The 42,453-nt window shown below is 71.3% G+C and carries 43 protein-coding genes; 14 read left to right on the forward strand and 29 right to left on the reverse strand.

The window, feature by feature from the left end:
* The 9 genes from NH602_RS04645 to NH602_RS04685 all read right to left on the reverse strand — a co-directional run.
* The coding region (locus NH602_RS04645; protein ID WP_253067100.1) for a type IV secretion system protein at positions 1-1,239 on the reverse strand (1,239 nt) is incomplete at its 3' end.
* Positions 1,236-2,075: a hypothetical protein gene (locus NH602_RS04650; protein ID WP_253067101.1), complete on the reverse strand. Its 840-nt coding sequence runs from the start codon at positions 2,073-2,075 to the stop codon at positions 1,236-1,238. The genes NH602_RS04650 and NH602_RS04645, both read right to left, overlap by 4 nt.
* Positions 2,075-2,416 (reverse strand): hypothetical protein, encoded by a 342-nt coding sequence (locus tag NH602_RS04655; protein ID WP_253067102.1) that lies wholly within the window; start codon positions 2,414-2,416, stop codon positions 2,075-2,077. The genes NH602_RS04650 and NH602_RS04655 overlap by 1 nt, the downstream gene beginning before the upstream one ends.
* A 109-nt stretch (positions 2,417-2,525) precedes the next feature.
* Positions 2,526-3,590, reverse strand: coding sequence for a hypothetical protein (locus tag NH602_RS04660; protein WP_253067103.1), 1,065 nt, complete (start codon positions 3,588-3,590; stop codon positions 2,526-2,528).
* Complete coding sequence (locus NH602_RS04665; RefSeq protein WP_253067104.1) at positions 3,590-4,582, reverse strand: serine protease; 993 nt, start codon at positions 4,580-4,582, stop codon at positions 3,590-3,592. The genes NH602_RS04660 and NH602_RS04665 overlap by 1 nt, the downstream gene beginning before the upstream one ends.
* A 3-nt stretch (positions 4,583-4,585) precedes the next feature.
* Positions 4,586-6,874, reverse strand: a complete 2,289-nt coding sequence (locus NH602_RS32145) for a transglycosylase family protein (protein ID WP_374210128.1) — start codon at positions 6,872-6,874, stop codon at positions 4,586-4,588.
* Positions 6,875-6,929: 55 nt separating this feature from the next.
* Entirely contained in the window at positions 6,930-8,231 is a 1,302-nt protein-coding gene (locus NH602_RS04675) for a family 16 glycosylhydrolase (protein WP_253067105.1), read from the reverse strand.
* A complete protein-coding gene (locus tag NH602_RS04680; protein ID WP_253067106.1) occupies positions 8,228-9,196 on the reverse strand; it encodes a MinD/ParA family protein in 969 nt (322 codons plus the stop codon). Before NH602_RS04680 ends, NH602_RS04675 begins: the two co-directional genes overlap by 4 nt.
* A gap of 467 nt (positions 9,197-9,663) precedes the next feature.
* Positions 9,664-10,143, reverse strand: coding sequence for a hypothetical protein (locus NH602_RS04685; protein ID WP_253067107.1), 480 nt, complete (start codon positions 10,141-10,143; stop codon positions 9,664-9,666).
* A gap of 878 nt (positions 10,144-11,021) precedes the next feature.
* Here NH602_RS04685 and NH602_RS04690 point away from each other — a divergent pair.
* Entirely contained in the window at positions 11,022-11,456 is a 435-nt protein-coding gene (locus NH602_RS04690; protein WP_253067108.1) for a helix-turn-helix domain-containing protein, read from the forward strand.
* Here the strand turns inward: NH602_RS04690 and NH602_RS04695 are convergent.
* Positions 11,453-11,848 carry a hypothetical protein gene (locus tag NH602_RS04695; protein ID WP_253067109.1) on the reverse strand — a complete coding sequence of 132 codons (396 nt, stop codon included), beginning with the start codon at positions 11,846-11,848 and terminating at the stop codon, positions 11,453-11,455. The genes NH602_RS04690 and NH602_RS04695 overlap by 4 nt on opposite strands.
* 525 nt (positions 11,849-12,373) lie before the next feature.
* Here NH602_RS04695 and NH602_RS04700 point away from each other — a divergent pair.
* From NH602_RS04700 to NH602_RS04720, 5 genes are all read left to right on the forward strand, one after another.
* Positions 12,374-12,895 (forward strand): XRE family transcriptional regulator, encoded by a 522-nt coding sequence (locus NH602_RS04700; protein WP_253067110.1) that lies wholly within the window; start codon positions 12,374-12,376, stop codon positions 12,893-12,895.
* Between the two features lie 142 nt (positions 12,896-13,037).
* On the forward strand, positions 13,038-14,939 hold the full coding sequence (locus NH602_RS04705; RefSeq protein ID WP_253067111.1) for a prolyl oligopeptidase family serine peptidase: 1,902 nt from the start codon (positions 13,038-13,040) through the stop codon (positions 14,937-14,939).
* Between the two features lie 21 nt (positions 14,940-14,960).
* Entirely contained in the window at positions 14,961-16,319 is a 1,359-nt protein-coding gene (locus NH602_RS04710) for a diguanylate cyclase (protein ID WP_253067112.1), read from the forward strand.
* A gap of 128 nt (positions 16,320-16,447) precedes the next feature.
* Positions 16,448-17,011 carry an ImmA/IrrE family metallo-endopeptidase gene (locus tag NH602_RS04715; protein WP_075329566.1) on the forward strand — a complete coding sequence of 188 codons (564 nt, stop codon included), beginning with the start codon at positions 16,448-16,450 and terminating at the stop codon, positions 17,009-17,011.
* Positions 17,012-17,018: 7 nt separating this feature from the next.
* The gene (locus tag NH602_RS04720; RefSeq protein ID WP_253067113.1) at positions 17,019-18,251 is read left to right on the forward strand and encodes a DUF6545 domain-containing protein; all 1,233 of its coding nucleotides are present in this window, start codon (positions 17,019-17,021) and stop codon (positions 18,249-18,251) included.
* On the opposite strand, the gene NH602_RS04725 is transcribed toward NH602_RS04720, so the two are convergent.
* The 4 genes from NH602_RS04725 to NH602_RS04740 form a co-directional block, all read right to left on the reverse strand.
* Complete coding sequence (locus NH602_RS04725) at positions 18,227-18,925, reverse strand: hypothetical protein (protein WP_253067114.1); 699 nt, start codon at positions 18,923-18,925, stop codon at positions 18,227-18,229. The two genes, NH602_RS04720 and NH602_RS04725, sit on opposite strands and share 25 nt — an antisense overlap.
* A 138-nt stretch (positions 18,926-19,063) precedes the next feature.
* Positions 19,064-19,975: a hypothetical protein gene (locus NH602_RS04730; protein ID WP_253067115.1), complete on the reverse strand. Its 912-nt coding sequence runs from the start codon at positions 19,973-19,975 to the stop codon at positions 19,064-19,066.
* Positions 19,976-19,979: 4 nt separating this feature from the next.
* Positions 19,980-21,344 carry a GGDEF domain-containing protein gene (locus tag NH602_RS04735; protein WP_253067116.1) on the reverse strand — a complete coding sequence of 455 codons (1,365 nt, stop codon included), beginning with the start codon at positions 21,342-21,344 and terminating at the stop codon, positions 19,980-19,982.
* A gap of 1,077 nt (positions 21,345-22,421) precedes the next feature.
* Positions 22,422-23,654, reverse strand: coding sequence for an MFS transporter (locus NH602_RS04740; RefSeq protein ID WP_253067117.1), 1,233 nt, complete (start codon positions 23,652-23,654; stop codon positions 22,422-22,424).
* A 207-nt stretch (positions 23,655-23,861) separates the two neighbouring features.
* Here NH602_RS04740 and NH602_RS04745 point away from each other — a divergent pair, with 207 nt between their 5' ends.
* Positions 23,862-24,293 carry a helix-turn-helix domain-containing protein gene (locus tag NH602_RS04745; RefSeq protein WP_253067118.1) on the forward strand — a complete coding sequence of 144 codons (432 nt, stop codon included), beginning with the start codon at positions 23,862-23,864 and terminating at the stop codon, positions 24,291-24,293.
* 184 nt (positions 24,294-24,477) lie between these two features.
* Here NH602_RS04745 and NH602_RS04750 read toward each other — a convergent pair whose 3' ends face one another.
* From NH602_RS04750 to NH602_RS04795, 10 genes are all read right to left on the reverse strand, one after another.
* Entirely contained in the window at positions 24,478-25,659 is a 1,182-nt protein-coding gene (locus NH602_RS04750) for an MFS transporter (RefSeq protein WP_308292807.1), read from the reverse strand.
* A 377-nt stretch (positions 25,660-26,036) separates the two neighbouring features.
* On the reverse strand, positions 26,037-27,167 hold the full coding sequence (locus tag NH602_RS04755; RefSeq protein WP_253067119.1) for a hypothetical protein: 1,131 nt from the start codon (positions 27,165-27,167) through the stop codon (positions 26,037-26,039).
* Between the two features lie 154 nt (positions 27,168-27,321).
* Positions 27,322-28,545, reverse strand: a complete 1,224-nt coding sequence (locus tag NH602_RS04760) for a dienelactone hydrolase family protein (RefSeq protein WP_253067120.1) — start codon at positions 28,543-28,545, stop codon at positions 27,322-27,324.
* Positions 28,546-28,672: 127 nt separating this feature from the next.
* Complete coding sequence (locus NH602_RS04765; RefSeq protein ID WP_224404238.1) at positions 28,673-28,933, reverse strand: helix-turn-helix transcriptional regulator; 261 nt, start codon at positions 28,931-28,933, stop codon at positions 28,673-28,675.
* A 182-nt stretch (positions 28,934-29,115) separates the two neighbouring features.
* The gene (locus NH602_RS04770; RefSeq protein WP_253067121.1) at positions 29,116-29,337 is read right to left on the reverse strand and encodes a hypothetical protein; all 222 of its coding nucleotides are present in this window, start codon (positions 29,335-29,337) and stop codon (positions 29,116-29,118) included.
* 267 nt (positions 29,338-29,604) lie between these two features.
* Positions 29,605-30,162, reverse strand: coding sequence for a GNAT family N-acetyltransferase (locus NH602_RS04775; RefSeq protein ID WP_253067138.1), 558 nt, complete (start codon positions 30,160-30,162; stop codon positions 29,605-29,607).
* A gap of 459 nt (positions 30,163-30,621) precedes the next feature.
* Positions 30,622-31,083: a hypothetical protein gene (locus NH602_RS04780; RefSeq protein WP_253067122.1), complete on the reverse strand. Its 462-nt coding sequence runs from the start codon at positions 31,081-31,083 to the stop codon at positions 30,622-30,624.
* Positions 31,084-31,294: 211 nt separating this feature from the next.
* A complete protein-coding gene (locus tag NH602_RS04785; RefSeq protein WP_253067123.1) occupies positions 31,295-31,471 on the reverse strand; it encodes a hypothetical protein in 177 nt (58 codons plus the stop codon).
* Positions 31,464-31,832 carry a hypothetical protein gene (locus tag NH602_RS04790; protein ID WP_253067124.1) on the reverse strand — a complete coding sequence of 123 codons (369 nt, stop codon included), beginning with the start codon at positions 31,830-31,832 and terminating at the stop codon, positions 31,464-31,466. Before NH602_RS04790 ends, NH602_RS04785 begins: the two co-directional genes overlap by 8 nt.
* Positions 31,822-32,109 carry a hypothetical protein gene (locus tag NH602_RS04795; RefSeq protein WP_253067125.1) on the reverse strand — a complete coding sequence of 96 codons (288 nt, stop codon included), beginning with the start codon at positions 32,107-32,109 and terminating at the stop codon, positions 31,822-31,824. The genes NH602_RS04790 and NH602_RS04795 overlap by 11 nt, the downstream gene beginning before the upstream one ends.
* Before the next feature lie 414 nt (positions 32,110-32,523).
* Between NH602_RS04795 and NH602_RS04800 the strand changes: the two genes are divergently transcribed.
* Both NH602_RS04800 and NH602_RS04805 read left to right on the forward strand, forming a co-directional pair.
* Positions 32,524-32,973 carry a hypothetical protein gene (locus NH602_RS04800; RefSeq protein ID WP_253067126.1) on the forward strand — a complete coding sequence of 150 codons (450 nt, stop codon included), beginning with the start codon at positions 32,524-32,526 and terminating at the stop codon, positions 32,971-32,973.
* A 104-nt stretch (positions 32,974-33,077) separates the two neighbouring features.
* A complete protein-coding gene (locus tag NH602_RS04805; protein WP_253067127.1) occupies positions 33,078-33,614 on the forward strand; it encodes a DinB family protein in 537 nt (178 codons plus the stop codon).
* A gap of 84 nt (positions 33,615-33,698) precedes the next feature.
* Here the strand turns inward: NH602_RS04805 and NH602_RS04810 are convergent, their stop codons facing one another.
* Together NH602_RS04810 and NH602_RS04815 are read right to left on the reverse strand one after the other, a co-directional pair.
* Positions 33,699-34,013 carry a hypothetical protein gene (locus tag NH602_RS04810; protein ID WP_253067128.1) on the reverse strand — a complete coding sequence of 105 codons (315 nt, stop codon included), beginning with the start codon at positions 34,011-34,013 and terminating at the stop codon, positions 33,699-33,701.
* Between the two features lie 210 nt (positions 34,014-34,223).
* A complete protein-coding gene (locus NH602_RS04815; protein ID WP_253067129.1) occupies positions 34,224-34,889 on the reverse strand; it encodes an AlpA family transcriptional regulator in 666 nt (221 codons plus the stop codon).
* 161 nt (positions 34,890-35,050) lie between these two features.
* On the opposite strand from NH602_RS04815, the gene NH602_RS04820 reads away from it, so the two are divergent.
* Positions 35,051-35,776 carry a DUF4352 domain-containing protein gene (locus tag NH602_RS04820; RefSeq protein ID WP_253067130.1) on the forward strand — a complete coding sequence of 242 codons (726 nt, stop codon included), beginning with the start codon at positions 35,051-35,053 and terminating at the stop codon, positions 35,774-35,776.
* A gap of 449 nt (positions 35,777-36,225) precedes the next feature.
* On the opposite strand, the gene NH602_RS04825 is transcribed toward NH602_RS04820, so the two are convergent.
* The 3 genes from NH602_RS04825 to NH602_RS04835 all read right to left on the reverse strand — a co-directional run bounded on the left by NH602_RS04825 (position 36,226) and on the right by NH602_RS04835 (position 38,996).
* Positions 36,226-36,933, reverse strand: coding sequence for a hypothetical protein (locus NH602_RS04825; RefSeq protein ID WP_253067131.1), 708 nt, complete (start codon positions 36,931-36,933; stop codon positions 36,226-36,228).
* Positions 36,934-37,114: 181 nt separating this feature from the next.
* The gene (locus NH602_RS04830) at positions 37,115-37,750 is read right to left on the reverse strand and encodes a hypothetical protein (protein ID WP_253067132.1); all 636 of its coding nucleotides are present in this window, start codon (positions 37,748-37,750) and stop codon (positions 37,115-37,117) included.
* Between the two features lie 337 nt (positions 37,751-38,087).
* Complete coding sequence (locus tag NH602_RS04835; protein ID WP_253067133.1) at positions 38,088-38,996, reverse strand: phosphotransferase; 909 nt, start codon at positions 38,994-38,996, stop codon at positions 38,088-38,090.
* Between the two features lie 327 nt (positions 38,997-39,323).
* Here NH602_RS04835 and NH602_RS04840 point away from each other — a divergent pair, with 327 nt between their 5' ends.
* The 4 genes from NH602_RS04840 to NH602_RS04855 form a co-directional block, all read left to right on the forward strand.
* Positions 39,324-40,397 carry a hypothetical protein gene (locus NH602_RS04840; protein WP_253067134.1) on the forward strand — a complete coding sequence of 358 codons (1,074 nt, stop codon included), beginning with the start codon at positions 39,324-39,326 and terminating at the stop codon, positions 40,395-40,397.
* Positions 40,398-40,592: 195 nt separating this feature from the next.
* Positions 40,593-41,585 carry an IS481 family transposase gene (locus NH602_RS04845; RefSeq protein WP_253067135.1) on the forward strand — a complete coding sequence of 331 codons (993 nt, stop codon included), beginning with the start codon at positions 40,593-40,595 and terminating at the stop codon, positions 41,583-41,585.
* A gap of 65 nt (positions 41,586-41,650) precedes the next feature.
* Complete coding sequence (locus NH602_RS31795; protein ID WP_224404004.1) at positions 41,651-41,968, forward strand: type II toxin-antitoxin system Phd/YefM family antitoxin; 318 nt, start codon at positions 41,651-41,653, stop codon at positions 41,966-41,968.
* On the forward strand, positions 41,965-42,453 hold a 489-nt coding region (locus NH602_RS04855), incomplete at its 3' end, for a Fic family protein (protein WP_253067136.1). The genes NH602_RS31795 and NH602_RS04855, both read left to right, overlap by 4 nt.

Raw genomic sequence — 42,453 nt, forward strand, 5'->3', positions numbered from 1 at the left:
CGCCGCGCCACCGGCGGCTGCGCCGCCGCCCGCGGCCGACCCACCACCGGCAGCACCCGCACCACCAGCGCCACCGGCACCAGCACCGCCCGCACGGCCGGCGGCCGCGGGAGACGCGGCGGTCGAGCCACCGAGCTCCCCGCCACCCCCGGCCGATGCAGCACCGTCAGTACTGCCGCCCGAGCGGGCCATGCGGGCGACGTTGATCGACTCACTGGTGCCGCCATCCGCACCCGGCGCCGACGAACCACGCCCACCGCCACCCGAGCGCAGCGCCATCCCCGCACCGGTACCCGGGTCGACGAAGGCCAGCAGCCGGTAGATCACCATCGGGCAGAACAGCGACACCAGCAGCACCGCCGCCCCGGCCAGCAGCCCAGCGACTCCTGTCGCCCTGCCCATGACCGAGACGCCGATGAGCAGCACGAGTGCGAGGGCGGGCTTCATCAGGATCGCGGCGAGCAGCCAGCGCACGCCGCGCCAGAACGACGGGGCGGTGGAGTCGGCGACCAGCATCGCGGCCAGCAGCGGGATCGTCGCGACCAGGACGAGGATCGCGGCCTGGCGGAAGATCATCTGTAGGGCGAAGCCGATCGCGGCCGGGATGACCCCGAACAGAGCGGCGAGGCCGAGGATCATCGCGCGGGCGCCCTCCTCGATGCTGTCGCCCAGGTCGGGGTTCTCCCCGACCCGGGCAGCGACGGTGTCGTTGGCCATAGCCGCGCCGAACGATCCGTCGCCGCCGAGCTGGGACAGGAAGAACGTGGTCAGCCCGTCCGCGGCGCCGAGCAGGACCGCGACCATGCCGGAGGTCAGCGCGATCGCCATCCCGAACTGCAGAGGCCCGGTGAACGCCCGGAACATGCCCCGCCCGCCGCGCAGGGCGACCGAGATCAGCTGGTAGAAGAACAGTCCCAGCGCGATCAAGGTGGCCAGCCAGATCAGCGACGACCACAACGACAAGCTCTGCCCACCGGCTGTGGCGGCGTCGACGGCGGTGGCGGGGTTCGGTGAGTCCGGGCGCTGCTCGGCCTTACCGGTGATCGTGCTCGGATCGACCCAGGACACCTGGTCAGCCAGCTCGAACCCCGCCCGCAGCACCCAGACCCCGGCGTCCCACACCTTCTGCATGACGGCGTCGAGGCCGGACTGGATGATCGAGCCCATGATGCCCGAGCTGGAGTTGCCGACGCCGGTTGAGCCGCCGTCGGGCGGTGGCACGGTCTGGGTTGGGATCATCGTTGGATGTCCCGCCATCCTGCGGCGACGGCTTCGTCGCTGGCCGGCCATGCCGAGGGCGCCGGTGCGGCGGTAGGGCCGGAGGCGACCTTCCATTGGTCATCGACTCGGCGCATCGGCAGGCAGTTGCCCCAGCCGAACGAGACGACCCGGCCGTTGTTGTCGGCGACGAACTCGCCGAGCACACACGCCACGGTGTAGGCGCCGTCGTCGGTGCTGCCCTTGATGATCGCGCTGGTCGGGGTCCAGGACATCCGCAGCCCGCTCGACGACGGTCCCGTGCGGGGCAGGTGCGCTCCTCGGCGCAGGTCGGCGAGGTCGTTGCTGACTGAGGTCTGCGCGGCGGGCCGGGCGCCGGGCTCGGCGAGGGAGTTATAGATCTGCGCCCAGACCTGCGGGTCGCCGCCGGACATGCCGGCTTTCATCAGCTCGACCAGTTGCGCGACCGCGCCCTCCGGGGTGTCGGGGAACCCGGTCGGGACCAGCGTGGCGACGAACTGCTGGGGTGCGGGGAGCACGATCGGCGGGCCCGCCGTCCGCGTGGAGAGCGCGTGCGGCTGGATCGCGGCGAGGGGAACCTGCAACATCGGGCGGGCGGCGAGCTCGGCCTCGGCCTGCGGTCCGGAGCCGCTGTCGCCAGTGCCGATCGGGGCCGGCTGCGCGGGCGCAGACTCCGGGCCGCGCTGCGGGTCGGTGAAGACGCCGGTCAAGGACACGATCAGCGCGACCACGACCACCAGGACCAGGGCCGTGACCGCGCCCAGGATGAGCAGGGCGCGGCGCTGCCCGCCACCCGAGCGCAGGTGGGGGTCGTGGGGGTTCATCAGGCGGGCCATCAGCTGGCTCCGGCGGCGAATGCGGTGATCAGGGTGTAGCCGAGGCCGAGCAGGACGGCCAGGACGAGGCTGGAGACGATCATCTGTGCGCCGCGGCGTCCGGAGCCGTGGTGGTCATAGAGCCGTCCGGCGGTGGAGGCGATGATCCCGCCGAAGAACAGCCCGAGGACGCAGACGCCGGCGATCCAGATGAAGTAGCCGACGACCCGGGTGAGCATCTGGTTGCCGGGTGGTGCGACCGCGTTGACCTCGGGGATCCGCGGCGGCTTCGGCGGCGGGTCCTGCAGGGGGAGCAGGAACGCGTGGGCGAAGGATTCGCTGATCAGGTGGGGGACAGACATGGGGTGTGCTCCGCAGGGTGGTGTGGGACGAACGGTGTGGGCGTGGCGGTGTGTGCGGGCTGGTCGCCGGGGTGGGGGCCGGACGCAGCGGGTCGAACCAGTCGGCTGGTCAGCGGCGCCTCGGTGAGGTGATGAGCTGCCAGGAGGCGAGCAGCGGTCGTAGGGCGTCGACCGCCCGGGCCGGGCTGGGTTCGTCGGTCACCCCGCCGACCTCCCAGGCCGGGATGTGTGGCACGAACAGGGCTTCGTCGAGCAGTGCCGCGACCCGGGGCCCGGCCGCGCCGGCCACTCCCGTCGGCCATTTGCGGGCGCCGTTGACCACGAGCTGGTAGATCGGGGTGGCCAGGCCGCGCTGCACCCAGGGGTCCAGGCGGGCGAGCAGCTGCTCGGCCTGGCGCAGCGACGGGCGGGTCGCGCGGACCACCAGGATCGGGCGCTGGGTCGGCAGTCCGCGGCGTAGCCAGCCCCCGGCGCCGTAGATCGGGGTCGCGGCGGCCCGCCAGCCGCCGTGACCGAGATCGACGACGGTGGCGTGCAGCGGGTCGGGTGCCGGGTCGGGCAGCCAGTCCGGGGGTGGGGGCACCATCCCCGGGGTGATGGTCGGCAGCGCCGCCGGGTTCCGGGTCTCCAGGCGGGCCAGCAGCGCGTCGGCGCGCCAGCTGTAGCGCACGGTGAGGTGGTCGTTGACCTGCCGGGTCCAGGGGCCGTCCACCGAGGAGGCACCGGCGAGGCCGGAGCGGGCGGGGTCGTCGGCGTCGATCAGCAGCGCGCACCGCTGGTCCTGCTGCAGCGCGTCCACGATCGCGGCCGCGACACACGACGCCCCGGCCCCGGCGGACCCGGCAAGCACCGGGATCAGCGGCCCGAACGCCGCCCAGGACACCGGGCGGGACTCGGGGAACACCGTGCGGGTGCGGTCCTGCGCAGCGTCGGTAGCCGCGCCGAGCTGCTCGGCGACCTCGACCGGGTCCGGACCGTGGCCCTGGTCGGCGGCGGCTGCGGCGGAGGTGGTGTCGACGATGGTCTCGGTGTCGACCACCCCCAGCCCGCCCGGCGCGCGGGTGCGCGCGGCGGCGCCGAGCCGGTGGTTGAGCTCGTACGGGCTGCGCGGCGGCGACGCCCCCGGCCCTGCCCAGCGGTGGTGCGGGTCGGCCGCGTTCCGGGGTGAGGTCATCAGCTGGTCCCTCCTCGAGGGGCGGTCCGGGCGAGCGCGGGGTCGGGGGTGGTGGGCTGGTCGGGGATCAGGGCGGCGGAGTCGGCGGCCTCATAGACCTCGCGCGCTGCGGCGCCGAATCGGGGTGAGACCAGCTGGGTGGCATCGCCGCCGGACACGACCCCGACGACCTGCCCGCGCCCGGCCGCGGCGTCCGGGCCGGCCAGCCACGGCCCGCCCGAGGCGCCCTCGGTCATGTCGCAGGTCATCGCCAGCACCTGCCCGCCGTCGCGGTCCGGCCGGGTGAAGGTCTCGACCGCGGCGGGGCCGTCGCAGCCCCGCAACGACTGCCCGTCGTAGACGCCGGTGGCCGGGTAGCCCAGCGCGGCGACCGGGAGCCGGTCGGGGGTGGAGAAGCGGATGCCCTGCGCGCCGAGGACCTGCTCGGGCAGGACCCCGTCGCGGGGCAGCAGCGTCACGAACGCGAAGTCGGTGTCGGCGGCGACGTCGTTGATGGGGGAGTCGATCTGCTGCCAGGCCGGTGGCACGTAGGCGGTGTCGACCGTCCACCGGCCCAGCGGTTCCTCACCCGCGGCGTAGCCGGGGATGAAGAACGCCCCGTCGACCCGCCAGCCGCCGTCGAGCCACACGCAGTGCGCCGCGGTGGCCAGCAACCTGCGCGACCGCGAGGCGACCACCGCCGCCGAGCACTGGTGGCGGCCACCGTCGACGACCAGCACCCCGACCGAGGTCGCCGACAACCCGCCCACCACCGGCCCGGCCTGGCCCCGCACCGGCGCCTGCACTGCCGAATCGGACGGTGCAGCGGGTGCAGTGGGTGTCCTCGGGTCGGCCGACCCCCACGGCGCGGCCGACCCGAGTCCCACCACCCGAGCGCCCTGCGGGGCCTCGGAGGTCCACGACGCCAGCGCGACGGCCGCGGTGACCGTCGCGGCGATCGCCACGGTCATCACTGCGGTCGTCTGCGCTGTGCGCCACCTGCTGCTGGTCATGGGTCAGGCCAGACCGAGCTTCTTCGAGCACGCCGGCCAGGCCGAGTAGCCGCCCCGGTCGGCGCGGACCTTCTCCGCGACCGCGATCTGCTGCTCGCGGCTGGCCTCGTGCGCCGAACCGGTGCCGCCGTAGGCCGCCCAGGTGGCCTGGTCGAACTGCAGCCCACCGGAGTAGCCGTTGCCGGTGTCGATCGCCCAGTCACCGCCGGACTCGCACTGGGCGAGCCGGTCCCAGGTCGCGGCCTGCGCGCTGCCACCGGCCACCGGTGCGGGTTCGGATCCCTCCGGGTCCCGGGGCTGCTCTCCGTCCTCGGCCGAGCCGCCCTGCGCATCCGGGGCGCTCTGCCCGTCGGAGCTTCCCTGCTCGTCGGAGCCGGTCTGCCCGGCGTCTCCGGCACTGTCGCCCTGCTGGTCACCGGGCTGGTCGGTCTGCTCCGCGCCGGGTCGCGAGATCGGGTCTCCGGCCTGCGGGCTCAGCACGTCGTTGTCGCCCGTGGCGTCGCTGCCGGAACCGGTGTCCGACCCGTCCGCTGCACCGGCGTCGCCGTTGCCGGTGGAGGGCTGGCCGGAGCTGCCGGTCTCGCCCTGCCCCCCGCTGCCGCTCTTCTGCTCATCGGGCTGGGCCGAGCCCGACCCGGCCTCCGACCCAGCGTCGGAACCAGTGCCGGAGTTGGTGTCGGGGCCGGAGCCGATCCCCGCGGCGGCGAGCTTCTCGGCGAGCTGCTCAGCCAGAGGGTCGGCGTCGGCGGCGTCGCGCACCTGCTCGGCCAGCTTCTCCGCCCCGGCCTCCCACGCATCACCCGCTCCCCCGGTACTGGCCTGCTCGGTCGAGGACGACGACTCACCACCGCCCGCCGACGTCGTCGACGAGTCGGTGTCCGAGGAGCCCGAACCGGTGCCGTCGGAGTCGGCCGTGCCGGTATCCGTGCCGGTGTCGCTCGACCCGGAGCCTGATGAGGCCGGGGAGCCCCCGGAACCCAGGTCGTCGAGCTGGTCGAGCTTGGCCAGGTCCGCGGGGTCGGCCCCGAGCTTCTCCAGCTGCTCACGGTCCAGAACCCCGAGCACGGAGTCGCGGACCTGCCCGGCGTCGGCGTCAGAGCTGGCACCCAGAGCCTGCATCAGCTCACCGACCAGCTGCAACGCGATCCGAGCCTTCTCCAGGTCCTGGGCCGAGCCACCGCCGGAGGAACTGGCGGACTCGCTCGTGCCCGACGAGCTGTCTGATCCCGCCCCGGCACCGGTGTCGCTCGTGGTGTCGTCCGTGCTGCTGGTGCTGTCATCGTCGGACGAGCCGGAGTCCGAATCGCCGGAGGCCGAGCTGCTGGAGTCCGAGGAGTCCGGCTCCGACGGGCGCGAAGGATCGGGGTCCTGTCCGCCGGCGGTACTCGGCGCGCCGGTATCGGGCTGCTCGGCGGCGTCGCCGTCGTCGGTGGGGCTGTCCGAGCCGGTCTCGCCTGTGCCCGGGCTAACGGCGTCTTCGCTGTCGGGCGACGCGTCCGAGGGCGAGTCCTCTTCGGGCGCGGGGTCCGGTGACTCTGCGGGCGCCGCCGGTGCCGGCGGAGGGGCGGCGGGGGCTGCGGGGGCTGCGGTGGCACCGGCGTGGTCGATGCAGGTCTGGGGCAGCGCGGGCTCGGCCTGGCGCTTGGGGTTCGAGGCGGCAGGTCGGCCGGCGGACCCGGCGCTGCTGGGCGTGGGCTTGGGTTTCCCGATCTCGGTGACCGCCTCACCGGCGGAGGTGACCGCACCGACGGCGCTGTCCGCGGCGTTGCCGAGAGACTCGCCCAGCTCGGCGACCGGGCCTGGCGCGGGCGGCGGCGGGTCCTTGGGCAGCAGGTCGGCAGGGGTCGGGCCGAACCCGGCGCGGGCCAGCTTCGCCGCGACCTGCTGCAGGTGCGGATCGGCGGCGTCGAGGGTGTTGAGCTGGTCGGAGACGTCCACGGCCTTCTGCCGCCATCCGGGCGGCTGGGTCGCGGGGGTGAAACCGAGCCCGGCGATCTCGCGGGCCAGCCCCTGAGCCCTGGTGTCGTCGCTGACGGCGAGATCGGCCAGTAACGCCCGGGTCTGGGTGCGGGTCTCGCGGGCGGCGGCGAGCTGGCGCACGGCCTTGCCCTCGTTGCAGCCGACCGCGGTCAGGCCGAGCTGGGCGGGTAGCGGGCTCAGCGAGAACGCGGTCACCCCGACCAGCGCTCCGGCGGTCAGCACCGCGACCGCGGCGCGGCGCGCGGCAGGACCGCGCGAGGACGGGGGGAGGTGCTCGGCCCACGAGGGGCGCGGCGTGCGGTTCCAGGGCATGTCACAGGTCCTCTGTCAGGTGATCCGGGGGCTGTCTCACGAGCAGGTCGGTCGGTCAGTCGCCTCCGCGGGACCCGCCACCGGAGTCACCGCGGTCGCCACCGCCATCGCCACCGCGGTCGCTGTCGCCGCCGGAGCCGCCGCCGCTGCGGTCGTCGCTGCTCTGACCGGTGGAGTCGCTGTCACCGCCGCCGAGGGAGACGTCGGCGCCGGCGTCGACGCCGTCCTGCCCGGCCGAGACATCGACCCCGACCGAGGCGCCGCCGCCGGTGAGCTCGTACTGGCGGACCCAGTCGACGTGCATCGCCGCACCGCCTGAGGTGTCACCGCCGAAGTAGTCGAGCTGGATGGTCAGGTGCATCGGCCCGGGCGGGTTGTGGGACTTGTCGTCGTCGGTGAACCACGGCTCGCCGTCGACGAGGTAGGTGATCTTGTCCGGGGTCCACTCGACGGCGAAGGCGTGCCACTCGGTGGCGTCGACCTCGACCGAGCCCTGGGTCTGGGAGTTGTCCGAGCCGTAGTGCAGGAAGCCCTCGACCTTCTGCCGGGTCCCGTCGGAGATCTCCATGAAGTCGACCTCGCCGCCCTCGGGCCAGTTCTCCGCGGTCGGCCAGAGCAGGAACAGGGTGTGCAAGCTCGACGCAGCCGGAGCGGGGGATTGGGCGCAGCCCTCCCAGCGCCCGTACTGCTGGCTGTGGGGTGACCAGGCCATCCCGCCTGCGTCGCCGTTCTCCGAGCCGGTAATGGTCAGCTGCCCGTCGGCGACGCTGATCGCGTCCGGGGTCCGGCGGCCGTTGCCGCCGTGGCCGGGTCCGTCGTAGGCGTTCCAGTCCCCGGAGATCGAGGTGCCCTCGAACTCATCAGCCACCTTCGGCTCGCCCCAGCCGAGCGTGTCCGCCGCGGTGGTCGTGCACTTGCTGGCAGCTCCGCCGCCCGAGCCTGTCCCGTCGCCGGAGCTGTTCCCCGGGTCGGAGCCGGTGCCGCCGGAGCCGGTGCCTCCGGAGTCGTTGCTGCCCGAGCCGTTGCCTGTGCTCGGGGCCGTGCCGGTGTCGCTGGAGTCGTTGCTGGACCCACCGGACCCGCCGGAGCCGGACCCGCTTGAGTCGCCGGTGCCGGGCTCGTAGCACTGGGCCGGGATGAAGCCGGGCTTGTTCGCGCCGACGTCGAGCAGTGCGCGGCGCAGCTTCTCCGCACGCGGGGAGGTGTCCCCGGTGAGCTCGGCGAGTACGTGCACCGCGGTGATCCGCCATCCGCACTCGACGCCACCCTCGGGCGCCGCGGCGGGCACGAGCCCGGACGCGGTGAGGGTGGTGGTGAGCGCCAGCGCGGCGCCCACGACCAGCTGGGGACTGATCACCGGGGACCACCGGGGTCGGTCGGCGGGGTGCGGAACCCGTGGCTGGCCAGCCCGTGGGTGCGCCGGCCCTGGAAGCCCTCGGCGACGGTCGCGGCGAGCTCGAGCGCGGCGTCGCGCGCGGCGGGGGTGAGGGCGTCGAAGTCGATGATCCCGCCGGCCTGCAGGTGCGGATCCGGGGGAAGGACGATCACCGCGCGGCAGCGTTCGGCGAAGAAGTCGCGAATCACGCGGTCGTCGATGTCCGGGCTGTGGCGGTCGTAGGACAGCACCACCACCGCGTCCTCGGTGAGGTGGCGGTATCCGTTGGCGGCCAGCCAGCGGAAGGTGCGAGCGGCGCGGGAGGCGCCGTCGTTGGTCGGCGCACCGACGATGACCAGGGAGTCGGCGTGGCGCAGGCTGCCCTGCATCGCCGAGTGCACGATCCCGGTTCCGGAGTCGGTGATGATCGCGTTGTAGTAGCGGGCCAGCAGCCGCAGCGCGGCCTCGTAGTCGCCCGCGGAGAACGTCTCCGACAGCTCCGGTTCCTGCTCGGAGGTCAGCACCTGCAGGCGCCCGGCGAGATGGGTGTACCCGGCCAGGTCGGTGTGGGCCCGGATCTCGTCCAGGGCGTAGAGCAGGTCGCGCACGGTGGTCTTCGCAGCCAGGGTCTCGCCGACGAGGCGGTCGCCGAGGGTGCCGGCGTCGGGATTGGCGTCCATCGCGATCACCCGGTCCCCGCGGTACTCCGCGAGCGCGAGCCCGAGCAGCGCGGACACGGTGGTCTTGCCGATCCCGCCCTTGATCGAGCCGACGACGACGCTGTGCGGGCCGGGCAGCGGGGTCCGGATCTTCTGCAGCTGGTCGCGCAGCCGGGCCTCGGCCTCGGACAGGCCGGGGTTCCAGCGGCCGCCGGTCAGCTGGTAGGCGAAGTGGCGCCATCCCTGCTGAGGACGGGCCCGTCGCTCGCGGACCACTCCCGACAGCACCCCGGTCTGCTCGTCCCACGCCGGGCGAAACGCCTGCGGATCCTCCGAGACAACCGGGTCCCGATGAGCCGGGGCGGGAGGCGGGTCCGCCGGAGCGGGCGCTGACACGGACGACGCTGCCGATGACGACGCTGCCGATGACGACGCTGCCGATGACGACGCTGCCGATGACGACGCTGCCGATGACGAAGCCGACCGACCGACCGGTTCGGCCCTCGCCAGCGGTGGCTCGGCGAGGAAGCGCTCCGGCGCGGGCGCCGCCGGGCGAGATGGCGAGCTGCTCGGCCAGTTCGCCGACGCGCCCGCCGGAGCGGCCGGGGGCTCGGGCTCGGTCGCGGGGACCTGGGCCCCGTCGTACCCGGTGGTCGGAGCGGCCCATCCGGCGCCCGCGTCCAGCCAGGACGGGGCAGCGGAGGTGTTGTTGGTGCCGTTGGACGAGGACATCAGCAGCTACCTCTTGGTGGGGGTCAGGAGGAATCGGTGGGACGCAGGTGCGGGTCGACGACCAGGTGGCCGTCGTCGTCACGGGTGATCGGGACCGTCATCCGGACCCAGTTCGCCTCGGCCGCCACCCACCTGGGGTCGGCGTCGGGAGGCGCACAGGAGGGACCCACGACTCCGGTCAGCTCGGACTCGACCGCCGTGGGGCGCGCCGCCGGATCGTCGGGCTGCGGGCAGGCGCGCGCGTACGTGGTGACACGGACGATCACCTCGACGAACACCACCGTGTCGCTGGGCCGGTAGATCCGGCCCGGCAGCGGTGAGTCGGCGCGCTGCCTGCCCGCGCCCGACCACCCCCAGGTGCACGCCTGGGGGTCAGCGAGCAGAGGCCGCAGTACCTCTGCCCGACGGCTCGGGACGTCCTCGTCGAACGACTGGAAGTCGGCGGCGAAGCGGCCGGCGAAGCTCGCGGCCTCGGGATCGGAGATCGGCTCCAGTGACCGCACAGAACGGGAGAACGACTCCCGCGCTGGGTTGTGTCGGGCGACCGTCCCGGACCTGCCGTTCCTGCGTCGAAGCGAGGGCATCTCGCTGTCGAGAGGCACCTGCGGTGCGGCGAGCTCCGGCTCCTCCGGACGCACCTGCTCGGGGCCGGATGGGGCGAGGGGGGAGGGGTTTGCGGTCTGCTGAGGCGTCGCGAGGTCCGTGAGGGCAACCGGGGCGGCCTCGGCAGCGGTGGCCGCGCCGGGCGGTTGCTGCGCGGTGGTCGGCTGCTGTGCGGCGGGCGCGGCGTCGTCCTCGTGCGCTACGTCGGCCGTCTGGTCGGCGGGTGCGTCTGCTCCGACGGTTCGCACGGTCCAGGGGCCGAGCGGGCCCAGACCAGGCGTCTCGCGGCGCTGCGGGTCGGGTGCAGATGGTCGCCGGGCCGCCGTGGGCTCCTCGACCGCCGATGCGTCGCGGACGGCGGTGGCCGTCGCACCGAGCCCAGGAGCAGTTCGCCACTGAGGACCGGTCCGAGATGTCCGTGCCTTCGGCATCACACACGTCCCGCGGGGCCGGGATGGGCGGTGTGCAGCACCGCGATCAGATGAGCCGTCACGGCACACCTCCTTAACCTGGTAGCTGAAGTACCGCGTTGTTCTCCTAGGAGAAATCAACAGCGGCAACTATCCTGTCGTCGTTTCGGGATGTCAACGTGTTCTGACCTGCAGATTCGAGGTCACTCAGCGGGTTCCCGCCGGGGTGGCTGCCGGGGCCGAGGAGGCGCGCCGACGTGAAGGCCGACCTCGGCTTCCTGGGACCCGTCGGCCCGGCTACCGTCGCCCCGATCCATCAGTGGCACTCCGCGCCTCGGGCCGGAACCGCATCACGGAGGAGGACGCGGGTGGCCGAGCAGTCGGACGTCCCCGGCGCCTCGCTGGCTGATCGGCTGAACCGGATCGTGGCGACGGTCCATCCGGCCGACCGCGGTCCCTACACCAACGAGGAGATCGTCAACGGCATCCGCGAGGCCGGCGGGCCGTCGCTGTCCGTGCCGTATCTCAACCACCTGCGGAGGGGGCGGCGCGACAACCCCACCAAGACGACCTTGGAAGGCATCGCCCGCTTTTTCCAGGTGCCAGTGGCCTATCTGTTCGACGACGACCTCAGCGAGTCCGGCGACCCCGACCGTCACCTGCTGGCGGTGGTGCACAACGCCAACCTGGAGAGCTTCGTCGAACTTGTCGCTGAGCTGCCGGAGGAGACCCGACAGTCTGTGGCCCGCATCGTCGAGGACCTACACCGGTTGCACGGTGGACGGCGCGCGGGCCGAGGCTAGGACGAGTTCGTTCGCACCTGAGCCTCCAGAGCCAGATGGATCGCCAGCAGGGAGCGATTCAAGTCCGCCACCCGGGTGAGGTACTCCCCGGTCGACCCGCTGAGTTCCTCGACCGCCGAGGGAGTGAGGGGGTCGGTGGGGTCCCGTCGAAGCACTGACATCGCCCCGATCGCCGCGGTGGCGACCGCTGCCAGTTCGTCGTCCAGGGCCGAGAGCAGGGCTTCGGCAGACGAGGAGGACAGGGCGAGGATCTGCTCGCGAGTCCGCATGAGCTCGCTGTGGTGTCGGGCCTGCTCGCGGTCCACCAGGAGAGCCACGACGTCCGGGGCCAGCCGGGGCCGTGGCGCAGCGTCGAGGCTCTCGGACGCGGCAGCAGGTAGAGGTTCGGTCACAGCGACCTCCTTGTGTGCGTGCTCCGCCATGTCGCCGTCCGGAGGGGCTGCGGCCTGTGCGGCTGCTGGCATCACGAGTGGTGACCTCCCAACGCTGCGGCCGGCTGTCGATCGCGACGATCACCATCCGTCACTGCCGCCTCCTCGCTCCTGTCGATGAATCCGACCGCAGCGGAAGAAGCGCGGCCGAACGAGCAACAGCGTAAACTGAGATAGAAGGTACTTGTCAACTGGTGTGGAACGCTGCGTTGCATCCGGCAAGGTCGCGGCGCGGCCCCGCGTGGTGCAGAGCTGCTCTCGGCCTCGAGGTGCAGGAAAGGCGCTGGCGTGCAGGAAGTTCGCGATGACGGTTCGGCGTCGGCGTGTCGAGCGCTTGCTGTCTCCTCGGTCCTTGGAGCCGGTGAGCGCGGCTGAGGCTTGGTTTCCTGTGCCCCTACCGGCTAGTCTCTACTGATGTAGAAAGGGGGAGCGAGTTGACGACCACGACCCCGTCGCCACCGGTCGACCGCGACGCTCGCACCGAACATGACTGAAAGTGACGCCAACGCCAGCGACGCGGCTGCGCCGTCCGAGCGCGCCACGCTGGCGGAGAAGCTCAACGCGCTGTTCGCCAACATCGTCGATCCGGCAACCGGGCGGCCCTACAGCAATCCCGGGGCGGCGACCGCGATCGAGCGCATGGTCGAGGCGCTTCCCGAGGCCGACCGGGCAGGCCGGGTGATCTCCCAGCAGTACATCTGGCAGCTGCGCAAGGGTGTGAAGACCAACCCCACGGTGAAGCACCTGGAGTCGCTGGGGGCCCTGTTCGGGGTGGGAGCGGACTACTTCCTCAACGAGTCGCGGTACCAGCAGGTCGCCCGCGAGCTGGAGACCCTCAAGACCCTGCAGGAGACAGGAGTGGAGCAGCTCGCGCTGCGGGCCCGTGATCTGTCCCCCGCCGGGCTGGCCGCGGTCGAGGCCGCACTCGAGCACGCCCGCTCGTTGGAGGGGCTGCCTCCACGCCGCGAGGACCCCACCGGGCTGGACAAGAAGCGCCGGACCTACTGACACCGCCCCACTGACGTGCCGGATCGGGCGCGGCCACGATCGGGCTGTCGACGTGCAGCCTCGGTTTAGGCTGCGCCCGTTCGCATTCGATGCCGACGCCACGGCTACGACCGGCAGAACCCAGTAGGCCAGGAGGAGCACGATGGACGAGGCCGCCGTCGCTGCCGGCGACAAGCCGGGGCTGACCTTCACACCCCCCACGGAGCTGTTCGCCGACCCTGAGCGGGAACGCCGTTGGCGAGCTCGGGTCACGGGAACGACGCTGGGGCTGCCGCACTCGGCGGCCCGCCGTCCCGGGCGCAGCATGCTGGGCAGCAACCGGTCGGGAACCCACGAGCTGTGGCTGTGGGACCGCGAGGCGGACTCGATGGTCCAGGCGACCGAGCGGGAGTCCGGAACCGAGCACGGAGCGCTGTCCGCCGACGGTGAGTGGCTGTGGTGGTTCAACGACACCGGCGGGAACGAGTTCGGGCACTGGGTCCGCCAGCCCTTCGCCGGTGGCACCGCGAAGGCAGTGGCCCCAGAGGCCGGCGACGGCATCGCCAGCGGGCTCGCGCTCGGACACGGGCCGAGAGGTGCGGTGGCGGTGTTCGCCCTCGCGGTGCGCGAGGGCATCGCGGTCTGGAGACAGTTCGAAGGTCAACCGGCCGAGGCCATCTACCGGCACGAACAGGACGGCATGTCCGGGCCCATGGCGCCGGACGGCAGCCGAGTGGCAATCCGCCACTCCGAGCACGGCGACGCCAGCACGCCCGGCATCCGGGTCCTCGACGTCGACAGCGGCGACTCCCTGGCAGAGATGCGGGACGAGGGCAAGCAGCTGCTCCCCATCGGGTTCGCGCCCGCCGCGGGAGATCCGCGGCTTCTCGTGCGCCACGAGCGCCGAGGGCGCCACGAGCTGCTGCTGTGGAACACCGACAGCGGGGAACAGCAGGAGCTCTCCATCGACCTGCCCGGCCAGGTGGACGGGATCTGGCTCGACGCCGAGACCCTCGCGATCCGGCACACCCACCACGCCCGCGTCACGCTGCACCTGTGCCGCGCGGACGGCTCGGACCTGCGAGAGATCGGTCCGAGCGACGGATCGGTGCTCGACGTCGAGCGCCGCCCGGGCGGCGTGCTGGAGTACAGCTGGACCTCCTCTCAGAAGGCGCCACGGGTCTATCGGTGGAGCCCGAGCGAAGGCTCGCAGCCGCTGTTCCCCGACTCGCCCGATGCGCCGCCCGACGGCGCCCCCGCCTCGGTCGAGTGGGTCGACGGGCCGGGAGGGCCCATCCCCGTGCTGGTCGTCAGACCACAGAACGCCCCGTCGACACCGGGCCGCACCCTGTTCTGGCTGCACCCCGGCCCCGACCTCGATGACGCCGACGTCTACTCCCCGCGGCTGGCCGTATGGGCCGATGCGGGGTGGACCGTCATCGCCACCAACTACCGAGGTTCCACCGGTTACGGTGCCGCCTGGCGGCAGGCCATCGTCGGGCGCCCCGGCCTCACCGAGCTCGAAGACCTCGCCGCGGTCCACGGCTGGGCCCTAAGCCAGGGGCTGGCCGACCCGCAGTCCTGTCTGCTGGCCGGCTCCTCCTGGGGCGGGTACCTCACGCTGCTCGCGCTCGGTCTGCAGCCGGAGCGCTGGCGCGGCGGGATCGGTGTCGTGCCGGTGACCGACCACGCCATGAGCTACGAGCTCGGGCAGGAGCCGCTGCGTGCGATGGCCCGGGCGCTGTTCGGCGGGTCCCCGGAGGAGGTACCCGAGCGCTATGCCGCCGCGTCGCCGCTGGCAGTGGCCGAGCACGTCCGCGCACCGGTCGCGATCATCGCCGGAGAGAACGACACCCGGATCCCGATCCAGCAGGTCGACGCCTACGCCGACAAGCTCAGCAGCCTCGGGCGGGCCCCGGCGGTCTACCGCTTCGGCGGCGGGCACGGAAGCCAGGTGAGCGGCACGCTGGAGGAGTTCCTGCTGATCTCGGTCAGCTTCGCCGAGGCCGTCATGGCCGTCGCCCCCGGCGCCCCGACTCCGGACACCGGGCTGCAGCCCCGCTGACCGGTGAACGGGAGGACACCGATGGATTCCAGACCCGACGGACCCACCCCACCTACCCAGCGGCAGCGACGGCTGCCCCTGCTGAATCTGCCCCGGCCGGCCCTGGCCTACGTCATCGCGGTCGAAACACTGGCGATCGCGCTCGTCGTCGCCGCTCCCACCCGGGCAGAACCGGCACAGATCGGGTTGGCCGCGCTCCTCGTCGCCGCCTGCATCCTGCAGCACGAAGCGGCGCTGTCGGCCGAGCGCGGATACCGGCGCGCGACCATCAAGCGGGAGAGCGCCACCGAGACCGGCCACCTGGTCACCAACTCCGTCTACACCGTGGTGGCCGCACTGCTGTTCCCTCCCGCTCTGATCGCCGCGACCGTCGCCGCGATCTACGGGTACCGGATCCTGCGCATCGACCGCCCCCGCATCCCGCGTGAACGGGGGCCGGTATACCGCACGATCTTCACCGCCTCCACGGTGGTGATCGCCGGGATCGCCGCCCACTACCTCGCGGCCGCGCTGGGCCTCGACCTCGCCGCCGGCGCGACGACGTTGGTGCCGATCGCCTCCACAGTCCTGGCACTCCTCGCCTACACCTCGGTGCAGGCAGGTCTGGTCGCCGGCATCGTGTTCCTGGCCGCCGGACGGCTCGCGGCCCGCGACATGGTGACCGACCTGCGTCAGCACGGCTTCGAGCTGGCACAGCTCTGCATCGGGGCGGTGGTGGCGTTCATGCTCGCCTCGTCCTCACCGTGGCCGGTCCTGCTCCTGGTCCCCACCCTCTGGCTGCTCTCGCGCAGCGTGCTGGTCTCCACGGTCGGGACCACCGACCACGACGACGGACTGCTCAGCCCGGGGACCTGGCACCGGGCGGCGACGGCGGAGCTGCAGCGGGCGCGCAAGCGCGGCACCGCCCTCGGAGTACTGGCGGTCGACCTCGACGGCTTCCGCCGCATCAACGACGCCTGGGGAGTACGGGCCGGGGACCATCTGCTCGACGAGGTCGCGCGGATCCTGCCCACAGCGGTCCGGGCCGGAGACATCGTGGGAAGGATGCACGGCGAGGAGTTCGTGATCGCCGCCCCGGCCGCCGATCGGCACGACCTGGAGGTCCTGGGCGAGCGCGTCACCGCCGCCGTCGCCGCGATCGACACCGCCGCGGTCCTCGACGTCGAGCACGGCACCGCGCCCCGACTCACCGCCAGCGTCGGCGCGGCGGGGTGGCCCGACGCCGCCGACAGCATCGACCAGCTGCTCACCCGAGCCGACGCCGAGCTCAACCGGGCGAAGTCGCAGGGCGTGGGCACCGTCAGCGTGGCCACCACCGCAGTGACCAGCGAAGCAGCCGCCATGGTGGCCCGCACCACCGCGGGGGGAACGGCCGGATGAGGGCGCAGAGCCCCCTCCGTCACAGACGGCGACGCGAACGCCAGTAGCGTTCCTCCATCGGATCACTACTCGTTGAGGCTCGTCCGGGGTAGACCTACTGTGATCAGTTTCCGGCCGAGGGACATGAGATGCGGGTACGCAGACGCGCACAGAGCGAGGAGCCGGCGAGCTGGACCCAGCTCGTCGCCCGCGCCCGCCGCAAGCTCCGCGACGAGGGACTCGAACCCTGTCCGGAGTCTGAGGTCGACCTCGAGGCGTTCGCGGAACGGCTCGGGCAGGCCCGCGGGCTGACCATCCGCCTGCTACCGGTCGAGCTGGGGGCATCGGCCCGTGAGCTGTGCGGGCTCTGCACGGTTCCCCGTCCCGGCGTCGCGGTCGTCTTCTACGCCCACGCGGCCAGCGAACTCGCCCGGCGCCACAACATCGCCCACGAGCTCGGCCACCTGTTCTTCGACCACCAGGCCCACAGCGCCCGGTTCCGCCCCAGCTTCAGCACGGTGCTGTCGGACTCCCAGCAGCGGCTCAGCGCATGGATGGGCAACGATCCGTCCTACGGCGCCCACGACGAAGCCGAAGCCGACGCCCTCGGCGCGGCCCTGCTGGGCTACGGACCGGGCAGACGGTCGCATCGCTGGGTAGCGACAGCCGAGGTGCGTGCCGCGGCCGCTCGTCTGGAGTCCGCGTTCACATGAGGCCCCGATGCACCTGACCCTGAGCCTCATCGCTGCGGCCACGCTGCTGCTGGCCGCGGTGCTGGGACTGCGCCGGCGAACGCAGCCCGCGGTGGGGATCACCGTCGCAGCCCTCTTCGCCGGTGTCGCCGCGCTACTGGGTGCTGTACCCAGCCCCGGGACACCGACGGCGCGGGCCTACCTTGCCGCCGGGATCCTCGTCGCGATCGGGCTGGCAGGGACCGGACTGTTCACCACGGCAACAGCGCTGTCGCGCCGCCTCTACGCGATCTCACCGATCGCTGCCGGAGGCGGTGTTCTGCTCGCCCAGATCCTCCTGCTCGTCGACGGGGCCCTGCTCCCGCTCGTCGAGCCTCGCACCGGCGGGAGCTGCTACCCCCAGCTCGTCATGCTCACCGGTCTGACCCTGGTCTGGCCGATGGTCGGCACCGCGGTGCTGATCGGGCACGGCCGACGGGTGCTGCGCTACATCCCCAGCACTGCCATGCAGACGACCCTGCGGCTGTCCGCTGCACTGTTCGTGGCGGCCTTCGCCGCCCTCGCGGTGCTCGCCGCGCTGCAGCTGCACCCCGCCGCCAGCCCGGTAGCCCAGGGAGCGCTCGCCGCGAGCGACGTCGTCCTGCTCTGCTGCGCGACCCTGCTCGGCCTCGGGCTCGTCGCCACCCGCCTGAGCGGCCCGCTGCAGCCGGTCATCGAGCAGGTCCGGGCCGCCGGCCTGTTCCTCCGGCTGCGCCGGCTCGAACGTGTCCTGGTCTCGGCAGTGCCGAGCTGGCAACAGAGCGAGGCCATCGCCCGGCCGAGCCTGCTGCGGGAGCGCCCGGACGCGGCGCTCTACGCGCGGATGGTCGTCATCTGGGACACGACACGCGCCCTGCTCAGCGGGGTCCCCACCCACGTGGTGTCCGCAGCGGTCGACTTCGCCCGCGAGCACGGCTCCGGCACCTCCCCCGACCGCCGGGCGGCGCTGGCCGAGGCCAGCTGGCTGGCCTGGGCCCTACGGGGCGGGCGGGGCGACGGTCCGGACGCGACGTTCCAGGTCCTCGACGCCGAACCGCCACCCCGTACCGGCGAGCTCCTGGCCGAAGCACGCCTGCAGACCGAGGTCTCCACACAGCTGCGACACGGGCGACTGGTCGAGCCCTTCCTGCGACACCTGCAGAGCACCGAAGCTGAAGACGCTGCGCAGGGGAGCGGCATCGGCCAGGAGCCGGACCGTCAGCGGGTTGCGCCGGACTCGTAGCGGAACAGGACGGCGAGCTGGGGCACCGACCGGCGCACGTCCCGTGGCGAGGCGACGGCCAACATGGTCAGGTCCTCAGCCGCAGCCCACAGCTGGTCGGTGGAGGACAGATCACCGTCGCGAGCGCGTTCGGTCAGACGTGTGATCGCGGCGTCGCTGCGCGGGCTCACGTGCGCGACCCGCCACAGCAGATGACGAGCGGCGGCACAGAAGGCATCGTCGGGCCGGGCGGCCTGCTGACTGTCGAGATGGGCGAGCAGCTCCCAGGTCGGCTCTCCGACGCTGGGACGCACCGCGAACAGCGGGCGCGCACCTTCCCGCTCCCGGACCGCGTGCTCCCGGCTGTGCATCCGGCTTGACCAGACCACGAAGCCGACTGCAGCGGTGACCAGCAGAAGCACCTGCAGCGCCTCGGTCGCCATCACGACAGCTGCCGCGAGCCCTCCGCCGGCCAGCAGCGAGACCACGACGACGCGCGCCCGACGCGGCCCGGTGGCGGACACGTCGTCGGCAGCGTCGGACAGCAGTGCCGTCATCAGCGGTCGGGGCAGAAGGGGATCGGCCACGACCAGCTGACCTGCCCGCGGCAGCACCGCGCCCCACCAGGTCAGCTCCGCGCCGACCGGTGACGAGGCGGCAGCTCCGCTGAGCTGCCAGCTGTTGCGTGCCGCCACCGACGCAGCCTCCGTGAATGCTTCTCGCCCGCTGAGCCCTTGCCGCGCTCACCCAACAGCATGACGCTGCGAATACAACACATCGCGCGTTGTGGGACTAGCCATTGGAGCACCCCGTCACCCAGTGAGTCCAACCGCCTACACGAAGCGCAACGGATCTTGTGACGCAAGGTAGTTGCAGATGGCAAAGGCAGCGTGCCGGGAGTGTTCGGCGCGACCGTCGACGTCCCCGAGGGCGTGCGTCAGGGCCGAGATCGGCACGCCGGCGCTCAGCGCGAGCGAGACGAAGGTCTGCTCCAACGCCGCCGGCGTCACCTGACGGTCCAGGCCGACCGCCGCCGCGACCGCAGTGAAACGCTGGGCGGCCTCCACCGGCGAGAGCCGCTCGCCGGCGTCCAGCGCCCGCAGCAGCGGTCCCTCCGATCGCCCGGCGGTGCACTGCGTCAGGGCCGCGGCGGTCGCCGCAGCGAGCGGGACCACCGACCGTCGCCCCCACCGTCGAGGTAGGCGAACCACAGGCAGACCGTCGGTCGACGCGACGTGCTCAACGTCCAGGCTCAGAGCCTCGCCCACCCCGAGCCCGTTCACCGCGACGAGAAGCGACAGACCCAGGATCGGCGCGTCGATCACCTCCGCGGTGTCGAGCAGCCAGATCAGCGCCGTGGGCTCGAGGGCGCCATCGGGGGCAGCGGCGGAGGCAGGACTCGGCGACACCGCCGCGGCCCCCGAGGAGGTACTCGGTTGCGCGGCGGCGTCGTCGGCAACCGTCGACCGGAACTGCTCCAGGACCGTCTCGGCGCGCTCCCGGTCCCGGTAGGTATGGCCGACCGGGGCCGTGGCCAGGAACGCCCGTATCGCCGTGGGATCCAGAACCAGCGGATCGGAGCCCTCGCGGCGACACCAGCGCTCCCACGCCCCGAGCACCTGACGCGCCGTGCGACGTGCGCCGCCTGCACAGGCGTGAGACACGAACTCCGCCGACTGCCGCAGAAAGCCCGCGTCGCCCGCGTCGTCCACCTGTCCGGCATCGGTCGCGTCGTCTCTGCGCACGCCCTCATGCTCCAGGGCGCGGCGACGGCACCGACGGGCCGGGCGGGGGAGAGGCAGGCGGAGGCGGAGTGGGGCCGTGGCTCACGAGGACCCGGTTCCGCCCGGCGTTCTTCGCCGCGTAGAGCGCCCCGTCCGCGGCCGCGAGCAGAACGTCGAGATCGCGGCCGGCCTCCGGGTAGACCGCGGCCCCGATCGAGGCGGTGAGAGAGGAGACCTGTATCGGGGGAGCCTCGTCGCCGTCGACGTCGACCTCCAGAGCCTCGATCCTCCGACGGATCCGCTCTCCCACCTCACGGACCGCTCCACCGTCGCGGTCGGCCGGCACACGCACCCCGGCCAGGGCGATGACGAACTCCTCCCCGCCGAAGCGTCCGGCGGCGTCGCGGTCACGGATCTCAGCCTCGATCACCTCGGCGACCGCGCGGAGCACCGCGTCACCGACCAGGTGCCCGTAGCGGTCGTTTACCTCCTTGAAGTAGTCGAGGTCGAGGATCAGGACGCCGACGTTGGAGCGGTCGCGCTCCGCCGCGTCGAGCAGCTGCAGCGCCTGCGAGCGCCAACCCTCCGCGTTCAGCAGGCCGGTTTTCGCATCCGTCGCCGCCCGTGTCTCGAGCTGCCTGATGAGAGTGGTCTGCTCCATCAGAACGAGCGCAGGAATCAGCAGCGCCACGAGCGGAAGATGGTCCGGCATCACCGCGTAGGCCACGATTGCACCAAGACTGAGCGTGGCGGTCTCCAGTGCGATCTCGCCGCCGGCCAGGATCGCCAAGAACTTGCTCCCGGGCTGAGCCAAGCGGATAACGCTCACGACGAGCAACATGTTTGTGCCAGTGTAAACCGCTAGACACGCCGCGATCTCGACGATCGCGAACCATGAGTTCGACCCGTCGAAGCCTAGTCGGACCGCTGCGACCAGATAGACGGCCAACACGACGGTGGACGTCGAGTAGAACTGTCGATGGGGAGGGGTCCCGGCGGGCCGAAAGACGCGGAAGTACAGATGGGTATAGCTGACGATCACGGTGCACGCTGCAAGTAGAGGCGGCAGCAACAGCGCACCCGCGAATGTCCACACCGAACTCAGGTCGATATACCTGGTCTCTGCGATGCGGCGGCGCAGTCGCTCAGCGCGTAGTGAGATCTCGGCGTGCACGCCGCTTAGGACCACCAGCGCACCCGCGGTCAGCCACACCGACAGCCCGCGGGGGACGCCGTGAAGGACGATGTCGACAGTGAGTAGGCACACAGCTGCGAGTTCGACTGCGACAAGTAACGCCCGAACGCGAGGCGGAAGTGACCAGAGCCGCCACGCCGACAGCCTTGACCGGAGGGTGCTCCGGTCGGCGTGTCGCGCGGTGGATGAGGTCACGAGAATCCTCGAATCGTAGATCGTTTTTTCCCGTCTCAGCATAGACGGCGGCGAGCGGTTGCATCCCAGCTCAGTTGTGTCGCTCTCATCGATCCGCAGGTCGCCGGGAGGGCTCAGAATCGGCTATCAAGATCAACTGTGCCGCTGACGTGGCGATGTTTCTCGCCTACCCTGTCGAGGCCGTCGCGAGCCGGGGCGACCTCGGACGCGGGTGTGGTCGGCAGAGCTGCGCCGCAGCTAGGCCATTTGTAGTAACCCGGCGGAAGTCGCCACGACGAGAGGGGGAGCTGTGCGTAACTGGAACTGGTAATGAGTAAAGAGCCTGAGCATAAAGGTGTCGGACTCGATTGAAAGGGCCTGTAATGCGCAACTGGAACTGGTGAACGAGGCAGGCGAATGAAGCAGGCGACGGAAGCGGGGGCTCGATGAGATGGGATCTGGTGAACGTGCGTAACTGGAACTGGTGAACTGGAGTCGATGGTAAGTCGTGACGATCGGAGGTAGCGAGATGCGTAACTGGAACTGGTGACAGGTGGTCGGGTCATGGCGGGCGAGAAAGAAGGGAAGGTGCGGGTAATGCGTAACTGGAACTGGTGATGGCGCTGTCGATGGGTCCGCATGTCCTGTGCGAAGGAGGGGTTTGAGTGCGCAACTGGAACTGGTGAACGTGGAGTGGTCTGTTCTTGTGGCTATAGGAGGGAGTGTGCAGTGCGCAACTGGAACTGGTGAATGCATCCCACTGGTGGGTATCGCGTGAAGGGAGATGGCTCGTGCGCAACTGGAACTGGTGACTCGACGATTTCTGGGGATTCGCGAAGAGAGAGGAGAGGGCTCGTGCGCAACTGGAGCTGGTGAACGGTCGGGATCGTCCGGTCGAACGACTAGGCAGGGGGATGGATGCGTAACTGGAACTGGTGACGTGATTCTGATCGAACAAGCAAGAGAGGAGAGGTGACGTGATGCGTAACCGTGTGTGGATCTGAGGTCTTCACTGGCGACGGCCAGGCGGTGAAAGTGCGAAGCACGACGACGGTGAGGCGGTGGGGAGCCCGAGTGGAAAGTCGGCACCCCCACCGCTCACAGCGCTCGGGCCGACCCAGACACCGCCAAGGCCGCGAGCCCGACCCCAGCGACGGCGGCGGTGACCGCCACCGCAACGCCAGGGGAGGACCACTCGGCGAGCAACCCGGCCGCGAGAAGGCCGATACCCTGCGCGCCGATCAGGCCGGCGGCGGCAAGCCCGGTCGCGCGCCCCCGCGCCTTGGCGGGAGTCCGGCGCACGAAGCCGGCCTGAGCCTGGATCAATGCGGCGGCCACGGCCGCTCCGCTGAGCGCCCACAGCGCGGCGACCGCAACGACCGACGTCGCGATCGCGCTCACCATCAGGGGGACCCCCGCGACCACCGCAAGCGGGAGCATCCAGCGCTCCCGGGCCCCCTGGGGGACCCAACGGGTGAAGACGATCGCCCCGACGACGCTGCCGGCCGGGATGGCTGCCAGCAGGATCCCGACGGCGACCGGACCAGCGCCCAGCTGCGCGGCATACGGAGCAGCCACCCCCTCAGGGGCGATGTAGGTCCCGGCCATCCAGACGACGAGGGCCAACGTGCGACGCGAGGGATCGGCGAACACCGTGTGCGCCCCAACGGCGATGTCACGCCACCAGGAACGGACCTCGCCGGCCTCGGCAGCAGCGGGCGCCGCCCGAGCCGTGACCCCGGCGGTCAGCACGACAGCTGAGAGGACGAAGGTCCCGGCGTTCGCCAGCAGAGCGGTCTGCGGACTCAGCAGAGCCAGCAGTGCGCCGCCGGTCGCGAACCCGGCGACCTGCGCGACCTGCCCCGTCACCTGGCGAACGGCGTACCCGCGTTCGAGCAGGTCGCCGCGCAGGATCTCGGGCAGCAACGCCCCCTGCGCCGCCGAGTGCGGGGAGCCCAGCAACACCATGACCACGATCAGGGCGCACAGCACGGGTAGGGGAAGGCCGGGCCACGCCATCGGTACGACCAGTGCCGCGCGGGCGAGGTCGCTGCCGATCATCACCCGGCGGCGGGGATATCGGTCGGCGACCCATCCCAGCAACGCACCGCCGAGCAGCGCGGGTAGGAAGGTCAACGCGTACACGGTCGCCGACAGGGCCGCCGAGCTCGTGCGGTCGTAGACCAGTACCGAGAACGCCACCCGAGCGAGCTGGTCGCCCAGGATCGAAACGACCTCAGCCGACCACAGCGCACGGAACTCACGAAGCGCGAAGACCTGGGTCAGACGGCGGGGCCCAGGCACGGCGGCTGCAGAGTCGGCATCGTTCATAGTCGGCGCCCGACCATGTCACGAACAGCAACACGCCGGACACCCAGGGTCCGATCCCGCCCACTAAGCGAACAACACTCGCGAACAGCTGATCAGACACCGCTCCGACCGGGGTACAGCGTCCCTGCGTCGGGATGGCGCCACTGGCCGGTAGAACTACCGTCGGCCTCTCCGTGACTCGGGAGTGGGCCAGATGAGGGGGGCAGGGTGGTGGCGCAAGGGGACTCCGCGGGCTCGCGATCTCTGGCGGACAAGCTGAACTACCTGTTCAGCACGCTGGAGTCGCAAGGGCGGCCCACCACTCTCGACGAGGTAGTCGCGGGCATTCAGGCCTCCGGCGGATCGGTGTCGCGCGCGACGCTCAACCACCTGCGCCTCGGGCGCACCACCAACCCGTCGAAGGCAACCCTGGAGGACATCGCCCGGTTCTTCCAGGTGCCGGTCAGCTACCTGCTTGACGACCCCTACGCCCAGGTCAGCACCGAGGAACTCGAGGTGCTGCAGGTCGTGCGGCAGGCAGACATCGCCGACCTCGTCCGGGCCATCGGTCACCTGCGGCCGGCGACCCGCCGAGCGCTGGAGCAGGTCGTCGCTGATCTGCGGGCCATGCCGACTCCCGGACCCACAGACCGCCCCTGACCTGGCTCCTCATCCGGCAGTGGGGCTCGCGACCAGCCGCGACGGATGGCTGTAGTTCGGTCGCTGTTCCGGCGTCTGGGAATGTCAACCCCGGCTGGCCCCGGAGAGACGTCCTGAAGTGGCCCCGGTGGCCGTGCTCTGGCCCCATGTCCGTCGTCGGCGGGCTGGCGTGTGTCGTCAGGACTCACACTGCCCTCGCTCGCGATCGGATGTCCACGCGCTGCGCCAGCTCGGACAGCAGGAGGGCAACGCCGGCTGTGACGGCCGCGATCACGCCAAGCCATCTGACATCCAGCGCAGTGAGGACTGCGGCGCCGAGGAGCCCGGACAGCGAGATCGCGAGGTACAGCGCCGCGCCGTTGAGCGCGACTGACAGCGATGTTTGGCCTCCCAAACTCAGGATCCGATACGTCTGAGGAGCGCTCACCCCGAAGCCGATCACCCCATACGCGGCCGCGGCGACCAGAGCAGCCGGAAGGGTCGTGCTCCAGTACGGAGTCATTAAGAAGACGATGACGAGGCCTATCAGTGAGCCTGCGACGACAGGTCGTCCGCCGACGCGGTCAGCCAGACGCCCTGCCAGCAGATTTCCAGCGATTCCCGCGACACCGAGTACGACGAGGATGCTTGCCAGCTGAAGGCCGTCGCCGCCGGTTGCCTCCTGGGCTACGACCGAGATGTAGGTGTACGGGATGTAGATGGCGGTAAAGGCTGCCAACGTCGTGGCGAGGAGGGCAAGCACGCGCCGGTCGACGAGTGGTTTCAGCCGCTCGCGGAGTCCGGCCAGTTCATCGGGTGCGGCCTGAACCGGCGGGATCCATGCGAGGACCGCGACGCCGACGAGGAGGGCGAGTCCGGTCAGCATGAGCATGGTGGCCCGCCATCCAGCGATGGCCGCGAGTGCCGTTCCGAGTGGGGCGCCGACGGCGATCGCCACGGTCATACCCGTTGTGACGATGGCGACGGCTCTACCGCGTCGCTCCGGTTTCTCAAGAGCCGCAGCGGTCACGGTGGCAGTCGGCAGAAACAGGCCGGCCCCGCACGCAGCTAGCACTTGCCCGCCGAGCAGGACACCGAAGGTGCCAGCAGCCGCGCTCAGCGCGGTCCCGACGAGGTAAAGACCGAGCGCAAGAAGCAGGACCCGGCGGCGAGCCCAGCGAACGCTGGATGCCGCGAGGACCGGTCCGGCGATGGCTGCAGTCACTCCGAATACCGTTACGACCTGGCCCGCGGTCGCCACGGATACCCCGAGCGAACTCCCCAGCTCCGGCAACAGTCCTGCAAGCACTAGTTCGCAGGTCCCTACTGCGAAGGCACCGACCCCCAATAAATGGGGCGCTCTGACCGGACCCTGCATGGGCCTCATCACCTCACGATAGGGCTCGACGATATGGCTCGGTTGCGGTCGTCATCGGCAGTCGAACACCGAAGGGCCGTCGTCGTCGAGCCAGTTCCGTGACGCCTTGAATGGCCACTCGTCGTGTTACTCGCGAGACATCCTGCCCCCTCAGCTGAGGAGTCTCGACGCCGTGGTTTCGGCCGCAAGGGCGCCTACGGCATAGCTACGCGATGGCTGGCTGCGCCACCCTTGCCCCCGACAGCACGACGAGCAAGGCGGCCAGCACATGGGGACCGGGAGGAACCGGATTCGAGGCCGGCTCCGGAATGCAGGCCGAGAGCTGCCTGCGGGCCATGCCGACTCCCGGACACACCGAGCGCCCGGACCGCCCCTGACCTGCCCGCTCATCCGGCAGTGGGACTCGCGACCAGCCGCGACGGATGGCGGTAGTTCGGGCGCTGTTCCGGCGTCCTAGGGGCGTCGGGACCCACCGCGAAGTACTCGTTGACCAGCAGCGGAGCCGTCGTAGCGGAGGCGACCCTGTCCTGGCCGGTCCGGCCGTCGAGGACCAGCGGTCCGGCGTCGGTATAGCCGTAGACCATGCCGTGCCAGGCGGTGGTGACCGTCGGTGGGACCCGCCCCGAGTCACGGGTGATCCGCCACAGCTCGACGCCGGCGGCGTCGAACCCGAGGACGGCGTCGGTCCCAACGTAGGGGGCGAGCGAGCAGATCGTGAGGGCCTGGTCGTCGGAGCGGCAGGACCAGCCCGGCTGGCCGTTGAGCGGACTCTCGACCGATCGCCCGGTCGCGATCTCCACGACCTGACTGCCTCCGGCCGGGCGCGACAGGCTGCTCAGGTCGACCAGCATCCGAGCTCGCCCGACCGGCCACACCGCGCTGCCCGTGAGCCCGGCCCAGCGGGTGCTGCCGTCGCCGATGCTCAGGCCGCGCAGTTCACGCTCGACGAGGTCGCGGACCTCGACGGCGACGGTGCTCTCGCCGACGAGCACAGCAGCGACGCCGGGCGCGGACCATCGCAGGGTTCCCCCTGCCAGGTCGACCGCGGCGGTGTGGGCGGTCGCGGAGGTCGATGCGCTCACGATGGCCGTGGTACCCACGACGCCGGCGACCGAGACCGTGAAGCCCGTCAGCGACTCCTCGAGCCACTCGAGAGGCAGAGGGACGGTGATGGAGGACAGCGTGCGGGCGGTGCCCGGATCCGCGGCGACCAGCTCGATGCCGCGGCGGGCCGGGGTGGTGCCCTGGCCGGGCTGCTCGACCGGCCAGGCCGCCAGGACCCGACGGCCCTCGGGCAGGTCGGCCAGCACCGGGGCGCCGAGCACCGGCGGTGCCCCGATCGCGGTCGGCCGGGACACATCCAGTCCGCTGAACAGCGGGGCCCGGGGGAAGCCGCCCACGATCGCCTCACCCGAGGTCAGGTCGACCCGGGTCAGGCCGGCATCGGACAACGACCAGCCATAGACGCCGTCGAGGACCTGCGGGGCCGGGAGCCCGGTGTCCCCGCCGAGGGACAACGCGGCGGGCCCGAACGCCGTCGGGGGATCGAACGCCTGCCTGGCAGGCGGGGGCGGCGCCCCGGGGGCGTCGACGGGGGCTGGGGCCGTGCACCCGACGAGGAGCAGCGCCGCGGCAGCGCCGGCGACCGCGGCTGCGACACGACGCCACTGATCAGCGCGTGAACAGGTTGCTGCCCAGGTAGATCTGCCAGTCGGAGTCTTCAAGCCCGTGCCCCCCGGATCGCAGGTGATAGCTCATCCCCGGGCCGCGGAAGCCCTTCCCCGTGGCCGGCGGCCAGTTCGCCGAGGACAAGCCGGTCTCCCCGAGCCCGTAGAGCTCATAGACCGGGGCGGCACCGAGGTAGGACAGAAACTCGCCCTGCGGGTCGGCGTTGCCGTCCTCGGCGGCCGAAGCGACCACGACCCGGCCCGGCGCGATCAGCGCGAGCAGCTCGTTCTGATCCACCGGCAGGGCGTCGGCGTTGCCGTCGAAACGCTTGTAGGTCTCGGGGAACCAGTGCGGGAACTGGGAGTTGATCGCCGAGATCGACTCGCCCGAGGAGTCGCGGCGGGCGAGCTTCGCGCCGGTGGAGCCGGAGTTGTTCGAGATGACCACCGGGAACCGCGGGTCCTGGGCTCCGGCCCACAGCGCGGCCTTCCCTCCGCGGGAGTGTCCGATCACCGCGACCTTGCTCGGGTCGATGTCGGGGTCGGTCTGCAGGTAGTCCATCGCTCGGCTGGCGCCCCACGCCCACGCACTGATCGTGCGGCCCGCGTCGGCCGGGAGGTCCTGTCCGGCGGGGTAGAACGCGTTGATCACACCGTTGCGGTAGGAGCCGGCGTCGTCGGGGGCGACTTCCTCGGCGTTGAGCGCGGCCAGGGCATAGCCGTCACCGGTGATCGTCGAGACCGGGGCGTAGCCCCCCGAACCCGGGTCGTCTCCCACCGAGCCCCGGTGGTCGATCAGCAGGAACGTGCCCTTCGGCTTGCCCGACGACGGGGTGAACAGCCGCAGCGTGAAGCTCGCCGTGCCCTCAGGTCCGGTCACCGTGATCGTGACCTTCTTGGCCGACCCGCCGCCCCCGCCGCTGTCCTCGGAGAACGTCGTCTTCGTCGGTGCGGGCAGCGAGGTGCCGTAGACGTTGTCCTGGAAGGCCTCGAGCAGCTGCGGGCGGCGCTGCTGCTCCCACTGGCGCACACTGGTGACACGACCACCCGAGTCCAGAGCGAGCGGATCAGGGACCTCCAGGCCGCCCAGCGGGACCGCCGCCCGCACAACCGCGGCGGCCACAGCCGGGGACCGGTCGACGCCGACCGTCGCCGATCGCGTCACCGCGACCTCGGACTCCTCGGCGGGGAGCACGGCCACGAGCAACGCGACAGCGCCGGCGACCACGCCAATCGGTGCACGCCGGCGGCGAGTCCCAGCCCTCATCCGACCGTCCATTCGTTGATACGAAGGAGGGTAGACGATCCAGTCAGATGGATCTAGAACATGGGCTCTACCGTCAGATACTGGAGGTTCAGGACGTGTCTGGGTCGCCGGATGCGGTGGTTCGGGTGTAGAGCAGCAGATCGCCTGGCTGGCAGTTCAGCTCGCGGCAGAGTGCCTGCAGCGTGCTGAAGCGGATCGCACGGGCTCTTCCTGTCTTGAGGTTCGACAGGTTGGCCATCGTGATACCGACGCGCTGGGAGAGTTCGGTCAAGGTCATCTCTCGGTTGCGAAGGACCTTGTCGAGGGTGACTGTCACGGTCGGCTCGTCCTGCTCAGACGGTGAAGTCATTCTCTTCCTTGTACAGCAGGGGTATGCCTAGAAGGACCCGGAGCACGGTGAGGCTTGTACTCGCCTGGGTCAGCTTCATCACAGGCTCTCCTTATCGCAAATCGATGTTATCGAAGAACGATAAGCGCTGCGGGCTGGGAGCGCAACAGCCCCCGAATCGCGGCTGCTCGGCTGGACTTGCTTCACGCCCGAGGACAGTCGTGGCGACGCCGCCAGATGCCGTTCTTGGTCTGGATCAGCCCCAGCTCTCGAGGATCCAGGCAAGTCCCGGCCAGCCGGTGGGCGTCCCAGAGCTCGGTGTCGTCGAACACGGCCCCGCAGCCGCCGAAGCGGCGGCAGCAGTGGGCCCGGTCGGCTCCCACCCACTCCCAGCCGCAACACCTGACCCGCACAATCTCGCCCACGATCGCCTGATCCTGTCATCCCCCGCCACCGGGGCAGCGGGCCCAGCCGAGCGCTCTGCGGTCGCGGTAGGGCAGACCGGTCTGCAACGCACCGGCCGCGCGGAGAACGTCGAACACTACGAGGGTGACCGGCACGCTGGCCAGCAGCTGCCGACGGACTCGACATCAACGAGCTGATGATGTGGCTGGCCAGTGCCTGGCGGCTGCGCCGCGGCCTGCGGCGCGGTCCCGGCACCATCCAAGAGTTGTGGACGGGGTCGTTGAAATCTACTGCTGTTCCCACTCGGGACGGTGGAGTTCGTACTCGACTTCACCGTGCTCGGCGCCCTCGATAGCCTCCGGCCAGTCCCCGGTGAAGTTCCGGACGAAGGACAGGCCCGACTTCTCCATGACACGGCGAGAACGGGTGTTGACGGCCATTGTGTTCGCCGTGATCCGCTCGACTTCCAGGTCCGTGAACCCCTTGCGGATCAGGGCCCGGGAGCCCTCGGTGGCGTAACCACGTCCCCATGCCGCCTGGTTCAACCGGTAGCCGAGTTCGACCACAGCAGGGCTGTGCTCCTCCAACGGCCGGAACTCAAACCAACCCAGGAAGGTGCCGGTGATCTTCTCCTGAGCGGCCCAGTATCCGCGGGTTTTCCAGCATGGGTAGTCGTGCAGGAGTCGCGGCAGGGTCCGCGTCTCGATCGTCTCGCGGCTGGTGGGATCGCCACCGTTGATGAAGCGCATGACCTCGGGGTCGTTGTCCAGGGCGAGCAGGTGGTCAGTGTCGGCCGCTGTGAACGCGCGCAGGATGAGCCGGTCGGTTTCCAGGAAGTTGGTCAGGCCGCGATCTTCACCCCAGGTCGGCCGGGCCTGCCACCAGTTTTCCGACCGGCGGCAGTTGGCTGTGTTCATGCCGAGCGGACCGCGGATCGCTCGACCAGGACGCCGTTCTCGAACGTGGCGCCCGCGCGGACCAGGGCGACGAGGTGTGCTCCGGTGACCGCGCGCAGTGGGCCGGGTGGACTCGACTGACCGCATAGGCTAGCGGCACCACGCACCGCCGCAGCCTTCTCCTCCCGCGAGTACCGCCGCGTCGTGGGCGTCGAGGGCGCAGCGCCCGGCCAGCGGGGCAGGCAGCACGAACGGGCCCGGCCCGTCGGGGGTCCTCTTCCCACGCGGCCCGAGTCAGCAGCAGCTCCTCGACCTCACGCAGGACCTCGGTCAGCCCGTCGACCAGATCAGGCACCAACACCCGCCGTGCCCCGGAGTCGCTGTCGGCGTCGGTCGGCCGGTCGTCGGTCACGACTGCGGGCGCGGTGAGGGGGTCTGCAGGACCGCAAGGACCGCCTCGGAGGCGATCTGTTCGGCGTCGGGCCCGAGGTCGATCCCGCGGCTGGTGACGACATCGCGGAGCCGTGCCGCCGCCGCATCGACGTCGCGGGCGGCGGCGGGAACGGTGTCATCCGGTCGGGCGGGGTCGTGCTGGTCCGTGGGCTGGGCGATCGCGGTCCAGGGCGAGGTCCAGACCGGGACCCCGCGGTCGATGAACCCGGGCAGGTCCGCGGAGTCCGGGCGGCCGGCGAACACCGGTGGGTACTCGATGCGCCGTTCGTCGGGGCCGCCGCGGATCTGGGCGGTGACGACCTGGATCCCGCAGGATCCGCAGCGGCCCAACGTCAGGTGCCCGGTGCGGGCAGCGAGCGTGTCCGCATCGCCGAGATCATCGGTGCCGGTCGGGCCCGGGACGGGCTGCCAGAGCAACGGTTCGTGGGAGCCGAGGTGGGCGACGACATGGGCGCTCGGGTGGGTGCACGGGGCGGGTGCGGCGCTGACGGTGTCTCCGTGGAGGTCCAGCCGGCGGCGATCGCGCGGCGGGCGTGCTGCTGGGCGGTCATCCGTCGGGAGACCTGGTCCCACAGCTGGCCGAGGGGGCGGGGTTCGGCTCGGTCGTCGATGGCCGGGGCGGACGTCGTCAGCTCCCGGCGATGACGATGCGGGTGCCCTCCGGGGCCGGTGTGTCCAGGTCGGTCACCCGGACGCCATCGAGGCGAACTCGCCCGGCCTCGAAGTGCATCGCGAGCCGATCGCCCAACGCCGCCGCCCGGGTTCGCACGGTCGGAACGTCCTGCGGCGCGGTCTCATCACTCACGCCGGTCATCGTAGGTGGCTCCCATGCCTCTGCCACCGCGCCGCAGCTTCCCCGACGCAAAATCGGCCAGGATCTCGTCACCGAACGCGAGGTCGCCCCGTACCCCGGACTTGATCATCAGCCAGGACTCCGACGCCTGCACCGCCCGCTCCCGGGAGATCCCCTCCGCGAGGTAGGCGTCCCGCACCGCGTGCACGCACGCCGACAGTTCGTCGCCGTAGAGGCCCTCCATCGCGGCCTTCACCGATGGGTCGCGGGCGACGACCTCCTCGTACCGCATCCGCTCCGCGTCGCACACCGCCTGGATCCGCGCCACCGCAGCATCGGTCAGCTCCTCCGCGGAAGGTCCGTCACCGGTCACGCTCGCCGGCCTTCCAACGCCGGATCGCGTCCCGCATCCCCGACAGCGGGTCAGCCTGCCGCCGCCGGTGCTCCGCCTGGAGCTGCTCCGTCCGCCGTCGCCGCTGCTTGTGCAGCTCCGCGAGGTACGCCCGCCCCTCGTCGGTCGGCCAGCCGTCCGCGTCCACGAGCCCGTAGCGGCGCAGCCACCGCAGCGCGACACGGGGCTGCGACTCCGGTCCCTGCCCGCCGTCGACGAGGCGGTGCAGCGTCGCCCGCTGGAGAGGCGTGAGGTCCACGCCGTTGATCGTGGCTCAGCGAGTAGCCGCGCCGCCAGCGGGCACCCGGCCCGGGTGCGGTGCACGGTCAAGCCCCGCGCCGAACCGCACCGGGGCGGCCGGGCCCGCTCTCGGGGGACCGCGGTCCGGCCGCCCCACCTCGCCGCAGAACGTGCAACGGCCCCGACCTCAGGTGAGGGGAGGGGGCCGGGCGGTCAGGTCGTCCGGTCCGGCGAGGTTCAGGCGTTCGCCACAGCCCGGCAGGCGCTCACGAGGTCGCCCACCATCCCGGCACCATCACCGGCCAGCGTCGCGATCGTCGACAGGCCCCCACACCCGGCCGCTGCCGAGTCAGGGCACGAATGAGGTCGACCGTGCCGGCGTCGGCCGAGGGGTAGGAACCGATGCGGGTGTTCTAGGTCTACGGTCCGCGAGGTGAACTACGCCCCCGATGAACAGGACGCGCTCATAGCGGACGCCCTGGCCCTCGGCGGCGAGGACTTCGTCGCCGAACTCCACCAGCAGGCCGGCGAGCAGACCGCCGAGCTCGTCCCCTGGGACGGGCACGGGGCCGAACCGGCCGGCTATCGCACGGTGTGGCTGATCATCGCCCGTCGTCTGATCGACGATCGCCGCGACGCGCTCGCTCTTCCCCCGCTGCGGCCACACCAGCCCCATCCCGACCACGAACCGCGCGTCCCGGGACAGGTGCCGGGAAACCTGGCGACATCGGCGGGATTCCACTGGCTGGGCGACGGCCTGCTCAGCGCTGCCGACGAGCTCGATGAGCAGCAGCTGCGCGACTACGTCCGCGCGCTCGCCCGCCACCTGCACGAACTCGCCCGGGCCACAGGCACACGGACCGACGCGGGCGACCACCTCTGATCTCGCGCTCCCTCGTCATCAGGGGCCTTCGGGTCCCGGGTGTGCGACGGGATCGAGTAAGTGGCGCGATGTTCATGCCTGGCCGGTGAAGGCAGACTCGTTGCGTGAGCGACCCCGCGGATGACCCGTCCGATGACGACGCCCGGAGTTGGGCCGTCGATGCCGGCGACCAGGCAGCCACGCAGGTTCTCGGTGGCGCTGGTGAGCTGGCAACGTTGAGAGAGTTCCTGGGGTACATGCGGGACGGAGTAATCCGGAAGGCACTGGATGTCTCCGACGATGCCGGTGGCCGTGCCGGGGTTCCCTCCGGAACCAGCATCGCCTGGGTCGTCACCCACCTCGCAGCGTCCGAGCGGTTCTGGTTCTGCGGCCTGGCCGTCGACGACTGGGCGGCGGTGTCGACGCCCCCGCCGGGGCGTCCGATCAGCGCCATGGTCGCCGACTACCGCGACGCCATCACCGAAGCCGACACGATCCTCGACTGCTGGGACGACCTCGACCGGGTGCTGGCGCGGCCGCCCGGCAGCGAGCTCAGAGCAACAGCGCGTTGGATCCTGCAGCACATGATCACTGAGACCGCTCGCCACGCAGGCCACGCCGACATCCTGCGCGAACAGATCGACGGCTCCGTCGGCCGATAGCGGCGGGGTCGGGTCGGGATCCTCGGGGAGCCGACCGGCCGCCCCCCGTCGGCTGGGGCCGTGGCCAGTGCCGGCCGGGCTGCTTTAGGGCAGCTCGACCGGGAACAACGCGGTTTGCTCCGCCACCACGGCTACCGGCCCGGCGCGCAACGCGCACTTCCGGCACGTCACGGGATCGCTGGTGGCGAGCAGGTCGCCAGCTGCGGCGAATCCGGACCAGCCCTGGTGACAGGCCGGGACCGGCAACGTGAGGTCGCCGAGCCAGGAACGGAAGGCGACAGCGTGAACGACTCGGGAGCGGCCGATGCGGAGCTGGTGACCAGTGAACCGGTCGACCTGGGCGCGGGCGAAGTCCTCCGGATCCACCCGGCGGGGGAACAGGTCCAGGGCGAGGGTCACCGCTCATCTCCTTCCACCCGCAGACCGAGCTCGCCCCGAAGCGTGGCACAGGGGACCGACAATCACTGCCGCGCCGGCTGCGCGCGGTAGCCGGCGTCTCCGGGGACCGGTGTGAGCGGTGGGTCAGGCCGGGGGCGGTGCCGCCTGCCAGCCGTTGATTCTCTGGCGCGCGTCGCCGTCGCGGCCGTGCCGGGCGTCCTCGGCTGCGGGTCAGCTGGGGCCGGTGGTCTTGATGTCTTCCCTACCGGCTGCGGTCGTCGGCGAGGTTCCGACCTCGACGGGCGCTGTGGAGTATCCGAGGCTGCGCATTCTCTCGATCATGGGGTCTGGTTCCCCACGTAGCTCGGCGGCGTAGCGCTCGACGCCGGCGCGGAACCAGATCGCGACCCCCTCGCGGACACGCGGGGGGAAGTTGTCGCGGGAGGTGTGGCGGTAGGCCATGGCTCGTTTCACGCCGAGGATCTGGCAGACCTCGTCGATGCCGACGACGTCGGGGAAGCGGTCGATGGCCAGGCGACGATCGACCTCGTCGAGTGTGAGGACTTCCAAGGCGACGGTGCGGACGCGGCCGCGGTTCTCCGGGGTCGTCAGGGGGACGACGCGTTCGAGACCCTCGCGAGCGGCGGCCTCCAAGACGCGTGCGAAGTCGGCGAGGCCGCTGCCCATGGCGCGATTGGTGGTGGTGGGGATGACCCAGCCGAGGCGGTCGATCGGCTCACCGCGAACGGGGGCCGTGGTCATCGCGACCCCGTCGTTGCCGACCCTTGCGGCCACGGCCTGGCCGATCTCGTGGACATCGGTATCGGCCGGGATCGGCGGGTCGATGGCCAGAGTGATCGACAGGGAGATGTATCGGACGGCGGGGGAGGAGTCCACGCTCCGAACCTACGACTCCAATAGACAATTGTCTACTGTCGTGTGTGCGGTGAGCAGCTCGCCAGGACAGCCGTGGCGGAACTGCTACCGCATGTAGTTACTTCTGATGATCCCGGCGTCGGGGAGGAAACGCCCTTCGGGCAATCGCGGATATGCCGGACGTGACTACTCCGTACGGCCCCAACGGCCCGCAGAACCCGCCCCCCTACCGGCCCGGACCCGCTGGCCAGCCCCAGTACGGGCAGCCCCAGTACGGGCAGCCTCAGCAGCAGTGGGGGCCGCCGCAGCAGCAGTGGGCCGCCACCCCGCCCCCGCCGCCGGAGCCGCCGAAGAAGAAGGGCGGGAAGCTGCGCTGGGTCGTCGCGGTCGTTGGCCTGCTCGTCCTGGTCGGCATGATTAACGGCGGCAAGGACGAACCCGCTGACACCACCGCAGCCGCGGCCCCTGCCGCTGCCGCACCGGCCGTCGCGGCGCCGGCGCAGGCCGAGGCGGTCCCGGCCGCCGAAGAGAACGCCGACGGCTACGGGAAGAAGACCGCCTCGTTCGGTGAAGAGGTCAACGCGGGAGGCATGATCGTCACCGCTCAAGCTCCGAAGGAACTCTCCCAGCCCTACCTCGGTACCCAGGCCTGCGCGACGGTCACGCTCCGGAACGAGGCCGACTCCCAGAAGTCGTTCTCCCCGTTCGACTGGAAGTTCCGCACCAAGGACGGGGTCGAGGTGACGGCGAACATCCCGTTCAACGCCGACAAGGCGCTCAACACCGGGCAGCTCACCCCAGGTGGGAAGGTCTCCGGCCAGGTCTGCGCCGACACCCAGACCACCGGCGTCACCACCGTGGTCTACAACCCCGGCTTCGGGATCATGCACGAGATCACCTTCCAGTGATTCCCTGAACTCCAGGCCACTCACCGACCGGTGCCCGGTCGGGGTCACCTGAGTAGTCACGCACCAGACCTCCGACCGGGCACCCCCGCAAGAAGGCCACGACCCCGCACTTCACCCGAAGTGCGGGGTCCTGGTCGTCCCGCGCGGCGACGGAACACAGCCATGCCGTGCCAGAACCCTGGAAGCTGGGATGAGGGCGGTACGAGGACATCGGGACGATGTGTGCGCCGGAGGCGGGGCCGCTGCTCGACGGGGAGCTGCACGGCAGCTCTTGTTGACCAAGGTCAAGTACGGCGTTCCGTCACCACCGGCTCACGCCCGTCAGAGCAGGGGCGGCCACCGGTAGGCAGACCCGCCCGGGCCGCAGCCTCGCGGAGTGTCACCCAGCGTGCGCCACCGACCTTCCCGGCCGTCGCCGCTACCGGTGGGTGAGGCGTCCTTGGAGCGAGTCATGCCGGGCTCCCTCCGCTGGGCTGGGCGGGGGTGGGCGGCGACTCGTCTCGGTGTGCGTGCGGGGTGGCCCGCACCGCCATGTCGTCGTTACGGGCCTGGATGAGCCAGGGACCCCAGTCCTGGGTCCGCAACGGCTCGGCGTTCTCGACCCGGTCGCAGCGATGCTCACTGGTGGAGCAGTAGCCGGCGCGGGCGGCGTGTTTGGTGTCGATCATGGCGTAGGCGGTCGGGACCCAACGGGTGTGCCAGTCCGCGACCAGGACCGGGGAGCCGTCGGGGCCGTAGGCGTGGACGTGGGTCTGGTGCAGCCAGGACAGGGTTTCGCGGCCCCAGTGGTGCATGGGCCAGCAGGGCGGGATCTGGCGGCAGGTCGGGGCAAGAGTAGGGATGGCGATGGTGTCCATCCAGCGGGCCAGCTCGTCCCACGCGGCTGCAGCCTCCTGGGCGGACAGTCGCGCCCACACCACTGGCCCGGCCCCGTTGCGGTCGGGCGGGCCTGGGGCAGTCGCGGCCGCGAGTTCGTCGATCTGGGGTGCGAGCTCTGCCAAGACCGCGGCCTGCTCGCGGCTGTATTGATCGAGCTCGCCGAGTCTGCGCTCGGTGTAGGAGTGGCGTTCGTCGTGAGCGCGCAGTGTGGCGCGCAGAGCGGCCACCGCTTCGAGCAGCTCCTCGATCCGAGGATCACCCGCCTGCGGGCCGGTCATGACCGTCGCCCTCGGTGCGCGGTGGGGTCCTCGACCGCGGTCCACACCGCCTGGGGCCCGGCCATGGTGATCATGGGGCGCGGGGTGGGGCGAGCGGTGACCGTACTGGGTGCGGTTCTGGTCATGCCTGCCTTCCTGTACTGGGGGTGTGCGAAGAGTGGCCGGCGAGGGCGTAGGGATCTCACGGGTTTCCCTCGAGCAGCGCGATGATCCGGTCGTTGAGCGCGTCGGCGTCGTCGGCGATGCTGTCGAGGAGGGTGAGGACCTGGTCCAGACTGGGTGTTTCTCGCCCCGCGGCCGCCCGGGTGCGCACGGTGGGGACGTCCGGCGGCGCGTCGTGCTCGCCGGGCTGTGATGCGCGGGCGGCGGTGAGTGCGAGCCGGGTACGGATGGTGCGCGCGGTGATGGGGCGGTAGTCGTCGTGCCAGCCGTAGCGGTCGATGGCCGGCAGGAGTGTGGCGGCGGCGCACCACCGCTGGGGGGCCCTGCACTGGTGACGGTGCGGGCCGGTGGCGGTCGGGGCGTGGGCGCGGGTGAGGTCCATGCGGGCCGATCCGCGGCCCAGCCCGTCGAGGACGCCGAGGAGCTCCAGCCAGCGCACGACGGCACACGTCGGGCAGCGCCGCGGGTCGACGTCGACAGGCACCGGCTGTGCCCCGACCCGCACGCCCTCGTCGTCGACGATGACCGCGGCGGGCACCAGCTCCCGCACCCGTGCCTGCGGCAGGTCCAGGACCACGGTGGCGACGACGAGGAAGGCGTCACGGCGGCCGTGGAGCCCGTGAGGCCATCCGCGGGTCGCGCAGGCAGCGATCATCTCCCCCGGATCAGGGGCGTCTGCGCGAGCAGCCCGCGGCCGCGGCCGCGGAAGCGCGGCGGGCCCGGTCTCTGGGCGGGGGAGCAGATACCCGATCTGGCGGTGAGCGGTTGCGATCGCGCGCACCCGCCGCGCCTGGGTGGCCGGGCGCGCCGGGAGCGCGGTGAAGAACCCGACCAGCGTGGGCACCGTGGTCGGCAGAGCTGGTTGCCCGGTCGCGGCGGCGTAGTCGCAGAACAACGCCCACTCCCGCCCGTAGCCGGCACCGGCGGCGTCCCGGGGCGGTGATGCGGCAGGCGCCGGACCCGCACGATCGGTCGTCGATCGATTCGCCGGGTCACTCATGGTTCAGGACCCGGTCCAGTGCCTTCCGGCCGGCCGGTCCCCAGGCCGGTTTGCCGCCGGGTAGGCCCCGGTCGCCGTTCTGGCCCATCAGCATCAGGAACAGGCTCTTGAGCAGAGCCAGTCCCCGAGCACGCCGCACCGTCGCCTCGTCGACCTCGCCGTAGGCGGAGAAGAAGTGCTCGGCCATGCCCGCTGGGAGCACCACCCAGGCGGCCGCGAGATCCACCGCGGGGTCGCCGGCGAACAGAGCCCCGAAATCGACCACCCCGGTCAGCGTCCCGTCCGCGATGACGACGTTCGCGGGGTGCAGGTCGCCGTGCACCCACACCCGCCGCCCGGCCCACCCGGGCGTGGCGACCGCGTCCTGCCAGACCGCGCGAGCTCCGGCGGTATCGACATCGAACGCGGCTGTGTCGATCGAGCCCAGGAAGTGCTCGAAGCCTCCGGTGCTCTCGCGAGGGTGGGCTCCGATTCCCATGTCATCACCGGGTGCGTCGCCCGGTGCTGGGACGTGCAGGGCCTGGAGGAACGCGGCGAGGGTGTCGGCGGCGTGCTCGGGCCGGGCGATCACCCCCTGGTCCAGCGGGCAACCGGGCACCCAGGTCATGACGGTCCACAGCTTCCCGAAGCGCTCGCACGGTGTGCCGGTGCGGACCGGGACGGGGATCGGTAACGGCAGTCGCGGGGAGAGGTGGGGTAGCCAACGCCGTTCCTTGAGCTGCGGATCCGGGGTGGTGTCCATGCGTTGGATCCGCACCGCGAGCTCGTCCCCGAGTCGCCACATCTGATTGCCCCAGCCGCCCTCCACCTCGCTGAGGGGAAGATCCGCCAGGTCCGGGTGCTGGTCCTGCAGCAGCTCGCGGACCAGACACTCGGTGATCTCCGGCTCGGTCAGGGGCACGCCTCAGACCGTAGCGGGGCATGCCGACACCGAGACCACGCCAGATGAGCCCGCGACTTCTCGGATCCACCCGCACCCTCGCTCAGCATGCTTCGTGAACAGGCGCGGTGAAGCGATGGTGTCGGGCCGCGGGCACGAGCGCGAGCGCTCGGCGACAGCGCGACTCGGCCGGCCGGGGCTGAGCGCTGTAGCTGCACTGGAACCTCGGGCATCGCGTGAACTGGTTGTGGTCGAATCGGACATTGCGGTAGTTTCTGGGAACCGACCTACCTGATCCGCGGGGGAGTCAGCGCGCTGTCGCGCGTCTCCAGCCAGGAGGTCGCACTCATGAACGCCGACCAGTCCGATTTGTGGCGCTCCCAGGGCAGCCCCGCGCCGATTGTGCTGTGGGACATGCTTGACGGTCCGATGCCGCGAGGGCTTCTCGGTGTCGGTGACCCGAACGTTCACCTCATCGACGACCGGTGGACCCTGTTCGTCGGCGGCTTCACCACCACGTTCCGCAACCGCCTGTTCCGCGCGCACCTGGTCGACGAGGCGACCGGCCCCGGCGGTCCATGGCGGGTCGACCGCGACCCTCGGGGCCGGGCCCGACCGCTGGCCGCCGACCCGCCGAAGGGCAGTTGGGACGCTGCCGGCATGCACACCCCGAGCTACGTCCCGCCGGCCGCGGGCAACGGCGCCCGGATCTATTACTCGGGCCGGGCGAACGCAAAGCACTACGGGCCCGGGAGCAGATACGCGATCGGCGTGCTGGAGTACGTCGACGGCCAGTGGCGGCGGCGCGGAGGGCCGGTGCTGGAGGGTGGCCCCCCGCGGTGGAGCGTGCTGGAACCGCGCGTCGTTCACTTCGGGGGGCGCTACCGGATGTGGTATCAGGCGAACCCGCACGAGATCGGTCCCGGCGAGCACCCCGACTACGAGCTGCACTGCGTCGAGAGCGAGGACGGCCTGACCGGTTGGACACCGCCGCGTGTGTTCGCCGGGCCGGACGAGGGCTTCTTCGACATCGCGATCGCGCCGCGCGGCGACAGATGGTTGATGCTGCTCGCACGCGGGTCCGACCTGCACAACACGGGCGGCTTCCCGCCGCAGGGCCTCTGGTGGAGCACAGCGGCGCACCCCAGCACCGACCGCGCGGACTGGTCGCGACCGCGGCGGCTCCTCAACACCGACGCGCCGGATACTCCAACCTGGATGGCCCGCGGAACCTACGGACCGGGGCTCGCGTTCGATCCTGCCAACCCCGCTCGCGTCACGGTGCTGCTGACGGGCGTCCGGGACGCCCCGCGATGGCCCCGCCTGATGCTCGGGCGGGTCTCCCGGCTGCGTCGCCCGCCGGTGCCCGCACCGTTCTACCTGTCGGTGGCTTCTCTGATGCTTGATCTGCCGACCTGCTGATCGATGCGCTTACACGGCCGGAGTCCAGATCGGCGTAGGGCTCAGTGCGCTGTGCTTTGCACTAGCTGTACTGACCGGAGACGTTGGTCGAACTCGTGTGACGACACGATCTAGCTGATCTTGAAGGGTGAGGACCTCCTGCGGAGGGTGTGGAGCTGTCGAAGGCACCCGCACCCACAACCACAGGAGGTCCTCGTGGTCCACGCTAACGCTCCACTGTCCGAACGCGGCCGACTGCGCCTGGCGCGTCTGATCGTCGAGGGCGACGTGCCGATCGCTGCGGCCGCTGCCCGGTTCCAGGTGGCCTGGCCGACCGCGAAACGCTGGGCCGACCGCTACCGCCTCGACGGCCCGGTCGGCATGGCCGATCGCTCCAGCCGGCCGCACCACTCGCCGCGGGCGACGCCGGCACCGGTGGTGCGCCGGATCGTGCACCTGCGCTGGAAGAAGCGCCTGGGCCCGGTCCAGATCGCCGACCGGGTCGGTGTCGCTGCCTCGACCGTGCACCGGGTGCTGGTGCGGTGTCGGATCAACCGCCTCGCCCATGTCGACCGCGCCACCGGAGAACCGGTGCGTCGCTACGAACACCCCGCCCCCGGGGATCTGCTGCACGTGGATGTGAAAAAGCTGGGCAACATCCCCGACGGCGGCGGCTGGCGCTATGTCGGGCGCGCCCAGGGAGACCGCAACCGGGCCGCGACCCCTGGGAAACTTCGCAACGCCCACCACCAGGCGAAGATGGGCACGGCGTTCGTGCACACCGTGCTCGACGACCACTCCCGCCTGGCCTACGCCGAGATCCACGACGACGAGACCGCCGCCACCGCGATCGCTGTGCTGCGCCGCGCGGTGGCCTGGTTCTCCGCCCGCGGGGTCACCACCCGCCGAGTCCTGTCCGACAACGGCTCGGCCTACCGCTCCCACGCCTGGCGCGACACCTGCCACGCGCTGCGGATCACCCCGAAACGCACCCGTCCCTACCGCCCACAGACCAACGGAAAGATCGAACGGTTCCACCGCACTCTCGCCGACGGCTGGGCCTTCGCCCGGCTCTACACCGGCGAGTCGCAACGCCGAAAGGCGCTACCCGGGTGGCTGCACGAGTACAACCACCACAGGCCCCACACCGCCATCGGTGGTCTCCCACCGATCAGCAGGTTGACCAACCTGTCCGGGCAGTACAACTAGCCCTCAACGAGTACGCGGCGCGTACTCGAATGTGTACGCGTTCGGGTACGCTGGGCGGTGTGTGGGTGCCTGAGGTGTTGTCGTTTCGTGAGTTCCGTACGGCGTTGGCGGCGACGTTGAAGCGGGTGCAGGAGCCCGAGGCCGAGCCGGTGTTCGTCGGTGCTCATCGCAAGCCCGAGGCGGTGGTGATGTCGGTGGCCCGCTACGAACAGCTCATCGGGGCCGCGCAGCGACGGGCCGATGTCGACGAGGCCCTCGCCTCGGTCCGCGCCGAGGGCCTGGAGCCGAGCGCGGAGGGTCTGGCGTTGCTCGACGGTGTCGCTGCCGGCTCGTTGAGCACCGGCGAGGCTCGTGAGCGTGTCCTGGCCCGCTACCGCCGTTGACCGGCCCGGACCCCTACCTCGACCTCGCCACCGGCGTTCTGCGGAACCGGCTGGGGATCACCGATCCGGGAGAGCTCGCCCAGGCCGAGGCCGAGCTCACCGCGCTACGCCTGATCGAGCTGCGCCAGGCGCCGCTACCTGGACGCTACGACCTGGACCACCTGCAGGACTTCCACCACCACATCTTCAGCGACCTCTACGACTGGGCCGGTCAGCTGCGCACCGTGTCCATCGGCAAGGGACAGCTGTTCTGCCTCCCTCAGCACCTCGAGACCTTCGCCGCCGACATCTTCGGTCGCCTCCACTCCGAGCAGGTGCTGCGCGGGCGTGACCTCGACGGCTTCGTCACCGGCCTGGTCGAGCTACTGGGCGACATCAACGCCCTGCACCCGTTCCGGGAGGGCAACGGGCGCACCCAGCGGGCGTTCCTGGCCCAGCTCGCCCACAACGCCGGCTACGAGCTGCGCTGGACCACGATGGACCCC

It is taken from the genome of Pseudonocardia sp. McavD-2-B (assembly GCF_024124365.1).
Classification (GTDB): Bacteria; Actinomycetota; Actinomycetes; order Mycobacteriales; family Pseudonocardiaceae; genus Pseudonocardia; species Pseudonocardia alni.

Excerpts from the sequence above, each read along its gene's own strand:
- NH602_RS04825 (WP_253067131.1), bottom strand. The coding sequence starts at position 36,933 with ATGACCGGCCCGCAGGCGGGTGATCCTCGGATCGAGGAGCTGCTCGAA.
- NH602_RS04700 (WP_253067110.1), top strand. The coding sequence starts at position 12,374 with ATGACTGAAAGTGACGCCAACGCCAGCGACGCGGCTGCGCCGTCCGAG.
- NH602_RS04710 (WP_253067112.1), top strand. The coding sequence starts at position 14,961 with ATGGATTCCAGACCCGACGGACCCACCCCACCTACCCAGCGGCAGCGA.
- NH602_RS04720 (WP_253067113.1), top strand. The coding sequence starts at position 17,019 with ATGCACCTGACCCTGAGCCTCATCGCTGCGGCCACGCTGCTGCTGGCC.
- NH602_RS04840 (WP_253067134.1), top strand. The coding sequence starts at position 39,324 with ATGAACGCCGACCAGTCCGATTTGTGGCGCTCCCAGGGCAGCCCCGCG.
- NH602_RS04705 (WP_253067111.1), top strand. The coding sequence starts at position 13,038 with ATGGACGAGGCCGCCGTCGCTGCCGGCGACAAGCCGGGGCTGACCTTC.
- NH602_RS04750 (WP_308292807.1), bottom strand. The coding sequence starts at position 25,659 with ATGAGGCCCATGCAGGGTCCGGTCAGAGCGCCCCATTTATTGGGGGTC.
- NH602_RS32145 (WP_374210128.1), bottom strand. The coding sequence starts at position 6,874 with ATGCCCTGGAACCGCACGCCGCGCCCCTCGTGGGCCGAGCACCTCCCC.
- NH602_RS04660 (WP_253067103.1), bottom strand. The coding sequence starts at position 3,590 with ATGACCTCACCCCGGAACGCGGCCGACCCGCACCACCGCTGGGCAGGG.
- NH602_RS04740 (WP_253067117.1), bottom strand. The coding sequence starts at position 23,654 with ATGAACGATGCCGACTCTGCAGCCGCCGTGCCTGGGCCCCGCCGTCTG.
- NH602_RS04650 (WP_253067101.1), bottom strand. The coding sequence starts at position 2,075 with ATGGCCCGCCTGATGAACCCCCACGACCCCCACCTGCGCTCGGGTGGC.
- NH602_RS04765 (WP_224404238.1), bottom strand. The coding sequence starts at position 28,933 with ATGACTTCACCGTCTGAGCAGGACGAGCCGACCGTGACAGTCACCCTC.
- NH602_RS04715 (WP_075329566.1), top strand. The coding sequence starts at position 16,448 with ATGCGGGTACGCAGACGCGCACAGAGCGAGGAGCCGGCGAGCTGGACC.
- NH602_RS04665 (WP_253067104.1), bottom strand. The coding sequence starts at position 4,582 with ATGACCAGCAGCAGGTGGCGCACAGCGCAGACGACCGCAGTGATGACC.
- NH602_RS04830 (WP_253067132.1), bottom strand. The coding sequence starts at position 37,750 with ATGATCGCTGCCTGCGCGACCCGCGGATGGCCTCACGGGCTCCACGGC.
- NH602_RS04655 (WP_253067102.1), bottom strand. The coding sequence starts at position 2,416 with ATGTCTGTCCCCCACCTGATCAGCGAATCCTTCGCCCACGCGTTCCTG.